45 protein-coding genes and 1 tRNA gene are annotated in these 47,280 nt (G+C 57.7%); 22 read left to right on the top strand and 24 right to left on the bottom strand.

Features of this window, described 5'->3' with window-relative positions; genetic code table 11:
• Positions 1-146: 146 nt before the first annotated feature.
• Complete coding sequence (locus ALO80_RS18465; RefSeq protein ID WP_055010037.1) at positions 147-2,021, bottom strand: MFS transporter; 1,875 nt, start codon at positions 2,019-2,021, stop codon at positions 147-149.
• A 242-nt stretch (positions 2,022-2,263) separates the two neighbouring features.
• Here ALO80_RS18465 and ALO80_RS18460 point away from each other — a divergent pair, with 242 nt between their 5' ends.
• A complete protein-coding gene (locus tag ALO80_RS18460) occupies positions 2,264-5,737 on the top strand; it encodes a hybrid sensor histidine kinase/response regulator (RefSeq protein WP_055010040.1) in 3,474 nt (1,157 codons plus the stop codon).
• Positions 5,738-5,792: 55 nt separating this feature from the next.
• Here ALO80_RS18460 and ALO80_RS18455 read toward each other — a convergent pair whose 3' ends face one another.
• Both ALO80_RS18455 and cysK read right to left on the bottom strand, forming a co-directional pair.
• On the bottom strand, positions 5,793-6,731 hold the full coding sequence (locus tag ALO80_RS18455; RefSeq protein WP_054987935.1) for an aspartyl/asparaginyl beta-hydroxylase domain-containing protein: 939 nt from the start codon (positions 6,729-6,731) through the stop codon (positions 5,793-5,795).
• Positions 6,732-6,907: 176 nt separating this feature from the next.
• A complete protein-coding gene (cysK, locus tag ALO80_RS18450; RefSeq protein ID WP_055010039.1) occupies positions 6,908-7,882 on the bottom strand; it encodes a cysteine synthase A in 975 nt (324 codons plus the stop codon).
• A gap of 127 nt (positions 7,883-8,009) precedes the next feature.
• Here cysK and ALO80_RS18445 point away from each other — a divergent pair, with 127 nt between their 5' ends.
• From ALO80_RS18445 to ALO80_RS18430, 4 genes are all read left to right on the top strand, one after another.
• Positions 8,010-9,077: a DUF748 domain-containing protein gene (locus ALO80_RS18445; RefSeq protein WP_055010036.1), complete on the top strand. Its 1,068-nt coding sequence runs from the start codon at positions 8,010-8,012 to the stop codon at positions 9,075-9,077.
• Positions 9,078-9,320: 243 nt separating this feature from the next.
• Entirely contained in the window at positions 9,321-10,166 is an 846-nt protein-coding gene (locus ALO80_RS18440) for an AAA family ATPase (protein WP_055005492.1), read from the top strand.
• A 38-nt stretch (positions 10,167-10,204) separates the two neighbouring features.
• Positions 10,205-11,383 carry a vWA domain-containing protein gene (locus ALO80_RS18435; RefSeq protein WP_055010035.1) on the top strand — a complete coding sequence of 393 codons (1,179 nt, stop codon included), beginning with the start codon at positions 10,205-10,207 and terminating at the stop codon, positions 11,381-11,383.
• 201 nt (positions 11,384-11,584) lie between these two features.
• A complete protein-coding gene (locus tag ALO80_RS18430; protein ID WP_054987948.1) occupies positions 11,585-12,301 on the top strand; it encodes a WbqC family protein in 717 nt (238 codons plus the stop codon).
• A gap of 37 nt (positions 12,302-12,338) precedes the next feature.
• On the opposite strand, the gene ALO80_RS18425 is transcribed toward ALO80_RS18430, so the two are convergent.
• The 3 genes from ALO80_RS18425 to ALO80_RS18415 all read right to left on the bottom strand — a co-directional run bounded on the left by ALO80_RS18425 (position 12,339) and on the right by ALO80_RS18415 (position 14,263).
• The gene (locus ALO80_RS18425) at positions 12,339-12,863 is read right to left on the bottom strand and encodes a DUF2937 family protein (protein WP_054987949.1); all 525 of its coding nucleotides are present in this window, start codon (positions 12,861-12,863) and stop codon (positions 12,339-12,341) included.
• Between the two features lie 46 nt (positions 12,864-12,909).
• Entirely contained in the window at positions 12,910-13,710 is an 801-nt protein-coding gene (locus ALO80_RS18420) for a class II glutamine amidotransferase (protein WP_055010034.1), read from the bottom strand.
• A gap of 76 nt (positions 13,711-13,786) precedes the next feature.
• Positions 13,787-14,263, bottom strand: coding sequence for a hypothetical protein (locus ALO80_RS18415; protein WP_055005493.1), 477 nt, complete (start codon positions 14,261-14,263; stop codon positions 13,787-13,789).
• A 132-nt stretch (positions 14,264-14,395) separates the two neighbouring features.
• Here ALO80_RS18415 and ALO80_RS18410 point away from each other — a divergent pair, with 132 nt between their 5' ends.
• From ALO80_RS18410 to ALO80_RS18380, 7 genes are all read left to right on the top strand, one after another.
• Positions 14,396-16,456, top strand: coding sequence for a S9 family peptidase (locus tag ALO80_RS18410; protein WP_055010033.1), 2,061 nt, complete (start codon positions 14,396-14,398; stop codon positions 16,454-16,456).
• An 80-nt stretch (positions 16,457-16,536) separates the two neighbouring features.
• On the top strand, positions 16,537-17,013 hold the full coding sequence (locus ALO80_RS18405) for a cyclic nucleotide-binding domain-containing protein (protein WP_055005495.1): 477 nt from the start codon (positions 16,537-16,539) through the stop codon (positions 17,011-17,013).
• A gap of 66 nt (positions 17,014-17,079) precedes the next feature.
• A complete protein-coding gene (locus tag ALO80_RS18400; protein ID WP_003317410.1) occupies positions 17,080-17,454 on the top strand; it encodes a YajD family HNH nuclease in 375 nt (124 codons plus the stop codon).
• An 86-nt stretch (positions 17,455-17,540) separates the two neighbouring features.
• Positions 17,541-19,319, top strand: a complete 1,779-nt coding sequence (locus tag ALO80_RS18395; protein ID WP_055010032.1) for a copper resistance system multicopper oxidase — start codon at positions 17,541-17,543, stop codon at positions 19,317-19,319.
• An 8-nt stretch (positions 19,320-19,327) separates the two neighbouring features.
• Entirely contained in the window at positions 19,328-20,227 is a 900-nt protein-coding gene (locus ALO80_RS18390) for a copper resistance protein B (RefSeq protein ID WP_375232964.1), read from the top strand.
• Positions 20,228-20,293: 66 nt separating this feature from the next.
• A complete protein-coding gene (locus ALO80_RS18385) occupies positions 20,294-20,794 on the top strand; it encodes an RNA methyltransferase (protein WP_003317406.1) in 501 nt (166 codons plus the stop codon).
• 77 nt (positions 20,795-20,871) lie between these two features.
• Positions 20,872-21,252, top strand: a complete 381-nt coding sequence (locus ALO80_RS18380) for a YgaP family membrane protein (RefSeq protein ID WP_054987955.1) — start codon at positions 20,872-20,874, stop codon at positions 21,250-21,252.
• Between the two features lie 4 nt (positions 21,253-21,256).
• On the opposite strand, the gene ALO80_RS18375 is transcribed toward ALO80_RS18380, so the two are convergent.
• Positions 21,257-21,706, bottom strand: coding sequence for a YcgN family cysteine cluster protein (locus tag ALO80_RS18375; RefSeq protein ID WP_054987956.1), 450 nt, complete (start codon positions 21,704-21,706; stop codon positions 21,257-21,259).
• Positions 21,707-21,917: 211 nt separating this feature from the next.
• Here ALO80_RS18375 and ALO80_RS18370 point away from each other — a divergent pair, with 211 nt between their 5' ends.
• Complete coding sequence (locus ALO80_RS18370) at positions 21,918-22,511, top strand: nitroreductase family protein (protein ID WP_055010031.1); 594 nt, start codon at positions 21,918-21,920, stop codon at positions 22,509-22,511.
• Between the two features lie 66 nt (positions 22,512-22,577).
• On the opposite strand, the gene ALO80_RS18365 is transcribed toward ALO80_RS18370, so the two are convergent.
• The 14 genes from ALO80_RS18365 to dapA form a co-directional block, all read right to left on the bottom strand.
• The gene (locus ALO80_RS18365; protein WP_055010030.1) at positions 22,578-23,510 is read right to left on the bottom strand and encodes a D-2-hydroxyacid dehydrogenase; all 933 of its coding nucleotides are present in this window, start codon (positions 23,508-23,510) and stop codon (positions 22,578-22,580) included.
• Between the two features lie 70 nt (positions 23,511-23,580).
• Positions 23,581-23,874 (bottom strand): YcgL domain-containing protein, encoded by a 294-nt coding sequence (locus tag ALO80_RS18360; protein WP_055010029.1) that lies wholly within the window; start codon positions 23,872-23,874, stop codon positions 23,581-23,583.
• Positions 23,871-25,004, bottom strand: a complete 1,134-nt coding sequence (gene rnd / locus ALO80_RS18355; RefSeq protein ID WP_054987960.1) for a ribonuclease D — start codon at positions 25,002-25,004, stop codon at positions 23,871-23,873. The genes ALO80_RS18360 and rnd overlap by 4 nt, the downstream gene beginning before the upstream one ends.
• 184 nt (positions 25,005-25,188) lie before the next feature.
• Positions 25,189-26,832 carry a phosphoethanolamine transferase gene (locus ALO80_RS18350; protein ID WP_055010028.1) on the bottom strand — a complete coding sequence of 548 codons (1,644 nt, stop codon included), beginning with the start codon at positions 26,830-26,832 and terminating at the stop codon, positions 25,189-25,191.
• Between the two features lie 256 nt (positions 26,833-27,088).
• Positions 27,089-28,780, bottom strand: coding sequence for an NAD-dependent malic enzyme (locus ALO80_RS18345; protein ID WP_055010027.1), 1,692 nt, complete (start codon positions 28,778-28,780; stop codon positions 27,089-27,091).
• A 312-nt stretch (positions 28,781-29,092) separates the two neighbouring features.
• Positions 29,093-29,575, bottom strand: a complete 483-nt coding sequence (gene gvpU, locus ALO80_RS18340) for a gas vesicle accessory protein GvpU (protein WP_055005501.1) — start codon at positions 29,573-29,575, stop codon at positions 29,093-29,095.
• A gap of 124 nt (positions 29,576-29,699) precedes the next feature.
• Positions 29,700-30,128: a type VII toxin-antitoxin system HepT family RNase toxin gene (gene hepT / locus ALO80_RS18335; RefSeq protein ID WP_055005502.1), complete on the bottom strand. Its 429-nt coding sequence runs from the start codon at positions 30,126-30,128 to the stop codon at positions 29,700-29,702.
• On the bottom strand, positions 30,118-30,513 hold the full coding sequence (gene mntA / locus ALO80_RS18330) for a type VII toxin-antitoxin system MntA family adenylyltransferase antitoxin (protein ID WP_055005503.1): 396 nt from the start codon (positions 30,511-30,513) through the stop codon (positions 30,118-30,120). Before mntA ends, hepT begins: the two co-directional genes overlap by 11 nt.
• Positions 30,514-30,762: 249 nt before the next feature.
• Entirely contained in the window at positions 30,763-31,035 is a 273-nt protein-coding gene (locus ALO80_RS32600; protein WP_223813454.1) for a hypothetical protein, read from the bottom strand.
• A gap of 109 nt (positions 31,036-31,144) precedes the next feature.
• A tRNA-Ser gene (locus tag ALO80_RS18320) sits at positions 31,145-31,234 on the bottom strand.
• A 91-nt stretch (positions 31,235-31,325) separates the two neighbouring features.
• Positions 31,326-32,036, bottom strand: a complete 711-nt coding sequence (gene purC / locus ALO80_RS18315; RefSeq protein WP_003430849.1) for a phosphoribosylaminoimidazolesuccinocarboxamide synthase — start codon at positions 32,034-32,036, stop codon at positions 31,326-31,328.
• 28 nt (positions 32,037-32,064) lie between these two features.
• A complete protein-coding gene (locus ALO80_RS18310) occupies positions 32,065-32,823 on the bottom strand; it encodes an MBL fold metallo-hydrolase (protein WP_055010025.1) in 759 nt (252 codons plus the stop codon).
• Complete coding sequence (gene bamC, locus ALO80_RS18305; protein ID WP_054985001.1) at positions 32,824-33,942, bottom strand: outer membrane protein assembly factor BamC; 1,119 nt, start codon at positions 33,940-33,942, stop codon at positions 32,824-32,826.
• Positions 33,943-33,960: 18 nt separating this feature from the next.
• Complete coding sequence (gene dapA / locus ALO80_RS18300; protein WP_055005563.1) at positions 33,961-34,839, bottom strand: 4-hydroxy-tetrahydrodipicolinate synthase; 879 nt, start codon at positions 34,837-34,839, stop codon at positions 33,961-33,963.
• 325 nt (positions 34,840-35,164) lie between these two features.
• Between dapA and ALO80_RS18295 the strand changes: the two genes are divergently transcribed.
• Both ALO80_RS18295 and ALO80_RS18290 read left to right on the top strand, forming a co-directional pair.
• A complete protein-coding gene (locus ALO80_RS18295; RefSeq protein ID WP_003317383.1) occupies positions 35,165-35,728 on the top strand; it encodes a glycine cleavage system protein R in 564 nt (187 codons plus the stop codon).
• A 9-nt stretch (positions 35,729-35,737) separates the two neighbouring features.
• Positions 35,738-36,211 carry a peroxiredoxin gene (locus tag ALO80_RS18290; protein WP_054985003.1) on the top strand — a complete coding sequence of 158 codons (474 nt, stop codon included), beginning with the start codon at positions 35,738-35,740 and terminating at the stop codon, positions 36,209-36,211.
• 54 nt (positions 36,212-36,265) lie between these two features.
• On the opposite strand, the gene ALO80_RS18285 is transcribed toward ALO80_RS18290, so the two are convergent.
• Both ALO80_RS18285 and ALO80_RS18280 read right to left on the bottom strand, forming a co-directional pair.
• Complete coding sequence (locus ALO80_RS18285) at positions 36,266-37,336, bottom strand: AI-2E family transporter (RefSeq protein WP_055010024.1); 1,071 nt, start codon at positions 37,334-37,336, stop codon at positions 36,266-36,268.
• Positions 37,337-37,372: 36 nt separating this feature from the next.
• A complete protein-coding gene (locus ALO80_RS18280) occupies positions 37,373-37,624 on the bottom strand; it encodes a sulfurtransferase TusA family protein (protein ID WP_054985005.1) in 252 nt (83 codons plus the stop codon).
• Between the two features lie 140 nt (positions 37,625-37,764).
• On the opposite strand from ALO80_RS18280, the gene ALO80_RS18275 reads away from it, so the two are divergent.
• A complete protein-coding gene (locus ALO80_RS18275) occupies positions 37,765-39,198 on the top strand; it encodes a M48 family metalloprotease (RefSeq protein ID WP_055010023.1) in 1,434 nt (477 codons plus the stop codon).
• A 51-nt stretch (positions 39,199-39,249) separates the two neighbouring features.
• Here ALO80_RS18275 and nadA read toward each other — a convergent pair whose 3' ends face one another.
• On the bottom strand, positions 39,250-40,308 hold the full coding sequence (gene nadA / locus ALO80_RS18270; protein ID WP_055010022.1) for a quinolinate synthase NadA: 1,059 nt from the start codon (positions 40,306-40,308) through the stop codon (positions 39,250-39,252).
• A gap of 395 nt (positions 40,309-40,703) precedes the next feature.
• On the opposite strand from nadA, the gene ALO80_RS18265 reads away from it, so the two are divergent.
• The 6 genes from ALO80_RS18265 to ALO80_RS31320 all read left to right on the top strand — a co-directional run bounded on the left by ALO80_RS18265 (position 40,704) and on the right by ALO80_RS31320 (position 46,923).
• Entirely contained in the window at positions 40,704-42,302 is a 1,599-nt protein-coding gene (locus ALO80_RS18265) for a glycoside hydrolase family 28 protein (RefSeq protein WP_055010021.1), read from the top strand.
• A 384-nt stretch (positions 42,303-42,686) separates the two neighbouring features.
• The gene (locus ALO80_RS18260) at positions 42,687-43,547 is read left to right on the top strand and encodes a ParA family protein (protein ID WP_055010020.1); all 861 of its coding nucleotides are present in this window, start codon (positions 42,687-42,689) and stop codon (positions 43,545-43,547) included.
• Between the two features lies 1 nt (position 43,548).
• Complete coding sequence (locus ALO80_RS18255; RefSeq protein WP_055010019.1) at positions 43,549-44,292, top strand: hypothetical protein; 744 nt, start codon at positions 43,549-43,551, stop codon at positions 44,290-44,292.
• Positions 44,289-44,990, top strand: a complete 702-nt coding sequence (locus tag ALO80_RS18250) for a DUF2786 domain-containing protein (RefSeq protein ID WP_055010018.1) — start codon at positions 44,289-44,291, stop codon at positions 44,988-44,990. Before ALO80_RS18255 ends, ALO80_RS18250 begins: the two co-directional genes overlap by 4 nt.
• Positions 44,990-46,336: a replicative DNA helicase gene (gene dnaB, locus ALO80_RS18245; protein ID WP_055010038.1), complete on the top strand. Its 1,347-nt coding sequence runs from the start codon at positions 44,990-44,992 to the stop codon at positions 46,334-46,336. Before ALO80_RS18250 ends, dnaB begins: the two co-directional genes overlap by 1 nt.
• The gene (locus ALO80_RS31320; RefSeq protein ID WP_055010017.1) at positions 46,333-46,923 is read left to right on the top strand and encodes a hypothetical protein; all 591 of its coding nucleotides are present in this window, start codon (positions 46,333-46,335) and stop codon (positions 46,921-46,923) included. Before dnaB ends, ALO80_RS31320 begins: the two co-directional genes overlap by 4 nt.
• Positions 46,924-47,280: the final 357 nt, after the last annotated feature.

Raw genomic sequence — 47,280 nt, 5'->3', positions numbered from 1 at the left:
AGCGCCAGGACTCAGCCGTCACTTAAGTCGCACTCTGCGTCGTCTGTGCGATCGCGGTTGAAAAGCGTTTTAGAGCAGTTTGGCTGAAGGCACGGATGACTATCGTGCCAACGCGGAGTGATTGGCACGTCAGCCATACGGGCGCGCTACTGCACTTTTCCTCTCAGCGCTTTCACTTCTTCGCGCACATCCACGGGCGTTGCCACATCGGCTGCAATGGGCGAACCGGCAACCAGCACGACGCGCGACCACAGGCGGCGAAACAGGGTCTTGCTCGGATCACGGCTGAAGAAGCTGCCCCACAGGCCTTGCAATGCCAGTGGTATGACCGGCACCGGGGTCTCCTGGATGATGCGGCTCATGCCGCTCTTGAAGCCGCTGATTTCGCCGTCGGTCGTCAGTTTGCCTTCCGGGAAGATGCACACCAGTTCGCCTTCCGCGAGGTACCGGGCGATGCGCTTGAACGACTTCTCGTAGATGTCCATGTCTTCATTACGCCCGGCAATCGGGATGGTTCCGGCGGTGCGGAAGATAAAATTGAGGACCGGCAACTGGTAGATCTTGTAGTACATGACGAAGCGGATGGGACGTCTCACCGCACCGGCAATCAGCAATGCATCGACAAAGGACACATGGTTACAGACCAGCAGTGCAGCGCCCTCGTCCGGAATCCGGCCCAGGTCGCGGTGTTCGACGCGGTACATGGAATGGCCAAGCAGCCAGATCATGAAGCGCATGGTGAACTCGGGGACGATCTTGAAGATGTAGATATTGACCGCGATGTTCATCAACGACACCGCCAGAAAAAGCTGCGGAATCGACAATTTGGCGAAGCTTAGCAGCAGGATCGAAACAATCGCCGAAACCACCATGAACAGTGCGTTGAGAATGTTGTTGGCGGCAATCACGCGAGAGCGCTCTTTCACCGGCGTACGCGACTGGATCAGCGCGTACAGCGGCACGATATAAAAGCCGCCGAACACACCGATGCCCAGAATATCGAACAACACCAGCCAGCCCTGTCCGTAGGAAAGGACCGCCAGCCAGTCGTTGGCCTGCACGTTCTGCGGGAAAGCACCGGAATGCCACCACAGCAGCAGACCGAAAATCGTCAGCCCCATCGAGCCGAAGGGCACCAGCCCGATTTCGACTTTATGTCCGGATAACCGCTCGCAAAGCAGCGAGCCCAGCGCGATGCCAATGGAGAACACGGTCAGGATCAGCGTAACAACCGTTTCGTCGCCATACATCCACTCCTTGGCGTAAGCGGGGATCTGCGTCAGGTAGATAGCACCGACAAACCAGAACCAGGAGTTGCCGACAATAGAGCGCGACACGGCGGGCGTCTGCCCCAGCCCCATGCGCAGGGTCGCCCACGACTGGGTGAAAATATTCCAGTTGAGTTTCATCTCAGGCGAGGCGGCAGTCGCGCGCGGGATACCGAAGCTGGCAACGAACCCCAGGCAGGCGACCAGCACGATAGCGGCCGCAACTACCCAGGCATAGTGCGAAGAAGACATCATCACGCCCGCACTGATGGTGCCAGCCAGAATGGCCAGAAAGGTGCCCATCTCGACCAGCGCGTTACCGCCGACCAGCTCGCTCTCGCGCAGGTGCTGCGGCAGAATCGAATACTTGACCGGTCCGAACAGTGCAGAATGCGTGCCCATGGCGAACAGCGCCGCCAGCATCAATTCAAGATGATTGAACAGAAAACCCGCAGCGCCGACTGCCATGATGACGATCTCTCCGAACTTGATAATGCGGATCAACGTGTCCTTGGGATACTTCTCGCCAAATTGCCCGGCCAGCGCCGAGAACAGAAAGAACGGCAGGATGAACAGCAAAGCACACAGATTGACGTAAATCGAACGGTCGCCGTCGATGCTGAGCTTGTAAAGGATGGCGAGGATCAATGACTGCTTGAAGATATTGTCATTGAACGCCCCGAGGGACTGCGTGATGAAAAACGGCAGGAAACGGCGTTTCCCGAGCAAGCTGAATTGCGACTGTTGGCTCATCGTCCGTGGTCCTGAGAGGCTGGGGCGAACTGACGCAGCCGCCAATCCGAGGCACATTGAAGACGTAACTCTGCCGAATGTCGATAGGACATTTCTTTTTACAAAACGCCAATGCGCTTTTTTTATCGATCTGGGCGTTGTGCAACGTCTGCGACACCCTGCCACGCTCGACCTTGGTCGACAAAGACGAAGCGCGGCCATCGTGCGAGACTGCGCGCTATCGATACGGTGTGGATTTTTATATGTCGCTGTCCAGCGGGCTGATTGCGGCCGTTGCCCTTACCTATATGGCCATCATGTTCGCCATCGCCTTTTACGGCGACCGGTACAGCGCATCGCTGCGCCCGACCATGCGCGCCTGGGTCTACAGCCTGTCGCTGGCGGTTTACTGCACCAGCTGGACGTTTTTCGGCGCAGTGGGCCAGGCCGCCGAACAGTTGTGGTCGTTCCTGCCGATCTATCTGGGCCCCATCGTGCTTATGGTGCTGGCACCCTGGGTGTTGCAGAAGATGGTGTTGATCAGCAAGCAGGAAAACATTACCTCGATTGCCGACTTCATCGCAGCACGCTACGGCAAGTCCCAGCCACTGGCGGTCATGGTGGCGTTGATCTGCCTGATCGGCATGCTGCCGTATATCGCGCTGCAACTAAAAGGCATCGTGCTGGGCGTGAATATTCTCATTGGTGCGGTGGCCGACTCCACCGGCACCCGCGCTCAGGATACCGCGCTGGTGGTGTCGCTGATCCTTGCGTTGTTCACCATCGTCTTCGGCGCGCGTAATCTGGACGTCACCGAACACCATCGCGGCATGGTGCTGGCCATTGCCTTCGAGGCGCTGGTCAAGCTGTTTGCGTTCATGGCAGTCGGCGTGTTCGTCACGTTCGGTCTGTATGACGGGTTTGACGACCTGTTCAATCAGGCCAGGCTCGCGCCGCGCCTGGAGGAATACTGGCAAGACACGATCAACTGGCCGTCGATGTTCGTGCAAACCGGTGTGGCGATGATGGCTATCGTCTGTCTGCCTCGGCAGTTTCACGTCACAGTGGTAGAAAACATCGAGCCTCAGGACCTTAATCTCGCCAAATGGGTGTTCCCGGCCTATCTGGCGCTGGCCGCGTTGTTCGTCGTGCCGATCGCACTGGCCGGGCAGATGTTGTTGCCAGCGTCCATGCTGCCCGACTCGTTCGTGATCAGCCTGCCACTGGCACACGCTCACCCTTCACTTGCCCTGCTGGCCTTCATCGGCGGTGCATCGGCGGCAACCGGCATGGTAATCGTTGCCTGCGTGGCGCTGTCGACGATGGTCTCCAACGACATGCTGCTGCCGTGGCTGCTAAGACGCAAAAACACCGAGCGGCCGTTCGAAGCGTTTCGTCACTGGATGCTGTCGGTAAGGCGCATCAGCATTGTGATGATTCTCCTGCTGGCCTATGTCAGCTACCGGATGCTGGGGTCGACAGCCAGTCTGGCGACCATCGGCCAGATCGCCTTCGCCGCGATCACCCAACTGGCCCCGGCCATGTTCGGTGCGCTGTACTGGAAGCAGGCCAATCGGCGTGGCGTATTTGCGGGACTGGCGGCGGGAATCTTCATCTGGTTCTACACCCTGGTGCTGCCGGTCGCAGCGCATGGCATGGGCTGGTCACTGAGCAATTTCCCGCTACTTTCCTGGCTGCACAGCAACCCGTTCGATCTGCCGATCTCGCCAATGACTCAAGGCGTCGTGCTGTCGATGGCCGGCAACTGCACTCTGTTCGCCTGGGTGTCGATGTTGTCACGCACGCGAGTGGCGGAGCACTGGCAAGCGGGTCGTTTCATTGGCCAGGAAACCCAGGGGCGCGACTTCAGCCGTCCGCTGCTGGCTGTCCAGATAGACGACCTGCTCAGCCTCTCGGCACGCTTTGTCGGTGAAGACCGCGCGCGCCAGAGCTTCATTCGCTTCGCCTACCGACAAGGCAAGGGCTTCAATCCCAGCCAGAATGCCGACGGCGAATGGATCGCGCACACTGAGCGGCTGCTGGCAGGCGTACTGGGCACCTCTTCGACGCGCGCCGTGGTCAAGGCGGCTATCGAAGGTCGTGACATGCAACTGGAAGACGTCGTACGCATCGCCGACGAAGCGTCCGAAGTCTTGCAGTTCAACCGTGCCCTGCTGCAGGGAGCCATTGAAAACATTACCCAAGGCATCAGTGTCGTCGATCAGTCCTTGAGGCTGGTGGCCTGGAATCGTCGCTACCTGGAGCTGTTCAATTATCCCGAAGGGCTGATTGGCGTCGGCCGGCCGATTGCCGACATCATCCGCTACAACGCAGAACGAGGTCTGTGCGGACCGGGAGAGGCCGAAGTTCATGTGGCGCGACGCCTGCACTGGATGCGCCAGGGCCGCGCTCACACCTCGGAGCGGCTGTTTCCCAATGGTCAGGTGATCGAACTGATCGGCAACCCGATGCCCGGTGGCGGTTTCGTCATGAGTTTCACCGACATTACCGCGTTCCGCGCCGCCGAGCAGGCCCTCAAGGGCGTCAACGAAAGCCTTGAGCAGCGGGTGGCCGCCCGGACCCACGAATTGTCGCAGCTCAACCAGGCGCTGACTGAAGCCAAAGGCACTGCCGAAGCCGCCAATGAATCGAAAACCCGGTTTCTGGCTGCCGTCAGCCATGACCTGATGCAGCCATTGAATGCTGCACGATTGTTTTCTGCTGCGCTCTCACATCAGCAAGACGGGATCTCCAGCGACGCTCAGCAACTCGTCCAGCATCTGGACAGCTCGCTACGTTCTGCCGAAGACCTGATCAGTGATCTGCTGGACATCTCCCGCCTCGAAAACGGCAAGATCACCCCGGACCGCCAGCCCTTCCCGCTCAAAGCGCTGTTTGACACCCTTGGGGCCGAATTCAAGGCGCTGGCCCAGGAACAGGGTCTGAATTTTCGTGTCAGGGGCAGTTCGCTTCGCGTCGACAGTGATATCAAGCTGTTGCGCAGGGTCCTGCAGAACTTTCTGACCAACGCTTTCCGCTATGCCAAGGGTCCCATCCTGCTGGGGGTCAGGCGCTACGGCGACAGCCTGAGCCTTGAAGTCTGGGACCGCGGGCCGGGCATTCCCGAGGACAAGCGGCAGGTGATCTTCGAAGAGTTCAAGCGCCTCGACAGCCACAAGACTCACGCAGCCAAAGGGCTTGGACTGGGGCTGGCGATTGCCGATGGTCTGTGTCGCATCCTTGAACACCCCTTGCAGGTGCGTTCGTGGACCGGCAAAGGCAGTGTGTTCAGCGTGCGGGTGCCGTTGGCAGCGGCCTCATTGACAATGCCTGACAAGACGTCTGATGTAAGCAGACCCGCGCTGAATGGTACGCAGGTGCTGTGTGTCGACAATGAAGACAGCATTCTGATCGGCATGCACAGCCTGCTGTCACGCTGGGGCTGCCAGGTCTGGACCGCTCGCAATCGCCAGGAATGCGAAACACTGCTGAACAATGGCGTCAGGCCGCAGATTGCGTTGGTGGATTACCATCTGGATGAAGGCGAAACCGGCACTGAACTCATGGCCTGGCTAAGGACCCGCCTCGGTCAACCGGTGCCCGGCGTGCTGATCAGCGCCGATGGCCGTCCGGAGCTGATCGCTCAGGTGCATGCGGCAGGACTCGATTACTTGCCCAAACCGGTCAAGCCCGCAGCGCTGAGAGCGCTGTTGAGTCGGCATGTGACTCTGGATTGAGAAAAAGCTGGCGGTTGTCCGCTGCGGCAGCGAACAACCGGATCAAGGCTGTTGCCTAACCGAACAACCAATAGCCCAGCAACGTCAGTACCGCCACAGCCAGAACGGGGCGCAACACGCGATACGCCTTGGGGTTGGCCCGTTTGAACTGCTTGACCTTGCCACTGAAGCCATCGCTGAAACGCTTGCTGAATGCATACGCCTGATTGATTCCACCCACCCGCTCGTCGTCCAGGTTCTGCGGAGCAGTTGCACGGCCCAGGAAGGCACTGACGCTACGGTTTACACGGGTCATGAAGCGGTTGGTCAGCGGACGCTCGACGTCGCAAAACAGAATGACCCGGGTCTGGGCCGTTTCATTCTTGACCCAGTGCACGTACGTCTCGTCGAACATGACGTCCTGGCCATCGCGCCAGGCGTACTCCTTGCCATCGACAAAGATCCGGCAGTCATCCGAGTTCGGCGTAGACAGGCCCAAGTGATAACGCAGGGAGCCGGCGAACGGATCGCGGTGCGGGTTGAGATGGCTGCCGCCCGGCAGAAGCGCGAACATCGCGCCCTTGACGTTGGGAATACTGTTGACCAGCTCAACGGTTTTCGGGCACAGCGCTTCGGCAGACGGCAGTGCCTTGTCGTACCACTTCAGGTAAAAGCGCTTCCAGCCCTTCTTGAAGAACGAGCCGAACCCCGCATCGTTGTTCTTCTCGGCCGCACGAATGTAGCCTTCGTCGAACAGGTGCATGGCTTCGTCGCGAATGGTTTCCCAGTTGTCCTTGAGGACGTCCAGTTCAGGAAATTTGCTGCGGTCCAGATATGGCTCGGACGGCACGCGGGAAAACAGATACATCAGTGCGTTGTACGGTGCAAACAATGCCGAATGGTTGACGAACTGCCGCAACAGGGGCAGCCGGGCCCGACCGCGCAGATGAACGTAAAGCGTGCTGCCCAGGAACAGCATCAGGATCGATGCCTTGGCAACAAATGAAAGGGTCATGAAGCTCTCCTTGAAGCGGGCAGATAACGCCAAACGTCACGCGGGCAGCACTGAAGCATGATTCTGAATGAAGGACCGCGGGCACGTGCGGACAGGGATAATCGTCCGGCGATGCGTAAGCTGGCCATCATAAACCCTTGCGTTGCCCGCATGAAGTACGCACTTGCGAAGATGTGTTACTGGGAAAGCTCCTGATCGGTAAACAGATCGCTGAACAGCATGCTCGACAGGTAACGCTCGCCGGAGTCGGGCAGGATCACCACGATCGTCTTGCCCTGCATCTCCGGTTTTTCAGCCAGGCGGACAGCCGCCGCCATCGCTGCGCCGCACGAAATACCGCAGAGAATACCCTCCTCCTGCATCAGACGCCGTGCCATGATCCTGGATTCGTCGTCAGTGACACGCTCTACCCGATCAACAATCGACAGGTCGAGGTTTTTCGGGATAAAGCCGGCGCCGATACCCTGAATCTTGTGCGGGCTTGGCGTGATCGTTTCACCCGCCATCGCCTGGGTGATGATTGGCGAACCGTCCGGTTCAACCGCGACAGACAGAATCGGCTTGCCTGCGGTGTGCTTGATATAACGGGAAATACCGGTGATAGTCCCGCCAGTCCCGACGCCCGCCACCAGCACATCTATGGCACCGTCGGTGTCCGCCCAGATTTCAGGGCCAGTGGTCTTTTCATGGATGGCAGGGTTGGCCGGGTTTTCGAATTGTGCCGGCATGAAGTAGTTTTCCGGGTCGCCAGCCAGCAGTTCTTCTGCCCTGGCGATTGCACCTTTCATCCCCTTGGCCGGCTCGGTCAATACCAGTTCGGCACCCAGCGCCTTGAGTACCTTGCGACGTTCTATGCTCATGGAAGCCGGCATGGTCAACATCAGCTTGTAGCCACGGGCAGCGGCAACAAACGCCAGGCCAATCCCGGTGTTGCCCGAGGTCGGTTCGACAATGGTCATGCCTGGCTTGAGTTTGCCGCTGCTTTCAGCGTCCCAGATCATGTTGGCACCGATACGGCACTTGACGGAATAGCCCGGATTACGCCCTTCGATCTTGGCCAGAATGGTGACACCGCGCGGCGCGATACGGTTGATCTGCACCAGCGGTGTATTACCGATGGAATGGGCGTTATCAGCGTAGATACGGCTCATGAGGATGTCCTTGTGCACATCGGTTAAAGATTCAAAGCCTATGCCGCCAGCCTTGGGGCGTCCAGTCTGACCGAACGGATGACGACGCGCGCAGTCCATCCTTTCATTGAAACAGGAGACTCACGTCATGAAACGTCGCTACAGCTGGCCGCTATGGACCCTGGCCGCTCTGGTAGTGCTGCTGATCGCTATCAATATCGCCCTGCCGTATCTGGTGCGCGACTATCTGAACGACAAACTCGCAGACATGGGTGACTACCGAGGCGAAATCGCCGATGTGGATCTGGCTTTGTGGCGAGGCGCCTATCGAATCAAGGGGCTGAAAATCGTCAAGACCGATGGCAAAGTCCCGGTGCCCTTCTTCGACGCACCGATGATCGAACTGGCGGTCAGTTGGCATTCACTCTGGTATGACCATGCCGTGGTGGCAAAAGCCTTGTTCACCGGCCCGCAGATCAACTTTGTCGACGGCGGCAGCAAACAAGCCTCGCAGACCGGTCAGGGCACCGACTGGCGTACGCAGATGAACAAGCTGTTGCCCATCACCCTCAACGAACTGCGAATCGACAACGGACGTATCACGTTCAATAACTTCAATTCCACGCCCAAGGTGAAAATCGAGGCGGACCAGGTCAATGCCAGCATCTACAACCTGACCAACGTGGTCGATGTAGAAGGCAACCGCGATGCCGAGTTCAAGGGCAAGGCACGCCTGCTGGGCCACGCCGACCTGGAAAGCACGGCCAGATTCGATCCGTTCAGCAACTTTGAAGACTTTGATTTCAAACTGCGTGCCACTGGCATACAGCTCAGGAAGCTCAATGACTTCTCGTCGGCTTACGGCAAGTTCGATTTCAACGCAGGCGATGGCGATGTCGTGATTGAAGCGCAGGCCGACAAAGGGCAACTCAAAGGCTATATCAAGCCGCTGCTGCGCAACGTGGACGTGTTCAACTGGCACCAGGATGTGGAGAACAAGGACAAGGGCGTGTTCCGTTCGATCTGGGAAGCGCTGGTCGGCACCAGTGAAACCGTGCTGAAAAACCAGCGAGAAAACCAGTTCGCCACCCGCGTCGACCTGAGCGGCAGTGTCCATCAGCAGGATATCAGCGGCTTTAAGGCGTTCCTGCAAATCCTGCGCAATGCGTTCGTTCAGGCGTTCAATGCACGTTATGAGAGTAGCAAGGGTTCCTAGGCCATGCCCGACAGGGTCGGCGAGCTAAGGTCAGGCAAGGCCGAAACAGGCGAACAGCGGTCGGGTCTCGCCCGACTCTGCATGGTGTAAATGAGCACAGAGCGTGACTCTCTATTCAAGAAATGAATAAGGCTCCTGCGTTCACAGTCATCCGGCGGCCACGCTATAGTCGTGCATTGTTTGCCCCCATTACGGCGTGCGTGCCGACCCGGTTACGCGCGCCCATGCGAAAAGGATGGATCAATGAAGTTCGAAGGTACGCCGGCCTACGTTGCCACTGACGATCTCAAGCTGGCGGTCAACGCGGCGATTACGCTGGAGCGTCCGCTGCTGGTCAAGGGCGAGCCCGGCACCGGCAAGACCATGCTCGCCGAGCAACTGGCCGAGTCCTTTGGCGCAAGGCTGATTACCTGGCACATCAAGTCCACCACCAAAGCGCATCAGGGGCTTTACGAATATGATGCCGTCAGCCGCCTGCGCGACTCGCAACTTGGCGTCGACAAGGTCCATGACGTGCGCAATTACCTCAAGAAGGGCAAGCTCTGGGAAGCCTTCGAGTCGGAAGAACGGGTGATCTTGCTTATCGACGAGATCGACAAGGCTGACATCGAATTCCCCAACGACCTGTTGCAGGAACTCGACAAGATGGAGTTCTACGTTTACGAGACGGATGAAACCATCAAGGCCAGGCATCGACCGATCATCATCATTACCTCCAACAACGAGAAAGAGCTGCCGGACGCCTTCCTGCGTCGCTGCTTCTTCCACTACATCGCCTTTCCGGATCGGGTCACGCTGCAACGCATCGTCGACGTGCATTACCCGGACATCAAAAAAGACCTGGTGAGCGAAGCACTGGACGTGTTCTTTGACGTGCGCAAGGTGCCGGGGCTAAAGAAGAAGCCTTCGACGTCCGAACTGGTGGACTGGCTCAAGCTGCTGATGGCCGACAACATCGGTGAAGCTGTATTGCGCGAGCGCGACCCCACCAAAGCCATCCCACCGCTGGCCGGCGCGCTGGTCAAGAACGAACAGGACGTGCATCTGCTGGAACGTCTGGCGTTCATGAGCCGCCGCGGCAATCGCTGATCGTGTCTATCCAACCTGTCATGTAAAGGGCGACAGCCATGCTGCTCAACCTGTTCAACGAAATGCGTGCGGCCAGGGTGCCGGTGTCTCTGCGTGAACTGCTGGACCTGATCAATGCGCTTGAACAGCGGGTCATCTTTGCCGACATTGATGAGTTCTACTTTCTGGCACGCACGATTCTGGTCAAGGACGAGCGCCATTTCGACAAGTTCGACCGGGCTTTTGGTGCGTACTTCAACGGCCTGGAAAAGCTCGACGACCATTTGCAGGCGTTGATCCCCGAAGACTGGCTGCGCAAAGAGTTCGAGCGCTCGCTGACGGAAGAGGAACGTGCGCAAATCCAGTCGCTGGGCGGCCTCGACAAGCTTATTGAAGAGTTCAAGAAGCGTCTGGAAGAACAGAAGGAACGTCATGCCGGTGGCAATAAATGGATCGGCACCGGCGGCACCAGTCCGTTCGGCTCGGGTGGCTACAACCCGGAAGGCATACGTGTAGGCGATGCAGGCGAGCGCAAAGGCAAGGCGGTCAAGGTCTGGGATCAGCGTGAATATAAAAACCTGGACGATCAGGTTGAACTGGGCACGCGCAATATAAAGGTGGCGCTGCGTCGCTTGCGCAAGTTTGCCCGCCAGGGCGCTGCGGATGAACTGGATATCGACGGCACCATCGATCACACCGCACGCGATGCCGGTCTGCTGAACATTCAGATGCGTCCGGAACGGCGCAATACCATCAAGTTACTGCTGCTGTTCGACATCGGCGGCTCGATGGACTCGCACGTCAAGGTCTGCGAAGAGCTGTTCTCGGCCTGCAAGACCGAGTTCAAGCACATGGAGTATTTCTACTTCCATAACTTCGTTTACGAATCAGTGTGGAAGAACAACCTGCGCCGCGGCTCCGAGCGGACCGCCACTCAGGACCTGCTGCACAAGTACGGCGCGGACTACAAGGTGATTTTTATCGGCGACGCCTCGATGGCGCCGTATGAAATCACCCAGCCCGGCGGCAGCGTCGAACACTGGAATGAAGAGGCAGGCTATGTGTGGATGCAGCGCTTCATGGCCAAATTCAAGAAAGTCATCTGGATCAATCCTTATCCGAAAGATGCATGGGACTACACCACGTCCACACACATCGTGCGGGATCTGATCGAGGGGCAGATGTATCCGCTCACCCTGCGCGGTCTGGAAGAGGGCATGCGTTATCTGGCGAAATGAAATAAAGAGGTTTCACATAACGTATAGGCCGGTCGTCGACCGGCCTATACTGGCCGACCACCTGCATGACTATTCCAGAACCCCGAACTACGCTGACACTTCCAGACCACCAATCAGACGGGGAAGTGCTGATTGAGTAGATAGTGTTGCCGTTACTCCATCGTTTTGCCTGAGCAGCCGTCGCGACTTCGCGGGTTACTTATGAACGAAACGCTCGGGATCATGCAGCCTTATTTCTTTCCCTATATCGGCTACTTTCAGCTCATCGCTGCGGTTCAGCGCGGGCTTGTCTTTGACATCGTCAAATACAAGCGCAAAAGCTGGATGAACCGCAATCGGGTGCTCGGCAGTCAAGGCGACTGGCAATATATCAACGTTCCGGTATGTGCCAGCGAGGGAACACTGATCAAGGACGTGACCCTTATCGACCTCGCCTGTGCCCATCAGCGAATCAGGAGTCAACTCGAACACTACCGACGCAAGGCCCCGTACTTCCGGGAAACCTTGCACCTGGTCGACCAGACACTCGGCGTGCCTGCCACTCACTTGTGCGAACTCAACACCCGGGGCCTGAAAATCGTTTGTGACTATTTAGGCATGAGCTTTGACTGGGAGAGCTGTGCAGCACTGAACCTTGATCTGCCCCCTATTCAACATGCCGGCCAATGGGCACTTGAAATAAGTACGGTGATGGAGGCCCGTCAGTACATCAATACCACTGGCGGACGCGAGATTTTCAAGCCTGGTGACTGGGAGGATAGAAACATACAACTAAGGTTTCTCGAACCCTCGTCCTTCAGCTACTCCACAGCCCCCATGAACTTTGTCGACAACCTTTCGATCATTGATGTGCTGATGTGGAACGCGCCTGAAACAGTGCTTGCCTATCTGCGCAATGAAACAAGGGCGGCCCCATGAGCCGCCCTTTATGATGGTTCTCCGTTAGACTGCGCCGTCAACGCCAGTCCCGCTCGAGTTGCGGCTTGCGTCGCCCACCGTGGATCACCCAGCCGAGCAACAGCACGAAGCTTTCGATCACCAGCGCCAGCAGCAACGCGCTGATGATGCCCCAGGCGATGACTTCAGGAGCCAGCAGGACTTGCCACGTATAACCGTTGAACGTTTCGCGACGGATATCCGGGTCGGAAGCAGTGGCGACGAAAAAGGCCTTGGAATACCAGGGCCCTTGAAGCCCGAGCCACTGGCGCTCAAGAATATGAGTGCGATTCATCAACGTATCGATGTTGTCCGCATCGCTGCGAAACACCGGGTCTTCGCTGCTCCGATAGTGCTGGATCAGCGCCTGGATATCGCCTTTGAAAAACTGCTGCGCAGTGGCGGTGTAGCCCTTGACGGCCTGCTGCGCCTCGATCAGATGAGCTTCGACACGCTTGCTGTAATCACTGATGAAACCGGGAATCTGCACCCCGAACAGCAGGCCCACCGTAAACAGGACCAATCGCAGATAACTTCGCAGCATCGATATCCCTCTTCTTTTTTATCCAGCGGGCAAGTGTACGGGTTTCTCAAGGCCCGGCGATATCCGTGACGGTTTCAACCAGGCCTTGCGCCACGCACTCACCCTTGCGCCACAGGCTCCACTGACCCGGCTCATAGCGGTGCCAGTTTTCGTTCTCGGTCAATGGCTCGGTTGCAATGACTGTGACCACGTCGTGCGGCGTTGTTTCAGCCTGAAAATCGACAATCACGTCGACGTCTTTCAACCGTGCCGGACCGAACGGAGCACGGCGGGTGATCTGAACCAGTTTGGTGCTGCAAAAGCAGAACAACCAGTCGCCGTCACTCAGCAGGCAGTTGAATACGCCCTTGCTACGGTACTCGGCGCACGCATGGATCAGTGACGGCAGCAACTCTTCGACTTCGACCGGCTCGGGAAACGCTTCGCGGACGCGATTGAGCAGATCGCAGAACGCCGCTTCGCTGTCGGTATCGCCCACTGGCCGATAAAAGGTGGCACCAGGGGTAAAATTCGCTAACTGGCCATTGTGTGCGAAGCACCAGTTACGGCCCCACAGCTCACGTACGAAAGGATGTGTATTGGACAGGCAGACCTTACCGACGTTGGCCTGTCGGATATGGCCAATCACGACTTCGCTCTTGATGGGGTAGCGCTGTACCAACTGTGCGACTTCCGATTCGCTGCTGGCTGCCGGGTCCTGAAACAGGCGCAGACCGCGGCCCTCGTAGAAGGCAATGCCCCAGCCATCGCGATGCGGACCGGTGCGCCCGCCGCGCTGCATCAGCCCGGTAAAGCTGAAGACTATGTCGGTCGGGACATTGGCGCTCATGCCCAGTAATTCACACATGCTCAGATTCTCGCTTCAAGAGGTTTTGCAGCAGGTCATGCGCCGCAAAGGGCGGCGCTTGCCAACGAAGCGGGATTTACAACCGCGGTTCGACGCGCCCGCCTCTGGCGGGAGGAAGCGGCGCAGCGGATCGACGTGCGTAGTGATCGTCCTCGGCAAACGGTTCGTCGGCGGGGTCTGTGTCGACAGGCTGAGCAACCGGCACGGGCTGGCGAGCCTTGCGGCTGCGTTCGATCGGCCAGCGGATCAGTACGAACAGCACGTACGCGGCGAAGGCGAACATGCCATACATGGCCAGATCCGAGACAGCGGTCCAGACATTGCTGCCGACCTTGAACATCAGGTCAAGCGCAGTGATCGCCACGGCGGGCGCCATTGCATCCTTGGCAGGGTCAACCATGGTCGGCGTAAACAGCAGCACCGCGACCGCCACCAGCAAAGGTTCCTTGAGGTACCGCCACATCCAGCGGGTCATCAGGAACCATACCAGCAGGCAACCCAACGCGGCGAAGGCGTAGACGCTCCAGGCGATCAGATAGTCGTTTTCGGTCATGACGTCCGTGGTAAGGCAGGTAAAGAGGCGCTTATGATAACGGCTTTTGCCTGACGCGGCTTGCCTCGCTTCAGTAATCGGTTCAGCGTGTACCGATATTTTCCGGATTAATGCCTTAACAGAGAGCCCAGCATGCCCGTCTCGAATGCAACCTCCAACGCCCCGATTGCGCGCAAGGCCGACGGTTCCGATCCCTATGCCTGGCTGCAGAACCGCGATACCGATGAAGTGCTCGACTACCTCAAGGCCGAAAACGCCTGGCAAGAGCAGCAATTGGCGGAGCAGACCGAGCTGCGCGAACACCTGTTTCAGGAGATCAAAGGCCGTATTCTCGAAACCGACCTGTCCCTGCCCTCCCCTTGGGGGCCTTACCTTTATTACACGCGTACCACACAGGGCGACGAGTACGCCCGGCACTATCGCTGCCCGCGCCCGGCTGACGATTCCAACTCGGTGGATGAACGCCGTGAGGAATTGTTGCTGGACCCCAACGCAATGGCCGACGGCGGATTTTTCTCGCTGGGTGCGTTCAGCATCAGCCCCGACCACCAGCGCCTGGCCTACAGCCTGGACACCAGTGGCGACGAGGTGTACCAGCTTTATGTAAAGGAACTGAGCACCGGTCAGGTCAGCAGCCTGCCGTTCGAAAACTGCGATGGCAGCATGACCTGGGCCAACGACAGCCAGACTCTGTTTTTCGGTGAACTGGACGAAACCCATCGTCCGGCAAGGCTGCATCGCCACACCTTGGGCAGCTCATCGGCCGAGCAGGTGTTCGACGAACCGGACGGCCGATTCTTCCTGCACTGTTTCCGCAGCAGTTCCGAACGCCAACTGATCATTTTGCTCAACAGCAAAACCACCAGCGAAGCCTGGGTGCTTGATGCCGATCACCCCTTGCAGGACTTCACTTGCCTCGCACCGCGCGCCGAAGGTCATGAATACTATCCAGACCACGGGCTGCTCGATGGCGTCTGGACCTGGTTTATCCGCAGCAATCAGAGCGGCATCAACTTCGCGCTGTATCACGCAGCGGCACAAGCCAGTGGCGCGCCGGTACGCGAGGACTGGCAGACGTTGGTCGCGCACGACGACAAGGTCATGCTCGAAGGCATCAGTCTCAACGCCAAGGGCATCAGCCTTAGCCTGCGCGAAGGCGGCCTGCCGATCATCGAGGTGCGCCCGCAAGACCTGCCGGTTTATCGCGTGCAACTGCCTGATGCCGCCTACAGTCTGTACGTGCAAGACACGCTGGAGTTCGACAGCGACAGGATTCGCCTGCGTTATCAGTCGCTGAATCGTCCGGCGCAGGTGCGTCAGCTGGCATTGGCGAGCGGCGAGCAAGTGGTGCTCAAGGAAACGCCGGTGCTGGGCACCTTCGATGCCGACGCTTACGTCAGCCAGCGTTTGTGGGCCACCGCCAGCGATGGTACTCAGGTGCCGATCAGTCTGGTGGTCAAGCGTGAGCTGGCCGGCAAAGCGACGCCGTTGTATCTGTACGGCTACGGCGCTTACGGCGAAAGCCTTGATCCGTGGTTTTCCCACGCGCGTCTGAGCCTGCTCGAGCGTGGCGTGGCCTTTGCCATCGCTCATGTACGCGGCGGTGGCGAGCTGGGCGAGACCTGGTATCGCAACGGCAAGCAAGAGCACAAGCAGAACACCTTCGGCGATTTCATTGCCTGCGCAGAACACCTTGTCGCACAGGGCCTGACCAGCGCCGAACATCTGGTGATCAGCGGCGGCAGCGCCGGTGGCCTGCTGATCGGTGCGGTACTCAACCAGCGCCCCGAACTGTTCAAGGCAGCGATTGCCGAAGTGCCGTTCGTTGACGTGCTGAACACCATGCTCGACCCGGATCTGCCGCTGACCGTTACCGAATACGACGAATGGGGCAACCCGCAGGAACCCGAGGTCTACGAACGCATCAAGGCCTACGCGCCTTATGAAAATGTCACGGCTCAGGCTTATCCGTCCATGCTGGTCATCGCCGGTTACAACGACAGTCGTGTGCAGTATTGGGAAGCCGCCAAATGGGTCGCGAAATTGCGCGCCACCAAAACCGACGACAACCCGCTTCTGCTCAAGACCGAACTGGGCGCCGGACATGGCGGCATGAGTGGCCGCTATCAGGGGTTGCGTGACGTGGCGCTCGAGTATGCTTTTATCTTCAAGATATTGCAGATCGCCGAATGAACTTGGTGTGAAACACCTGTCTTACTAGGATCGAGGGGCACGGAGTGGCCCCTTTTGCATCAGGATCGAAAGACCGAACCATGTCAGAACCATTGTCCAACCTGAACAACGCCATACGCGACATGCTGCTGGATTGCGGCCTGTTCGACACCCTGCTGCCCGGCGATTTCGTGACTGTAGCCGGGTATTTCAGCATTACCGACATCGAAAAAGGCGAGACCATTTTTGCCGAAGGCGATGCCGGGACATTCATGTGCATCATTCATCAAGGCACCGTGTCCGTGCAGAAACTTGCCGCTGACGGTCAGCAGGTTGAAATCGCCGTTCTGCGTCGCGGACGCGCGTTCGGAGAGATGGCCGTGCTGGACGGCGAGCGCCGCTCGGCCAGTTGTATCGCAGCCACCCATTGCCAGTTATTGAACCTGGGCCGTGATTCGCTGGACAAGATGCTCGACGAAGCGCCGAAAATCGCTGCCAAGATCATCCGCGCTCTTGCCATTTCGCTGTCCAGGCGCCTGCGCATGGTCGACGGGCAATTATTGTCGCAGCAGGTGTGAGTTTGCCCATCTGGCGCTAAACTTGCCCACATTCCGCTTTCAATGCGCACACGCACAGGTGACACCATGAGCACGGCCAATCCTCCTTCCCATACTGCCAAGCTGGACCGCATTCTGGCCGACGCCCAGCGCGACCGTGAAATGGGTTACCGCGACAAGGCGCTGCGTATGTACCCGCACGTCTGCGGCCGCTGCGCTCGCGAATTCGCTGGCAAACGCCTCAGCGAACTGACCGTGCATCACCGCGACCACAACCATGACAACAACCCGCAGGACGGCTCCAACTGGGAGCTGCTGTGCCTGTACTGCCATGATAACGAGCACTCGCGCTACACCGACCAGCAATACTTCGCAGACGGCTCTCTCGGCAGTCCGAAAACCGCAAAGGCGACCCATAATCCATTCGCCGCGCTGGCAGGGTTGATGAAGAAAGACGAGTGACCCCGGCACCTTCGACAACGAACATCCTCCACTCCTACCCGCATTTCCCCTAGCCTGCGGCCAATCGACCGACCGGATATTTCGCCATGCCCACCCGAACCTCAAGACGAACCTTTGTAAAAGGGCTTGCCGCCAGTGGCCTCCTCGGCGGTCTGGGGCTGTGGCGCAGTCCGGCGTGGGCGGTTCCGAATCCGGGGCAGCCGGCCGGGCTGTCCGGCACCGAGTTCGATCTGTTTATCGGCGAAACCCAGGTCAACATCACCGGTAACGCCAAAACCGCGATGACGATCAACGGTGGCATTCCAGGCCCGCTGTTACGTTGGCGCGAAGGCGATACCGTGACCTTGCGGGTAAAAAATCGCCTCGACGAGGCTACGTCCATTCATTGGCACGGCATCATCCTGCCCGCCAACATGGACGGTGTGCCAGGGTTGAGCTTCGACGGTATCGCGCCCGATGGCATGTACGTCTATCGCTTCAAGGTCAGACAGAACGGCACCTACTGGTATCACAGCCATTCGGGCTTTCAGGAGCAGTCAGGTGTATACGGGCCGCTGATAATCGACGCCAGAGAGCCGGAACCGTTCACCTACGACCGCGAACACGTGGTCATGCTTACCGACTGGACCGACGAAGACCCGGTCCGCCTGATGAAAAAGCTGAAGAAACAGTCGGATTACTACAACAATAACAAGCGCACCGTCGGCGACTTCATCAACGACGTCAGTGAAAAAGGCTGGAGCGAGACCACAGCGGATCGCAGTATGTGGGCGCAGATGAGGATGAACCCGACCGATCTGGCGGATGTCAGCGGCGCAACCTACACCTACCTGATGAACGGCCAGGCCCCGGACATGAACTGGACCGGCCTGTTCATACCCGGTGAGCGCATTCGACTGCGCTTGATCAACGGCTCGGCGATGACGTATTTCGACGTGCGTATTCCGGGCCTGAAGATGACCGTGGTCGCCAGCGATGGCCTGCACGTCAAGCCAGTGACGGTCGATGAGTTACGTATCGCGGTGGCAGAAACCTACGACGTGATTGTCGAGCCCGACGAAGGTGCCTACACACTGTTTGCTCAATCAATGGACCGAACCGGTTACGCTCGCGGCACCCTGGCCAGCAGGCCCGGCTTGCAGGCCGTCGTTCCACCGCTCGATCCACGCCCGTTGCTGAGCATGGACGATATCGGCATGGCGGGCATGGACCACGGCAGCATGGACCACAGCGCAACACCGTCGATGGACGACATGCCGGGCATGGATCACAGCAAGATGGGCCACGACTCGATGCCCGGCATGGACCACAGCAAGATGCCGGCGAAAGAGACACCCGCCATGCAGTCACACCCGGACAGCGAACGGGGTAATCCGCTGGTCGACATGCAAGCCATGAGCACCTCGCCAAAACTCAACGATCCGGGCATCGGCCTCAGGGACAATGGGCGCAGGGTACTGACCTACGCTGACCTGCGCAGCACCTTCGAAGACCCGGATGGCCGCGAGCCAGGCCGCACCCTCGAACTGCACCTGACCGGTCACATGGAAAAATTCGCCTGGTCGTTCGATGGCGTGAAGTTCTCGGACGCCAAACCCCTCCTGCTCAAGTACGGCGAACGGGTTCGGGTGGTGCTGGTCAACGATACGATGATGACCCACCCGATTCATCTGCATGGCATGTGGAGCGACCTCGAAGACGAAAATGGACAGTTCATGGTGCGCAAACACACCATCGACATGCCACCAGGATCACGCCGCAGCTATCGCGTTACTGCCGATGCGCTGGGTCGGTGGGCTTATCACTGTCACATGCTGTACCACATGGAAATGGGCATGTTCCGCGAAGTGCGGGTGGAAGAATGAGGACTCTGATGGTGAGCAGAACGTTGAATTCACCCCGCCTGTCGATGCTGTTGCTGACCGCCGGGCTGGCCGTCACACCGTGGACCCCGGCGTTGGCGGCGGAGATGATGGAAGGCATGGATCATGGCAGCCATTCGATGCACATGGATGCCAGCGACAGCGAGGATACGCCCTCGACACAGACTGCGCCCGCCCGGAGCCGAACCCCTATCCCGCCCGTCACCGATGCCGACCGGGCGGCGGTGTATACCAGCCACGCAGGCCATCAGGTCCATGACAGCGCCATCAACAGTTATTTTCTGGCCGACAAGCTGGAATGGCAGAACGCCAACGACGGCAGTGCGCTGGCCTGGGACCTGTCCGGCTGGATTGGCGGCGACGTAGACCGCCTGCTGCTGCGCTCCGAAGGCGAGCGAACCAACGGCAAGACAGAGGAAGCGGAAATCCAGGCACTGTGGGGCCACGCGATCAGCCCGTGGTGGGACGTTGTCGCCGGCGCGCGCCAGGACTTCAAGCCCGGCGCGCCGCAGACCTGGGCAGCCTTTGGCCTGCAAGGTCAGGCGATTTCGAACCTTGATGTCGAAGCAACCGCCTTTATTGGTGAAGCCGGACAGACGGCCGCCCGCCTTGAAGCCGACTATGACTTTCTGCTGACCAACAACCTGATACTGCAGCCCACCGCAGAGCTTGACTTCTATGGCAAGAACGACCCGCAACGCGGCAACGGTTCGGGCCTGTCGACCAGCGAGTTCGGCCTCAGGCTGCGCTACGAGATCACGCCGCAATTCGCCCCTTATGTCGGGGTGAGCTGGGACCGCTCGTACGGCAAGACCGCCGATTACGCGCGTGAGGACGACGAAGACACCCAGGACGCGCGACTGGTGGTCGGCGTGCGCATGTGGTTCTGAACACAGTCGATAGCATTGCTCTGAGGCTGCCGTATAATCCCCGGTTTTCTTCAGAGCACCCTCCCCGTGGCCAACAAACGGTACGCCTGCATCGGTCTTTACAACCCCAAGTCCCCGGAAAACGTCGGCTCCGTCATGCGCGCGGCTGGCTGTTACGGTGTGGCGTCGGTGTTCTATACCGGTAAACGCTATGAACGCGCCCGGGACTTCATCACCGACACCAAGAAAATCCATCAGGACATTCCGCTGATCGGCATCGAAGACCTCAAGAGCATTCTCCCACTGGGCTGCATTCCGGTTGCCGTCGAACTCGTGGACGGTGCCCGTGCCTTGCCTGAGTACACCCATCCTGACCGCGCGTTGTATATCTTCGGTCCGGAAGACGGCTCACTGGATCAGGAAATCCGCGACTGGTGCGAAGACGTGGTCTACATCCCGACCGAGGGCTGCATGAACCTGGCGGCCACCGTCAACGTGGTGCTCTATGACCGTATGGCCAAAGGCATCAACACTCGTTCAGGTCCTCAGTTCGGCCGCGAGAAAATCGATCCGGCCAGCGACCGCTGACGGAAAAGCATTGAACCTGTGTCGCAGGCGGGTAGTCAGTTTCTCTGAACCGACCTACTACCTCATGGAGAGCCATCATGCGCGACACCCCGATCATCGAACGCATCGACACACCTGAACTGCTTCAGCGCAACCCGGATCAGAACGTCCAGGGCTGGGAGCGTATCGGCTCGCTGGCTGGCGGCGTGCTGCTGATGGGCAAAGGCGTCCGTCGTGGCGGTCTGCTGGGCCTGATTCAACTGGCCATTGGCGGCGCAGCGCTGGCCCGCGGCATCAGCGGTCACTGTTCGGCGAAAAGTCTGGTGGAAAAAGGCCGTAGCGACCTGCACAGCGCACGCTCGACCATCGAACGTGCTGGTGCGGAACTGAACAACCTCAAAGACGACGCTGAAAATGCCGTGAAGCAGGCAGCCGTCAAAGGTGTAGAAGCCCTGACCGAGCCAAAGCCGGTCGTCTAAGCGTTCAGCCTGCGCGAAAGATCAGGTAATCCTCCCAGTCGTCCTCGGCAACATTGTTCTCACTGAGCATGCGGCCGGACTGGGAGATACGTTCGTGATGCACAGCCGTGCGATCACCACACACCAGATGGTGCCAAAGCGGCAAATCCTTGCCCTCGCTGACCAGACGATAGCCGCAAGTCGGCGGCAGCCACTTGAATTCATCTGCCTGACCCGGTGTCAGCTGAATACAATCGGGCACCGAGGCACGACGGTTCGGATAGTCGGAACACTGACAGGTCTTCAGGTCCAGCAGCTTGCAGGCAATCCGCGTGTAATAGACGCTGTTGTCTTCCTCGTCCTCAAGCTTTTGCAGGCAGCATAAACCGCACCCATCGCACAACGACTCCCACTCCTCGGTGTCGAGCTGATCGAGGGTCTTGCGAATCCAGAAGGGTTCAACTTTAGCGGCCATGGTTCGGACAACGGTATCGACAATGAAAAGGCCGCCAGTCTAGAGGCACAACGGGTGCGGGCCAAGCACTTGCGACTGCCGGTAGCCAAGGGCTTGTCAGCGAAAGGGCAAAACAGTAGCTTTGACGGGTTTTCAGCGCGTTCAAGCGATGCCTGCCGACCACGGCCCATCAAGCCACGCTCGTTTTCCACCTTCGCTATAAAGGACTTTCATGAGCACAAACCCTCGCATCGCCGATCATCCTATCGACCCGCAATTCACCGAACGCTGGTCGCCACGCGCCTTCAGCGGCGAAAGCATCGAGCAGGAAACCCTGTTGAGCTTTTTCGAAGCTGCGCGCTGGGCGCCGTCGGCCTACAACTCCCAGCCCTGGCGGTTTCTGTATGCACGTCGTGATACGCCGAACTGGGAGCGTTATCTGGGCCTGTTGAACGAGTTCAATCGCAACTGGGCGCAACATGCTGCGGCACTGGTGATCGTTATCTCCAAGACCACCTTCGTCGCTCCCGGCGCAACTGAAGAAAGTCCCGCTCTGTGGCACACCTTCGACACCGGCTCGGCCTGGGGCTATATGGCGCTGCAGGCCAGCCTGAGCGGCTGGTACACGCACGGCATGGCCGGTTTCGATCAGGATCTGACCCGCAAGGAACTGAATATTCCAGAGGGCTACGCGGTGCACGCAGCCATTGCGGTTGGCAAGTTGGGCGACAAGTCGACATTGCCGGAATACCTGCAAGGCCGCGAAGTACCAAGCCCGCGCAAGCCGTTGGCAGAACTGGCGGCTGAAGGGGATTTTTCCCTGTAACCGACCGTTTGCTCCAGGCAAAACCTGCGAGCCGACGCCTGAAACGTCGGCTCGTTTGCAAGCACATCAGTAACCCCGCGAAAAATCGACCTCTCCGCGCAGCGCCTGTCCCGCCTGAAAAGCTTTCAGGTTATGGACGAAAAGCTCGGTCATGGCTACCGGCGATGTCGGGGCCGAACTGTGGCCGGTCAACAGCAGGCCGTACGCGGTCCAGAAAGGATGGCGCTGCGGCAGCGGCTCCTGGCGGCAGACATCGATGACCGCACCCGCCAGATGCCCTTCTTTCAAGGCTTCGACCAGATCCGCGTCCACGACCGCCACCCCACGCCCGACATTGATGAACAGCGCAGTGGGCTTGAAGCTGGCGAACAGCTTTGCGTTGTACAGGTCGTGCGTCTCTGGCGTGTTGGGCAGCAGGTTGATGACGTAGTCCATCTCGCCCAGCAGACGCGTCATGTCTGACAACGCTGTTACCTCGATAAACGGCTTCTGGAGACGCGCACTGGAGGCCACGCCATAGACCTGCACACCGAACGGCAAAAGGAACTCGGCAACCCGCTGGCCGATATCACCGGCACCCACGATCAACACCTTGCGACCCGACAGGCTCTGGCCGGTGCGATTGTCCCACTTGCGCTCGACCTGACTCATCAAACGCGCCAGTACCTCACGCTCGTGACCGAGCATGTAGGTCAAAACGAATTCGGCCATGACCTGGCCGAAAATGCCTACCGCACGCGTCAGCCGATATTCCCGCGACAGCGTGTCGGCCAGCAGTGGTGTGATGCCCGCCCAGGTGGATTGCAACCACTGAGGCTTGTGCCCTTGACGCAGCAGGTTGGCCATCAGGTCCGGCTGTCCCAGCCAGACCGGACAATCGCTGGCCATACGCGACAGCTCGGCAGAGTCGCCGGTGCTGAAGACTTCCAGATCAGGCGCAGCCTTGCGCAACAGTTGGGTGTAAACGTGGTAATCGTGCTCGGCAATCAGAACGCGCATGTTTCAAAAACCTTAAAAACAGGACAGGCAACCCACGGCGATGTGGGCCGCTTTACAACGTGAGCAGCTATTACACGGGATCGTTGCGGCGCAGCAGCTCTTCGGGCAAATGCTCGATGTAATCGTCTTCGGCCGGAGGCATCTGCAAGTGATAACCCTGGCTGTCGAGGTTCTCCAGCACCACGTTGATATCTTCGCGCGACAGCGCGCGCTCGGGGCTGAGGACCAGATCGAATGCATGAACCGGCTTGCCAAACGCCATCAGCAGTTCAGGCGGTACGCGCTTGAGAACGTCACTCTTTAAGACATAAAGGTACATCTCGTTTCTTTTCGGGCTGCGGTAGATCGAGCAGATACGTTTCAAGACGCTTCTCCGGGGGCAGCCAGGCTGTCCAGCAGCGCCTGGCCCATCAACTCGCGGCGCCAGCCACGCAACGAGTCGGGCAATTGGTAAGGACCGTCGGGGTAGCCGCTCTTGAGCAGGGCTTCAAGGGTCTTTTTGCGCAGCATCAATTCTGGTGCCATCTGCAACTGTTCGGCGTATTGCTGACCGATTGCACGCAGACGCTTGATCGACCCGGCTGCATCAATGGGCAAAGGTTCGGGCAGTGCAGGCGGCCACTCTTCTGGAGGGAGCGCGCTTGCAGTCTTGATCAACTCAAGCAGAAACTCGCCGTCATGACGGACCGTGCGCGGGTGCATGTCTTCGATCCGCGCCAGCGCACCGAGGTTGTCTGGCTGGGTTTTGGCCAATGGCCACAGCGAATGCTCACGCACGATACGGTTGCGCGGCAGGTTGCGCGCGCGCGCCTCACGCTCACGCCAGGCACACAGCTCGCGCAGTACGGCCAACTGAGCACGCGACAGTTTCCAGGCCAGCTTTGCATCGCGATAGACCTCGTAAGGGTCAACTTCGCGGCGCAGGTTGGCAACCAGTTCAGCACCGTCGTCCAGCAACCAGGCGTATTTGTCATCGGACAAACGTGGACGCAGGAGGGTGAACAACTCGGCCAGGTGCACAGCGTCTTCGGCAGCGTAGCTGATCTGCGTGTCCGACAGCGGGCGTTGCAGCCAGTCGGACCGGGTTTCGCCCTTGGGCAGGTCGATGTCGAGGACCTCCTGCACCAGACGTGAATACCCCATGGAAAAACCGAGGTTCAGGTAAGCAGCTGCCAATTGGGTATCAAACAGCGGCACCGGCAGGCTGCCGGTCAGGCGCAGCAAGACTTCAAGGTCTTCACTGCACGCATGCACCACTTTGATGACGTCGGGGTTTTCGAGCAACGCGGACAATGGCTGCCAGTCGTTGATCAGTAACGGATCAATCAACCAGGCGCTTTGCCCGTCGCCGATCTGCAGCAACGCAGCTATCGGATAAAAAGTGTCGACCCGCATGAACTCGGTGTCGAGTGCGACAAAAGGCAGCGACTGCCATTGTGCGCAATGCCGGGCGAGGCTGTCGTCGTCGCGAATCCAGTGAATATCGATGGCCACACGGCTCTCCCTTCAACAATGGCGCGCAGTATATATCGTGATGGGAGATTATCGCGCGTCTGTCGTCCGGGTCTGGCGCATCTTCACGCAAATGAGCTTCAGGAGGGACCGTTGTCTGGCACAAGCAGTGCCGATGATCGCCCCTCGCCGCGGCGAGGGAACGGTCACGAACACGCTGCGCACCTCAGTGTTTGTCGGCTGCCGACAACTCAGTCCGGCATCCGGCAAACATATCCAGGCTGGGGTCATAGACCTGAGTGTCGACTTTCAAAAGGCCAAGCATGGAGTGAAAAAGATTGTCTTGGCTCAACGGTGCGTTGCGCTGTCTGGCCAGGCAATCCGGCGTGACCGCAAAAGACTTCTGATAGGTATCGGACAACCAGATAAGCATCGGTACATGCTTTTGCTGATCAGGGGCCAACACATACGGTGTACCGTGCAAGAACAAGTTGTACTCGCCGAGCGATTCGCCATGGTCCGACAAGTAGATCATGGCCGTATCCACCTTGTTTTGATTCGTGCGCAACAGATCAATAAGGCTAGACAGCACATGATCGGTATACAGCAGTGTGTTGTCGTACGCATTGACAATGCTGTCCCGGCTGCAATTGTTCAACGCATTGCTTTTACACACCGGCGTAAACTTTTCAAACGCTTCAGGGTAACGCTTGAAGTATTCAGGGCCGTGACTGCCCATCTGGTGCAGGACCAGAACCGTATCCTTGTCGAGGCTGTCGATAAAACCCTGCAGGTTCTGCAACAGTATTTCGTCCCGGCATTCATGATTGTTGCACAGCAACGGGTCCTTGAGATTACTCACATCCTGAAAGGCCACTCGATCACAGGTTCCTTTGCAGCCCGCCTGGTTATCACGCCACACCACTTCTATACCGGCGCGGTTCAGGACATCCAGTAAACCTTCCTGATTACGGGCCTTGGTTGCGTTGTAATTCTTGCGCCCCATGTTGGAAAACATGCACGGCACCGACACTGCCGTTTCGGTGCCGCAGGAATACACATCGGTAAACGCCACCAGCCCGCTCTCCTTGTTCAGGTTGGGCGTGGTGTTGCGGCCATAGCCGAGGATCCCGAAGTTCTCGGCCCGGGCACTTTCGCCCACCACCAGCACGGTCAACGACTTGCGGGCGTGTGCAGCCCAGTCAGGCGAACGCTTGGCGTCCTCGCCAATCTTCACGAACGGGCGCCGTGCGGACATCACCTGCTCGCTCAGGTAGCCGATCGAAGCACCGATGTAATTGCTTGGCACCACCATCAGGCGCAATTCGTGATGGTTGCGAAACAATGAGGACAAGCCTTGATAATTTGCCAGCGCAACGCCGCCTATTGCCACGCAACAGACCACACCCACCACCAGTTTGCTGAGCAGTTCCAGGTGCCAGCGACGGTAACTGATTGGCAGCTTCCACAGGATCAGCGAAGGCAGTACGCCCAACAGAACAATGTACAACGCCAGCTTCAAAGACAGCAGACCCTGCACTTCCGTCACGTTGGTTTCGGCGAAGTTCCGGAACATGCCTGCGTCAATCATGACACCGTACTCGGTCATGAAATACACCACACCGGCGCTGATCATAAACAAGGTGATCACCACAGGTTTAAACACATGACGGAATGCCAACAAGGTCAAAAAAATATTGAATACGCAGAAAATCATCAACCCAAAGGCAAAGCGCATGGCCAGGCCTTTCGCATCCGGACTGGTAATCGCGAAGAGGTGCTGCCAAAGATTTATATTGAAACCCAGTAACAGAAAGGCACTGGCAAGTACGGTAACAACCTCTGGACGAACAGTTCTGGGTGTCGGCATCGTGGTCTGCTTATCGAATTAATATGCATCGGGCATTCAGGAGCCAGGTCACTCCCCGATGGAGCGCACTGTAAGAAGCGCGTCATCAATTTTATGTGAAAACGGTGAGAGGATTGGGTTGAATGAAGCTTATTTCACTGTCAAGAAATCCATTCGTATCACTACTCCATTGCCCACCATCAATACGCCTTCTCCGGCCATCAACATGTCTCCGCAAGCAGGCTTGCGGAGACGTTATCCTTTCAAACTCGCTCGATCAGACCGAGCGACGGCGATAGGCACGATAGCCCGGCAGCCAGAAATTACGCTCGATGGCTTCAAGCAGCGCCTCTTCTGAGGTTTCCAGCGCCAGCCCCTCAGCCTGAGCCTCTTTGGCAACCGCCAACGCGATTTTACGGCTCACCTGCTGAATCTCCTTGAGCGGCGGCAAGACCGCATCGCCCTTCCCTGTGACCATAGGAGAACACTCGGCCAGTGCATTTGACGCCGCCATCAGCATCCGGTCGGTAATGCGCGATGCCTTGCAGGCCACCACACCAAGGCCGATGCCCGGAAAAATATAAGAGTTGTTGCATTGGGCTATGTGCACGGTGCGACCGTTGATCTCTACCGGCGCGAATGGGCTACCGGTGGCCACCAGCGCATTGCCGTCCGTCCAGCGCAGGATTTCTTCCGGAGTCGCTTCTACCTTGGAGGTCGGGTTGGACAGCGGCATCACCAACGGCTTGGCGCAGTGCTTGTGCAGTTCGCGAATCACCTGCTCGGTAAACAGACCACGCTGCCCGGACACGCCAATCAATACGGTGGCACCGGCCTGTTTAACCACATCGAGCAACTGCGGAAAGGCTTCTGTACCGGCTGTCCAGCCCGCCACATCGGCAGTCTTTTGCGCCAGTCGCTTCTGGAAATCGAGCAGATTATCCATGCCCTCGGTCAACAAGCCGAAACGATCAACCATAAAGATACGTTTACGCGCCTCACTTTCGCTCAGGCCTTCGATACGCATTGCTGCGATGATGTGCTCGGCGATCCCGCAACCCGCCGAACCGGCTCCGACAAACACCACCTTCTGCTGGCCAAGGGTTTCATTCTTGGCCTTGCAGGCCGCCAGCAACGTGCCCACGGCAACCGAAGCAGTGCCCTGAATGTCATCGTTGAAGCAGCACAGCTCATCCCGATACTTTTCAAGCAGCGGCATCGCGTTGGACTGGGCGAAGTCTTCGAACTGCAACAACACGTCCGGCCAGCGACGCTGTACGGCGTCAATGAACAAGGCGATAAAGTCCTCGTATTCCTTGCCCGATACCCGCTCGTGACGCCACCCCATGTACATCGGGTCATCCAGCAGTTCGCGGTTGTTGGTGCCGACATCCAGCACAATCGGCAGCGTATACGCCGGGCTGATCCCGCCACAGGCGGTGTACAGCGACAACTTTCCAATAGGGATGCCCATCCCGCCGATGCCTTGATCGCCCAGTCCGAGAATTCGCTCGCTGTCGGTCACGACAATGATCTTGATCCGGTCCTTGGTGGCACTGCGCAGGATGTCATCAATGCGGTCGCGCTCAGGGTAGGAAATGAACAGGCCACGATGCGTGCGGTAGATCTTGGAGAACTCCTGGCACGCCTGGCCCACCGTCGGGGTGTAGATAATCGGCAGCATCTCGTCCAGGTGGGAGTCGAGCAGGCGGAAAAACAGGGTTTCGTTGTTGTCTTGAATCGAGCGCAGGTAAATATGCTTGTCCAGATCACTCGCGCACTGTTTGTACTGGCTGTAGACCCGGGTGACTTGCTCTTCGATCGTCTCTACGTTCTGCGGCAGGAGCCCGATCAGATTGAATTCGACCCGCTCTTGCGGGGTGAAGGCACTGCCTTTGTTCAGCAGGGGCATTTCCAGCAGTGAGGGTCCTGCGTAGGAAATGTACAAAGGTCGCGAAGTTTTGGTCATTTTCTCTAATCGCCTTTTTTCGTCTACTCATTGATTCTTTACGTCGACCGGGGCGGGCAGCCTGGCTCTTTTCTTGTTGTCTGTTCTTGTCGCCAGTTCTCTATCAGGCCATGCCGAAAACCATTCGGCGTTTAAGGTCAGGGCGAACATATTACTCGCCTGAGGGTCCATTGCGACATTTTGTCGCGCAAAGAATGGCTAAGTGACGCTATTGCAGGCGCAGCTCTCCACACCCAGCGAAAGCATGTCGCACGCTGGATGCATCAAAAGACCGGATGAAAAAGCCCCGACGGACGCCGGGGCCTGAACAGCTCAGGACGCGCTTGATTTTTCAGCGATGAGCCCGATGGTAAAACCATCGACCGCCGAGATCCGGCCTCGCCACAGCACACCTGCCTCACAGATCGGGTTGCCATCAGTGGAGTAGGTTCGGCAATCCTTCAAGTGAATGAAATGGAAAGCAGGCGTATCTTCAGACGACTCCCCAGGCTTGAAGGAAAGAATCATTTCTTTCATGGTCGCGTCAGTACCATTGGCAAACGAACTGAAGGGTGCCGAAATATCATCCGCCAGCTGCTCGAAATACGCATCGTGAGAAATCAGATGCCCGGAAACCAGATTCCCGCCCACAGACAGCGTCACGCCCATCTCCACCTTGGTATTCGCGACAAACTTGACCAGCCATTGCAGCAACCAGTCGATCTGCTTGCCCTGCCACTTGAACTGGGCAATCACGTCATCATGGCTCTGGCTGGGAGAAGGTTGCGCCTTTTGTACCTGATCTACGTCCGACATCTGATAGCTCCTCGCCTCACAAAACGTTGAACCCAAGGTATAGATCAGAAAGGGCGAAAGGGAAACCGGGAGGGGTGAATAGTTTGGGGATGGGTTGGTGGAGTCCACGCCGCGCTGACGTCGTTCAGCCGCTCGGGGTAGCCACATCCCTGCGTAAAATCGCCGAACTGAACAGAATAAAATCACCCAAGTGTTGGGTAATGATCGCCACAGTGATTGGCAACTGCAGCGCTTGATACTCGTGAACCGCAATATTTCTGAAGCCGACCATATTCTTCATGACCGGCAGCAGTGACGGAGCGAGCCACCCTCCGCGATGAAGCAGCTCAAAGACATCTCGCGCGCTCTGTGGCACTCCCAGCCCCTCACGCCTTATCAGATGCTGCCCCATATCAAGAGCGGCCTCGCAGGCGCGCTGGATATTGAGAATTGCAGCATCCTGACGAGTGAAATCGAATTCAAAGGTCGCAGGGTCTTTTTCGAACTCCTCTCGCACCCTTGCCACACAGCGCTCAATGGAAGCGGCCTTGTTAATGAGCACATCATCGACCATGAACGACTCCTTTTTTCTGTATATCTTCGAGCAAACCTGCCCTCGCGCAGTCAAGTGAGGTCTTTTCGCTGAGCACAAACGCCTCGAAGATTCCCGCAGCCTCATTCTTACACCAGAGACGACGGCCTTTGGTGATGATCTGATATTGCATCACGGTCGAGGCGGTGCGCAGATCGATCAAGTCCACAGGCAAATCAGCGATGTCTGCGATTTCCCCCGCCAAACGCCACAGCGCTACAGGATCGAGAATGCCTTGCACAAGTACGGCCAGATCCAGGTCGCTTTCGGAGTTGGCATGACCGGTCGCTTGGCTGCCGAACAGGTAGACAGCCAACAGGTCAGGCAATCGGGATTGCAGGTGTGTGAGCAAGCTGTGGGTGTTCATACGCAACGTCTCAAATATTGCCGAGACAGACCCTAACAGAAGCAGGGGTCGGATTCTCGCTCAGGATTTGCGAAAACCAGTCTACAACCCAAAAAACGTATCCACGCCACGAGCCCCACCTGGCAAAAAATGAGGACTGGGGTTAGCGAGGCATCTCTGGCGAGCAGCTCCACGGCAGCAGAGCTCTGCGCGCCCACTGTTCGAGCTGCGAGCCTGGGATGTTGATACCTGTTAGTAGAATGCAAGGTGTTATGCGGCATTTAGGGATTCTCTGAACAAGTTGCCCATCAGCCGGAAATGGACGACTTGAGGATGCTGAAAGACCCGATTTTCAGCCGCTGATTGTTGGATAACCTCAGCCTCACGCACTTCCACAAATCTCGCGCTTGACGTATCCCCTTCGAGTTCAGCAGCCGAGCGTTGGGCTTCTGCTTTAGTGTCAAAGGTTGCGGATAATGTCGGATATCCTTTGAGTCGTATTTGGGCCCGCCAGGCGTCGCCACGCTTTTCGTAATAGGCCACAAACGGAATCATAACCGGCGGTACGGGGGAATAACATCCTCCCCCATTCCCCTAAAATTTCCCCAAACGAAAAAACCCCGAGCGCTATTAACGCTCGGGGCCTTATGTATGGCGGAGAGATAGGGATTCGAACCCTAGGTACCGGTGAAGGTACAACGGATTTCGAATCCGTCCCATTCGGCCACTCTGGCATCTCTCCAACGGCGCGCATCATAACAGTATCGGCGCAGAAGGCGAAGCCCTTCTGCTGATTTTTTTCGTGCTATCAAGCGCTTGCGTGTTTTTTCGGGTTACAGCGGTACGCCCAGACGGTTTGCGACTTCTTCGTACGCTTCGATGACGTCGCCCAGACCCTGGCGGAAGCGGTCCTTGTCCATTTTCTTGCGGGTGTCCTTGTCCCAGAGGCGGCAGCCGTCCGGGCTGAATTCGTCACCCAGGACAATTTCGCCGTGGAACACGCCGAACTCGAGTTTAAAGTCGACCAGCAGCAGGCCGGCGTCGTCGAACAGTTTGGTCAGCACGTCGTTGACCTTGATCGACAGCTCTTTCATGCGAACCAGTTGCTCGGCAGTGCCCCAGCCGAACGCCACAACGTGGGATTCGTTGATGAACGGGTCGCCTTTGGCGTCATCCTTGAGGAACAGCTCGAAGGTGTACGGATTGAGCCTGGTGCCCTCTTCGATGCCCAGACGTTTGACCAGGCTGCCGGCAGCGTAGTTACGCACGACGCACTCGACCGGGATCATGTCCAGTTTCTTGACCAGGCACTCGTTGTCGCCCAGTAGCTTGTCGAATTGGGTTGGAATGCCCGCTTCTTCGAGCTTTTGCATGATGAAGGCGTTGAACTTGTTGTTCACCATGCCTTTACGGTCCAGCTGTTCGATGCGCTTGCCGTCGAACGCCGACGTGTCGTTGCGGAACAGCAGGATCAAGCGGTCAGCGTCGTCGGTCTTGTAAACCGACTTGGCTTTGCCGCGGTAGAGTTCTTCACGTTTTTCCATGATGGGCTCCGCTTGCTAAGTAGTTGGGCTAGGCGATATGTCGCCAGTCGAGCCCTGAATCTTGATCGGCCAGTTGCAGCCAGTCCGGGTCGCACCCAAGGGTGTCGACAAAACATTGCCGGGCCAGATGCGGCAGGTTGTTCTTGCTGCTGAGATGCGCCAGCACCAGGTGCTGAAGGTCCTGCCATCCCAGCTCGCTCACCAGGCTGGCGGCCTGATGATTGTTCAAATGACCGGTTTCACAGCCAACGCGCTGCTTGAGAAAGACCGGATACTGGCCTCGAGCAAGCATGTCGCGACAGTGATTGGCCTCGATCATCAAGGCATCCAGGCCTTGATAACGCTGCAATACGTTGGCGCAGTAAGACCCAAGGTCGGTCAGCAGGCCGAAGCGGCGCTTGCCGTCATTGAAGACGAACTGCGTCGGTTCGAGTGCGTCATGAGCGACCGACACCACATCGATATCCAGCGCGCCGACCTGCAAGCGCTCCCCGCCTGCCAGCAACCCGGCAACTTCAACCGGTTTGCGCATCCCGCGCAGCGTACCGCTGCTGAGGTAGACCGGTACATTGTAGCGCCGCGACAGCAACCCTACGCCATGCACATGGTCAGCGTGTTCGTGGGTGACCAGAATAGCGCTGAGCTGGCTTGCCGAGACGCCCAGACGTGCCAGGCGTCGCTCGGTTTCCCGCAGGGAGAAACCGCAATCGACCAGTACGTACGTTTCGTTACTTGCGACCAGCGTGCCGTTGCCACGACTGCCGCTGCCGAGAACCGCGAAACGCACTTAACCCAGGTTGTCTTGAATAACGCTCAACACCCGACGCGCGATATCCGCAGGCGCTACAGTGTTGATGTTCTTCTCGACGGTCACTTGAACGTTGTCACCGACCTTGCTCAGGCGGACCTGATAGCGCTCGGCACGGGCATCGATCTCTTCCTTGCTCGACTTGCTGCCGAACATGCGACCGAAGAAGCCAGGTTCGTTTTCAGGCGTTTTGGCCTTCTCGGCCAGGTTGATGTAGTACAGACCCAGGCTGCGGTTGATGTCCTCGACGCGCCAGTCACCCTGATCCAGCGCACGGCCGACACTCGACCATGCACGGTCCAGATCGGCACCGAGGTTCAATACCGGGTTGCCACTGCCATCTTCACTGAGGGCTACCCGGCTCGGGGTGTCATAGTCACGCGCAGCCAGCAGGGAAATCGAACCACCCTTTTCAGCGTTGCGGCCCATGCTGGCCAGCAGATCGTCGGTCAGCGCGGCATCAAGCCCCAGGTTGGTGGTGCGGGTAGGGAAAGCTACATCGGCCGTGCTGCCGGCCGGACGCTCGACGCTGACCACATAGACTTCGCTGGTATTGCGCTGCACGCCCGGCTCGATACGAACCCGCACGCGGGTTTCGGAGTCGGCCGACACGCCAGCGGCGCTCAGACGCTTGGCAACCGAAGCGGACAGCTCATCAAGGCGCTGCCACGAAGAGCTGAATTCGCCAGTCTGCGGGCGCTCTTCAGCAATACGGAAACCGTTGTCTTCAAAATATTGATGCGCCACCGGCCAGACTTCGGCTGGCTGACGCTGAGCCAGAATCCAGCGCGCATCGCCACTTTTCTGCAGGCTGAAATCGCTGGACTCGGACGTCGTGCCCAACGGCAGAGGACGAGGAACGGTGTATTCGCCTTCTTTCTGGGTGCTGTCGGCCACATTGCGCGGGATAGGCAGCAGCGGGTCCAGACGCTTGACGCCGGACACATCGGCAGGCACCTGCATGGGTGGGGTCTGGGTCGCCTGGAGGTAATCGCTGCCGCGATCACGGAAGTAACCATCTTCGCCCCAGAGCCAACCGCAACCGCTGGTGCTGGAGATGATAAGAGCAAGTGCGGAAAGTCCGGCCAATCGCTTCATTGCGTGATACTTCCTCAATTAAACCAGGACGCCGGACTGGCGCAGGGCCTGACGCAGCGGTTCGTGACAGGCTTCGCTGAGCCAGGTAAGCGGCAGACGGATACCGTCTGGCATCAAACCCATTTCATGCAATGCCCACTTCACGGGGATAGGGTTGGATTCGATGAACAGGGTGTTGTTGAGCGGCATGAGTTTTTCGTGCATCGCCCGTGCAGCCTCGGCATCGCCACGCATGGCCGCTGCGCACAGATCGCTCATGGCGCGCGGTGCAACGTTGGCGGTGACGGAAATATTGCCCTTGCCGCCCAGCAGCATCAATTCGACCGCTGTGGCGTCGTCACCGGAGTACACCAGAAAATCGCTGCTGACGCTGGCCAGGATGTCCTTGGCGCGTTGCAGGTTGCCGGTGGCTTCCTTGATGCCGATGATGTTTTTCACCTTCGACAGGCGCGCAACGGTCTCCGGAAGCATGTCGCAGGCCGTACGTCCCGGCACGTTATAAAGGATTTGCGGGATGTCGACTGCATTGGCGATGTGGCTGAAGTGCTGGAACAGCCCTTCCTGGGTCGGCTTGTTGTAGTAAGGCGTCACCAGCAGGCACGCATCGGCACCAGCGTTTTTGGCATTGGTGGTCAGTTCGACGGCTTCACGCGTCGAATTGGCACCCGTACCGGCGATGACCGGGATACGACCTGCAACCTGGGTGACCACCCGGCGAATGACTTCGATGTGTTCGTTCACATCCAGCGTCGCCGATTCACCGGTGGTGCCTACGGCAACAATGGCGTTGGTGCCCTCTTGCAAGTGGAAGTCAACCAGTTTGCTCAGGCTGTCCCAGTCCAGACGACCTTGTGCATCCATTGGTGTGACCAGTGCCACCATACTGCCCGCAATCATGCAACCGCTCCTGCCGGAAAAAGAGAGCCGTAATGGTACTGGCGCTATCAGCCTTGTACAAGCGAAGTACCGCGCTCTGAGCATTCCCCTGAGCGATGGTTTTCGCTACCCTTCGTCCTTTGATCGGTACTGGTCACCTGCGCACCTCGCTCAATCGGTCGAATTTGTCGCCAGAAGCCCTGCCCCAGTGCACTCCAGCCCAGTCATGGTAAACCCATGCAAGCAAGACGCTCCGGGACCCGACAAGGTATCTTGCGCCACCGATTGTCGAAACAGCCCCGCAAGGCCGAAAAAGTACCGACCGCTCATCGTCTAGGAATGCTGCATGTCGTCCACCCCCACAGTTCGCGAACAATTCCTTGTCATCAGTGCCCTTGGCGCCAACCCCATGGAGCTGACCAACGTCCTGTGCCGCGCCAGCCATGAAAACCGCTGCTCGGTCGTCACCTCGCGTCTTACCCGCCACGGCGAGTGCAGTGCGCTGATTCTTCAGGTGTCGGGCAGCTGGGACGCTCTGGCGCGCCTTGAAACCGGCCTGTCGAGCCTTTCCAAGAAGCATGCATTCACGACCAGCGTCGTGCGCAGCGCTACGCTGGAGAACCGTCCGGAAGCTCTGCCGTACGTGGCTTACGTCAGCTCGGCGTACCGCCCGGACATCATCAATGAGCTGTGTCAGTTCTTCATTGACCATAACGTCGAGCTGGAGAACCTGATCTGTGACACGTATCAGGCTCCGCAAACCGGTGGCACCATGCTCAATGCCACCTTCACGGTGACACTGCCGGCAGGTACTCAGATCAGCTGGCTGCGCGATCAATTTCTCGATTTCGCCGATGCACTGAATCTGGACGCACTGATTGAACCCTGGCGCCCGCAAGCCCCAATGTAAGGAGTTCCCATGACCGTCACAGTAGATCAACCGGTTCCCGATTTTCAGGCACCCGCTACCAGCGGACAGACTGTCGAGCTGTCTGCGCTCAAGGGTCAGCAGGTGGTCATTTATTTTTATCCGAAAGACAACACGCCCGGCTGCACCACGCAGGGCCAGGACTTTCGAGACCATATTGCGCAGTTTCAGGCGGCCAACACGGTTGTGTTGGGCGTTTCCCGGGACAGCCTGAAGACCCATGAAAACTTCAAGGCCAAGCAGTCTTTCCCGTTCGAACTGATTTCGGACAAGGAAGAGGCACTTTGCCAACTGTTCGACGTCATCAAGCTCAAAAAGCTATACGGCAAGGAATACCTTGGCGTTGACCGCAGCACGTTTCTGATCGACAAGGAAGGCGTACTGCGTCAGGAATGGCGTGGCGTGAAGGTGCCTGGCCATGTGGCTGAAGTGTTGGCGCAGGCCGAAGCGCTGAACAAGGGTTGATGCGCAGGTGACCGCTGCGGCAGACTGGCTGTCGCAGCGGTCCGGCCTCGCCCGTTAAAGCAAAGGCGCTACCGTTGGCTCGTTGCGTGGCCAGGCGTCGAGTACAGCCTTGAACAGCGTTGCCAGCGGAATCGCAAAGAAGATCCCCCAGAACCCCCACAGACCGCCAAACAGCAGAACGGCGCAAATGATTGCCACCGGGTGCAGATTGACGGCTTCGGAAAACAGCAGCGGTACCAGAACGTTGCCATCCAGCGCCTGAATGATCCCGTGGGCGATCATCAGGTAGATGAACTGATCACCCCAGCCCCACTGAAACAGCCCGATCAACGCCACTGGCACCGTCACCACCACCGCGCCGACATAAGGCACGACCACCGATATGCCCACCAGCATTGCCAGCAGCGCGGCGTAGTTGAGCCCGAGCGCAGCGAATGCGATATAGGTCACGCCACCGCAGATAAAAATCTCGATGACCTTGCCGCGAATGTAATTGGCAATCTGGCGCTTCATCTCATTCGCCACCCGGTTGATCAACGCACGCTCACGAGGCAGATAGCCGCGCGCCCAACGGCCGATCATGTGCCGGTCCTTGAGGAAGAAGAACACCAGAATCGGCACCAGCACCAGATAGATCATCAGATTGACCAGCAACGGCAGGCTGGAGATCGAGAACGTCAGCGCCAACTGGCCGATCTTGCCCACTTCACCACGGGCGACTTCGATCGCCAGCAACACTTGCTCGTCGGAGACCAGGTGTGGATAGCGCTCGGGCAGCAACAGCAGTACCGATTGCCATTTGGCGAGCATGCCCGGTGCCTCGTTGAACAGCGTAATCAACTGATGCCAGAGCAGCGGCACCAGAACCAGCAGGAATAACAGCAACACGCCGATGAACAACATGAACACCAGACCGACTGCGGCCATTTCCGGCATGCGCATACGCTCAAGAACACTGACCAGCCCGTGCATCAGAAACGCCAGAACCAGCCCGGCGATGACCGGAGCCAGCATGCCGCCCAGGGTCAGGACGAGGGTGAACGCCAGAAACAACAAAACCGCCAGTACCACCGCCTCCTCGTCAGAGAAATAGCGTTGCACCCAATTGCGAAGCACATTGAACATCAAACATCCTTTTCGGAAAAAAACGGCGGCAGTGGTTCAAGCCTTGCGTAGCCAGTAACGATAAATGCCGGCATCGACCTCTTCATGTAGCAACTCATGCCCGGCAAGTCTGGCAAAAGTTCGAAAATCCCGCTGCGATCCGGCGTCGGTGGCGATTACTTTCAGTACCGCACCACTGGCCAGGCGGTTGAGCTCCATCTTGGCTTTCAGCAACGGCAGCGGACAGTTGAGACCGCTGGCATCCAGTTCGGCGTCACAGGCCTCGGGGCGCGTTACAGCGTCAGACATCGTTTCTCTCCAGGCGGACACATCGAATTACAAAGCAGGTCCGAAAAGGCATGGCGGACAAGGCGGCAAGGATACCTCACTCTGGTCAGCACGCCATTCGGCCAGCTACAGTACAGGTTCTTCTGACCAGAGCCTCGTGCATGAATTTTTTGCGTCCTACACTGCTCACCCTGGCTTGCCTGTTCGCGACACACGGCATAGCTGATGATTTGCCCTCGCTGGGTGATGCCAGCTCCTCGATTGTCTCCCCTGAACAGGAACACCGCCTGGGTCGCGCATGGCTGGGATTGCTGCGCGGCCAGGTGGCGCAACTGTCAGACCCGCAACTCAAGGACTACGTCGAGACCTCGGTATATCGCCTGGCCGAGACCAGCCAGGTTCAGGACCGACGCCTCGAATTTATATTGATCAACAGCCCGCAGCTCAACGCCTTTGCCGCGCCCGGCGGGATTATCGGTGTCAACGGCGGGCTGTTCCTCAATGCCCAGACCGAGGGCGAATACGCATCGGTGCTGGCCCACGAGCTCGCTCACTTGTCGCAGCGCCATTTCGCCAGAGGCATGGAGGCGCAGCAACGCATGCAGGTGCCGGTGATGGCGGCGATGCTGGCGGGCATTGTCATGGCAGCCGCAGGCGCGGGTGATGCCGGTATCGCGACCATCGCCGGCTCACAGGCTGCCGCGATCCAGGAGCAACGCCGCTTTTCGCGTCAGAACGAGCAGGAGGCCGACCGCATCGGCATTCTCAATCTGGAGAAGGCAGGTTATGACCCGCGCAACATGCCGACCATGTTCGAGCGCCTGATGCGTCAGTACCGGTTCGATGCCAGGCCACCCGAGTTTCTGCTGACTCACCCGGTCAGCGAATCGCGTATCGCCGACACACGCAACCGTGCCGAGCAAGCCAAGCCCGGTGGCAAGGAAGACAGCTTGCTGTATCAACTGATGCGCGCTCGCGTTGCGCTGATCTATGAAGAAACACCTGGCATCGCCGCCAAGCGTTTTCGTGCGCAGCTGGTCGAAAACCCGAACTCGGATTCGGCCCGCTATGGCCTGGCCATCGTACAGATCAAGGGCGGACAGTTGAACGAGGCCAGGGAAACCCTCAAGCCGCTACTCGAAAAAGCGCCGAACGACATCACCTACAACCTCACGCAGATCGACCTGGACATCACCAACAACCGACTGGCGGATGCCCAGCAGCGTGTCGATCGCATGCTGACACTGTACCCCGGCAACTATCCGCTCAATGACGTGCGTATCGACGTGCTGCTCAAGCAAAACCGCACGGCCGAGGCTGAAAAAAGCCTTGAAGCGCTACTCAAGACCCGCCCGGATGATCCGGACATCTGGTATGTCGTGGCAGAAACCCGTGGCTTGAATGGCAACACCATCGGCTTGCATCAGGCGCGTGCGGAATATTTCGCTCTGGTCGGCGATTTCCGTCAGGCGATTCAGCAACTGGACTTCGCCAAACGGCGTGCTGCCAATAACTTCCAGCTGGCGTCTCGCATCGATGCACGGCAAAAGGACCTGATCGAGCAAGAGCGAATGGTCAAGGACATGATGAACTGATCATCGGAATCGAAAAGCCCGGCGCTTGCGCCGGGCTTTTCTTCACATCCGTCAGGCGTTGCCTGCCTGACGCAGGCGCGCTGCCTGAGTGAAGTCCAGCATGCGTTGCAACGGGCGCACAGCGTTGGGGATCAGCGCCGGATCGACGAATATCTCGTTACTACCCTCGCGCAGGCACTGCAAGGTGCGCTCAAGCGTGTTCATTGCCATCCACGGACAATGTGCACAGCTTCGGCACGCAGCGCCGTTACCGGCCGTGGGTGCCTCAATGAAGACCTTGTCCGGGCACAACTGCTGCATCTTGTAAAAAATGCCCCGATCAGTGGCCACGATAAACGTCTTGTTGGGCAAGCGCTGCGCCGCGGCAATCATCTGACTGGTGGAGCCGACCACATCAGCCAGCTCTATCACCGCTTCCGGCGACTCGGGGTGAACCAGTATCGCTGCCTCGGGATACAAGGCTTTCATGTCTTCAAGCTGCTTGGATTTGAACTCTTCATGGACAATGCACGCACCGTCCCATAACAGCATGTCGGCACCGGTTTCGCGCTGGATATAGCGCCCGAGGTGCTTGTCTGGCGCCCAGATGATTTTCTCTCCGTTATCCATCAGGCTTTCGACGATTTCCAGCGCACAGCCAGAAGTCACTACCCAGTCAGCACGGGCTTTGACGGCTGCCGAAGTGTTGGCATACACCACGACGGTACGCTCCGGGTGTTGGTCGCAGAACGCGGAAAACTCATCGACCGGGCACCCTATGTCCAGCGAACAGGTGGCTTCCAGCGTCGGCATGAACACGCGTTTTTCCGGGTTGAGAATCTTCGCGGTTTCGCCCATGAAACGTACACCCGCTACCAGCACAGTGCTGGCCGCGTGGTTATTGCTGAAACGCGCCATTTCCAGAGAGTCGGCCACACAACCGCCGGTTTCCTCGGCCAGGGCCTGAATGACCGGGTCGCAATAATAGTGAGCGACCAGCACGGCGTCCTGCTTTTTAAGCTCGGCAGCAATCTCGGCACGGTAGCGCGCCTGTTCTTCAGGGTTCAATGTCCTGGGCTGCTTCGCATCGAGATGAGCCTGCACCAGAAAGCGTTCGGAAATCTGTGTCATGTTCACGGGACCTGAAGGCGCTAGAGCGCGAAAGGCGAGTTTACACCCGAAATACAGGCAATAAAAAAGCCGGAACCCCTGATCGACGAAGGTCACTCCAGCGTTGCGCATACATCGCCCGACAAAGGCCGCGCTGTGTGCAGTCAAGCAGGTGACCGATGTTCAGCAACTATCGGCCCGGCGCCTGAAGGCGCGCCGATTCTAACGGCAAAAACCTGATTTGCCAGAAGTTTCTGGCCTCACCTGTGGCAATGAGAACGGTTCTTCAAGCCCATCGGACAAGCACTTATTCCGTAACATGAAAAAGATATAATATGTAATGATTTTCTAATTGACACATTCTTAAATTATCTTGGCTGACTCAATTTGAACATCCAATTTGACAGGTCTCACAAATGCCAGCCCCCCTGCACTTCGCCCGAAAAACTTTTCGGCAGACCTTCTGGATAGCCACTTGCGCGAGCATTTCGATCACCTCTGTCATGCCCGCACAGGCGGCCAGTGACGCCGCCGTGGTAACGCCCTGGGGCACCATCAACGAGCCACCCAGCCCGCCAGTCTGCAAGCAGATTCAAGCAACACTCTCCCCCAAAGACGGCTCGCTGGACAGCATCGACGGTGCAGCGCTCGACTCCAGGCCTGATCAGGACAAGATCCAGAGCGCAATCAATGGATGCGCAGCCGGACAAGCGGTACAACTGATCAAGGGTGCGGGCGGTGCCTCGGCATTCCTCAGCGGCCCTCTGCAATTGAAATCCGGCGTGACACTCTGGATTGACGAGGGCGTTACGCTCTTCGCCTCACGCAACCCCAAGGACTACGACAACGGCAAAGGCACGTGTGGCGTGACTACGGTTGCCAATCAGGATGCCTGCAGCTCACTGATCTCCGCCAAAAACACCCACTCCAGCGGTGTTATCGGAAAAGGCGTCATCGATGGTCGCGGCGGAAGCGTGCTTACCGCCGGGGCAAACGCCAATCTGCGCAGTTGGTGGGACCTTGTTTACCAGAAGACCCTGTCCAACGTTTATCAGCAAAAGCCACGCCTCATACAAGTCAGCGGCGGAACGAACTTCGTCATCCAAGGGCTGACGCTGCAAAACGCGCCAGACTTCAACATCGTGACTGATGGCGTGACGGGGGTGACTGTGTGGGGGATCAGGATTCTGACCCCCAGTCGGGTCTACAGCGTAGAGGGCTACCATTGCCCGGCCGGTTCGACTCCCGACCAGAAGACCCCGGGCACCTGCTTTACTCCGGAAACCGTAAAGAACACGGACGGCTTCGACCCAGGCCAATCGAACAAGGTACTCCTAGCCTACTCCTATATCAGCACCGGCGATGACAACGTTGGCATAAAGTCCAGCAGAACCACTGGCAGTCGAGACCTGATGTTCGCACACAATCATTTCTACTACGGGCACGGCCTTTCCATCGGCAGTGAGACCAGTGGAGGCGTGCACAATGTCAACGTTGTGGATTTGGCAGCGGATGGCGCAGACAGCCAGGACGGCATTGGACTGAGAATAAAGTCGAACGCCAAAAGCGGTGGAACGGTAGAAGGTATTCGTTACGAAAACGTGTGCATGCGCAACGTCAAATTCCCGATGGTGTTCGACACCACCTACGGCAGCGGCAGTGGAACCTCGTACCCCGACTTCAGCGGCATTACCGTGAAGGGGTTTCATTATCTGGGTAGCCCACGATTCGGTGGTGGCAAGACGACCTTTGTCGGCTACAGCGACAACGGCCAGAAACGGGCGATTTCCATTACGCTGGATAACGTTGTTTTCGATGGAGCCCAGCCCAGCTTCACCGGGCTTACCGCGACCCACTTCACTTTGGGACCGGGGCCGGTGAGTTTCGCCAATAAGCTGGTGCCTTCGATAAAGGATGACGTCACGGTGTCCGGCAGTCCTGGAGACGGCACGCCGGTCGATTGCACGGCAGCGTTTGTGCCGATGAAATCCGTGGTGCCTGGGGCTCCGTTTTAACGGATATTATTTTCAGCAGAGGCTGCGGGGGAATTGAAGCCCTCCGCAGACGGCTGCTCGTCTGGGGGCGTATCTCACTCGAAAGGTGACGCCTGCCCTCAGCTTCGAACGATTCGTCGCTTGCTCTACAGATCGCAGCCCCAACCAAACGCAGAAAGCCCAAAGCAGCAATCCACGCACCACAATCCGCAAAGCAAAAAAAATCCGGAAATCCTCATTTTCATGGGCCTTCCAGATTTTTGAAATGGTGGGTCGTGTGGGATTCGAACCTACGACCAATTGGTTAAAAGACAATTGGTTCTGCTGCACCTTGAGCACGAGTACGCTGGACCCGGTTTTGAAAGACCACGCAGCCTCTAATGTCCCCATTAGAGGCTTTATACCATGTTCATTACTTCGCTTTTGTCCACCAAAGGTGGTGTCGGTAAAACCACCCTGGCTGCCAACCTGGGCGGCTTCTGCGCCGATGCCGGCCTCAAGGTCCTGCTCATAGACATGGACCCTGTACAGCCTTCACTGTCCTCCTATTACCCAATGGCACAGGAAGTCAGCGGCGGCATATTCGACCTCATCGCACATAACCTGACTGATCCAGAGCGAATCATATCGAGGACAAGCATCCCGAACCTGTCCTTGATCTTGTCGAACGACCCGAACAATCAGTTGATTAGCCTCCTGCTTCAGGCTGCGGATGGTCGTCTGCGATTGGCTTCTCTGCTGAAAGCTTTCGAGGGTCAATTCGACCTGATTCTCATTGACACCCAGGGCGCGCGAAGTGTCATGTTGGAGATGGTGGTTTTAGCGTCAGATCTTGCTGTATCCCCGTTGCCACCGAACATGCTCAGCGCCCGCGAGTTTAACCGTGGGACGTTGCAAATGCTTGACGGACTGCGTCCTTACTCGAGGCTTGGCCTGCACGTCCCTCAAATCAAGGTTGTAGTCAACTGCCTCGACCAGACCGTTGACGCTCGCCAGATCCATGACGCAATCAGAGTGACCTTCGCTGATAGCCAAGAGATCGAGGTACTTCAAAGCACCGTCCCTGCTTCTGTAGTTTTCCGGCAGGCATCGACGTCGGGTATGTCTGCGCACCGGATCGAATACAAACAACCGTCCAACCGTCGAGCTCCGAGTGCGCTTCAGATCATCCGTGAACTGGCGGTAGAGGCTTTCCCACAATGGAAAGACCTCTTTGAAGCCATGACAGAGCCGGCTGTAGCGAAAATCGTCAAAGAGGATCGCTGAAATGGGGACGCCACATCTCACCGACGCATCCGGCATTACTCAGGAATTGATGCGCAAGCTCAACGAGCAGTACAACTCATCACTATTGCGCGCAGCTCAGACCAAGCTTACGAGCACGTCACGTGAGCTGCGTAATTTAGGCGCTGGCCATAAAATGGGTGGAGGCCTGATTAGCCGACTCGGTGATTACTTGAGTATGGAACAGCGTGAACTGCTCACACAGGCCGCGCAGCTTCTTGAATCAGTGAACTCTCATGTCGAGCATGCCAAAGAAAAACGTGTCCGCGAGGAGAAAGCGGCCAAACGTCGGCAGGATGCGCGGAACGCAAGAGCGAAACAACTGATTGCTGCTGCATATCCTCTGCCCATTGAAAGCTTGGACCAGAAACTTGATCTTCTCAAAACAGTGCTGTTATTCAATCGTATTGGCGCATACGACAGCTTCTACACCACAGTCGAGCTCAATAGCAGAGTCAGACGCGATCTACTGACGCCGTTTAGCAAACTGATAGGTTGGACCAGCCTGACCGCTTATCGAGTCAGTTGCCTAGCCTCACTTCGTCCCCAGCTCATTGAGGCCCTGACTAATGACATCTCTTACGACGATGGATCTGAGGTCGAGGATCGGCTAGCCGCTCTGCAGTCGAAAGTCCGTGAGGAGCACGCTAAAGCCGAGCTCACAGCTGAAGAGCAAGAAACGCTCAGACTTTGGAAAGAGGCTCTGGCATATGAGGTGCAGCCATGAGTATCGATCGCCAACGGATAATCGACAAAGTCATCAAATGCTTCGCATTGGCCCGGTCTGCGGGAGCATCTCCTAATGAGGCTGAGACAGCTCTGCGGCAAGGCCGCAAGCTCATGGAGCAGTACCAGCTCGAAGAGCTTGAGGTGGAGGCTCATCTTGCCTGCGAGGCCTCAGTCTCGGCCGGTACGAAGCGAGCGCCCGCCAGTTGGCTGCATAGCCTGGCAAACACATGCGCGAGCGCTTTCGACTGCGATTGCATTGCGTACCAAGCTCGGCCTGGAGGCTGGCACTTCAAGTTCATCGGCTTGGGTGTATCGCCGGATCTGGCCAGCTATGCCTATTCAGCGCTTCATCTGCAACTGGTGACGGCACGGCGTCAGCATGTGTCGCTACTCAAGCGCTGCAATCCAACGACTAAAAGACGACGTGGCCGGATTTTTGCCGAAGCCTGGATCGATGCAGTCGCTCACAACGTTTACAAATTCGCCGGTCGCCAGGACGAACAAACCCAACAAGCGATCAGTGCCTACATCGGGTTGCATCACCCGACCCTGATCGAAAAAGAAATCGAGCCAACCTCTGTAAAAGGCCACGACCTCAAATCCCAGCATCAGGGATGGAGGCAAGGATCGACAGCCGCGCTGCACAGAGGCGTCGATCAGCACTCCCCGTCCCAGACAAGAATCGGGAGGGCATGATGGATATTTCTCACATGTCCCCTCCTCACTCTGTCGAAGCAGAACAAGCCGTGCTGGGCGGGCTGATGCTTGATAACGAGTCTTGGGATCTGATCGCAGATCGTATCAAAGCTGATGACTTTTTCCGAGCCGAGCACCGTCTGATATTCAAGAGCATTGCTGGGCTGGCTGAATCGAACAAGCCATTTGACGTGGTCACGGTTTCCGACTCCATTGCGGCAATAGAAGCGGCTGGGGGCTTGGCTTACCTCAGTGAACTCGCCAAAAACACCCCTTCTGTAGCCAACATCAAGGCGTATGCCGACACAGTGAGCAACCGAGCTCATCTGCGTCGACTCATTTCGCACGGTTATGGATGCGCGCGGGAAGCTTCGGATCCTCAAGCGAATGCGTCTGAGGTACAGGACGTCATCGAGCAACAGCTTTTTGCCTTGGGGCAAGGACGGCAGACTTCCGACTTTGTCGACGTAAACCGAATGCTTTTACGGGTAGTCGACAAGATCGACCTTCGATTCAACGCGGGCGAGTCGGTTGTTGGTTTACCCACTGGGCTTGCCGACCTGGACGAGTTGACGGGAGGTTTACAGCCAGCGGATCTGGTGATCCTTGCAGCTAGGCCCTCCATGGGTAAAACCAGCCTAGCCCTCAATTTGGTCGACGCTGCGCTTCAAAAAGATCCCGAGTCCACCGTTCAGATCTACAGCCTGGAGATGCCGGCCGAGGCGATTATTTACAGGCTCATCTCGATCCTGGGGCACCTGAATCTGGAGAAGTTGATCCGTGGGCAGTTGGAGGATGAGGACTGGCCTAAGCTCTCGATGGCAGTGGCAAAGATCAACTCGTATGGCGATCGTCTTGTAATTGATGACCAAGCGGACCTGACGCCTTCATCAATCCGTGCAAGGGCGCGCAGAGGCGCGCGCCGCTTTGGAAAGCCAGTTCTGATATTGATCGATTATCTGCAAATGATGAAATGCCCAGGCAAAGAAAATAGGGCCAATGAAATCAGTGAGATATCTCGGTCACTCAAGGCTTTGGCCAAAGAGTTCGACTGCCCTGTCGTGGCGCTATCTCAACTCAATCGAGAACTGGAGCGGCGTCCGAACAAGCGGCCTATCAACGCAGACCTTCGTGACTCTGGGGCCCTAGAGCAAGACGCTGACCTGATTCTGTTCGTATATCGGGACGAGGTTTACAACCCCGACAGCGAGCAAAAAGGGATCGCCGAGCTCATTCTCAGCAAGCATCGAAACGGCGCGCTCGGCACCGTCCGAACGGCCTTCATCCCCCAACACACTCGTTTTGAAAACCTCTCGGCCAGTACCTGGCAAGGAGCTAGGGCATGACTTCCTTCATTGAACTGACAAAAGAGTCTCTTGCCCCTTATCTGCACGAAGCAATAAGTCAATGCCTGACAGAAAAGCCTCATCCGTCCGCCTGGCTGGTTGGTGACATCGTGCTGATAGATGCAGCCGCCCTGAGCGCGCTTATCAGCATTGCATTGAACCATCTACCACGTCGGCAAATTCCAAGCGATTTGGCTGACCTTCTGGTGCGACTCGAATTGGTATCCCGCCCGCAACGCTACGTTCTGAGGTATGACTCGAAATTCGGCGGTCGAGCGCGTTGGCGTCCATTGTTGCAGCTCGCCAAAGGCAAGCTGCCTGACAACGCTCTTCTGGATGCATTTCCCTGGTTTGACCATGAGGTTGAAGATCACCCCTTCATGGCACTGGGTATCCCCGCGGATACACACGCCACACGTCCTCAGGCGAATCGTTGGCGTCTAGCTCTGTTGCTTCCCGATCCCTCCACGCTTGCTTCGCACCATAAGCCATCTCCAGTCCTGCCAGTTCCTCATGCAGTGATAGCCACTTATCGCGAGGAGTCATTTGTCGGACCTGATCAGGAAACCAGGAGTGCCGAAGAATGAGTGCATATTCAATCGCCTCCAAGCCAGACAAATCCCATTTTCTTGCGGTAGCCAGTGAATCACCCAACGCAGAAAGACAGAAGGTCTGTTCGTACCACTGTCGCTTTGCAAACGGGTTGATCCCAAGCAGCGCCTGCGAGGACTTCCAAATTTCTTCTGCAAGCGCATCGTACGAAAGCACTTCTCTAGGTTTCATGCCGGACCTCCGGTGGTTTGGGTTTGTCTTTGGAAACCAAACTCTACCACTGGCTGCGTCCGGCACCCTTTTGCGCAATGCATCACCCACTTCCCTCGCCCCGGAGAATCGCTATGAATCCGCGTGCTAACGCCCTTCCGGTTACAGATGAATGCCGCAAC

It is taken from the genome of Pseudomonas caricapapayae, assembly GCF_001400735.1.
Taxonomy (GTDB): domain Bacteria; phylum Pseudomonadota; class Gammaproteobacteria; order Pseudomonadales; family Pseudomonadaceae; genus Aquipseudomonas; species Aquipseudomonas caricapapayae.
Note: the sequence above shows the minus strand (reverse complement) of the source record. Positions and strands in the feature narration are given on the sequence as shown.

Excerpts from the sequence above, each read along its gene's own strand:
- ALO80_RS18465 (WP_055010037.1), bottom strand. The coding sequence starts at position 2,021 with ATGAGCCAACAGTCGCAATTCAGCTTGCTCGGGAAACGCCGTTTCCTG.
- ALO80_RS18460 (WP_055010040.1), top strand. The coding sequence starts at position 2,264 with ATGTCGCTGTCCAGCGGGCTGATTGCGGCCGTTGCCCTTACCTATATG.
- ALO80_RS18455 (WP_054987935.1), bottom strand. The coding sequence starts at position 6,731 with ATGACCCTTTCATTTGTTGCCAAGGCATCGATCCTGATGCTGTTCCTG.
- cysK (WP_055010039.1), bottom strand. The coding sequence starts at position 7,882 with ATGAGCCGTATCTACGCTGATAACGCCCATTCCATCGGTAATACACCG.
- ALO80_RS18445 (WP_055010036.1), top strand. The coding sequence starts at position 8,010 with ATGAAACGTCGCTACAGCTGGCCGCTATGGACCCTGGCCGCTCTGGTA.
- ALO80_RS18440 (WP_055005492.1), top strand. The coding sequence starts at position 9,321 with ATGAAGTTCGAAGGTACGCCGGCCTACGTTGCCACTGACGATCTCAAG.
- ALO80_RS18435 (WP_055010035.1), top strand. The coding sequence starts at position 10,205 with ATGCTGCTCAACCTGTTCAACGAAATGCGTGCGGCCAGGGTGCCGGTG.
- ALO80_RS18430 (WP_054987948.1), top strand. The coding sequence starts at position 11,585 with ATGAACGAAACGCTCGGGATCATGCAGCCTTATTTCTTTCCCTATATC.
- ALO80_RS18425 (WP_054987949.1), bottom strand. The coding sequence starts at position 12,863 with ATGCTGCGAAGTTATCTGCGATTGGTCCTGTTTACGGTGGGCCTGCTG.
- ALO80_RS18420 (WP_055010034.1), bottom strand. The coding sequence starts at position 13,710 with ATGTGTGAATTACTGGGCATGAGCGCCAATGTCCCGACCGACATAGTC.
- ALO80_RS18415 (WP_055005493.1), bottom strand. The coding sequence starts at position 14,263 with ATGACCGAAAACGACTATCTGATCGCCTGGAGCGTCTACGCCTTCGCC.
- ALO80_RS18410 (WP_055010033.1), top strand. The coding sequence starts at position 14,396 with ATGCCCGTCTCGAATGCAACCTCCAACGCCCCGATTGCGCGCAAGGCC.
- ALO80_RS18405 (WP_055005495.1), top strand. The coding sequence starts at position 16,537 with ATGTCAGAACCATTGTCCAACCTGAACAACGCCATACGCGACATGCTG.
- ALO80_RS18400 (WP_003317410.1), top strand. The coding sequence starts at position 17,080 with ATGAGCACGGCCAATCCTCCTTCCCATACTGCCAAGCTGGACCGCATT.
- ALO80_RS18395 (WP_055010032.1), top strand. The coding sequence starts at position 17,541 with ATGCCCACCCGAACCTCAAGACGAACCTTTGTAAAAGGGCTTGCCGCC.
- ALO80_RS18390 (WP_375232964.1), top strand. The coding sequence starts at position 19,328 with ATGGTGAGCAGAACGTTGAATTCACCCCGCCTGTCGATGCTGTTGCTG.
- ALO80_RS18380 (WP_054987955.1), top strand. The coding sequence starts at position 20,872 with ATGCGCGACACCCCGATCATCGAACGCATCGACACACCTGAACTGCTT.
- ALO80_RS18375 (WP_054987956.1), bottom strand. The coding sequence starts at position 21,706 with ATGGCCGCTAAAGTTGAACCCTTCTGGATTCGCAAGACCCTCGATCAG.
- ALO80_RS18370 (WP_055010031.1), top strand. The coding sequence starts at position 21,918 with ATGAGCACAAACCCTCGCATCGCCGATCATCCTATCGACCCGCAATTC.
- ALO80_RS18365 (WP_055010030.1), bottom strand. The coding sequence starts at position 23,510 with ATGCGCGTTCTGATTGCCGAGCACGATTACCACGTTTACACCCAACTG.
- ALO80_RS18350 (WP_055010028.1), bottom strand. The coding sequence starts at position 26,832 with ATGCCGACACCCAGAACTGTTCGTCCAGAGGTTGTTACCGTACTTGCC.
- ALO80_RS18345 (WP_055010027.1), bottom strand. The coding sequence starts at position 28,780 with ATGACCAAAACTTCGCGACCTTTGTACATTTCCTACGCAGGACCCTCA.
- gvpU (WP_055005501.1), bottom strand. The coding sequence starts at position 29,575 with ATGTCGGACGTAGATCAGGTACAAAAGGCGCAACCTTCTCCCAGCCAG.
- hepT (WP_055005502.1), bottom strand. The coding sequence starts at position 30,128 with ATGGTCGATGATGTGCTCATTAACAAGGCCGCTTCCATTGAGCGCTGT.
- mntA (WP_055005503.1), bottom strand. The coding sequence starts at position 30,513 with ATGAACACCCACAGCTTGCTCACACACCTGCAATCCCGATTGCCTGAC.
- purC (WP_003430849.1), bottom strand. The coding sequence starts at position 32,036 with ATGGAAAAACGTGAAGAACTCTACCGCGGCAAAGCCAAGTCGGTTTAC.
- bamC (WP_054985001.1), bottom strand. The coding sequence starts at position 33,942 with ATGAAGCGATTGGCCGGACTTTCCGCACTTGCTCTTATCATCTCCAGC.
- dapA (WP_055005563.1), bottom strand. The coding sequence starts at position 34,839 with ATGATTGCGGGCAGTATGGTGGCACTGGTCACACCAATGGATGCACAA.
- ALO80_RS18295 (WP_003317383.1), top strand. The coding sequence starts at position 35,165 with ATGTCGTCCACCCCCACAGTTCGCGAACAATTCCTTGTCATCAGTGCC.
- ALO80_RS18290 (WP_054985003.1), top strand. The coding sequence starts at position 35,738 with ATGACCGTCACAGTAGATCAACCGGTTCCCGATTTTCAGGCACCCGCT.
- ALO80_RS18285 (WP_055010024.1), bottom strand. The coding sequence starts at position 37,336 with ATGTTCAATGTGCTTCGCAATTGGGTGCAACGCTATTTCTCTGACGAG.
- ALO80_RS18280 (WP_054985005.1), bottom strand. The coding sequence starts at position 37,624 with ATGTCTGACGCTGTAACGCGCCCCGAGGCCTGTGACGCCGAACTGGAT.
- ALO80_RS18275 (WP_055010023.1), top strand. The coding sequence starts at position 37,765 with ATGAATTTTTTGCGTCCTACACTGCTCACCCTGGCTTGCCTGTTCGCG.
- nadA (WP_055010022.1), bottom strand. The coding sequence starts at position 40,308 with ATGACACAGATTTCCGAACGCTTTCTGGTGCAGGCTCATCTCGATGCG.
- ALO80_RS18265 (WP_055010021.1), top strand. The coding sequence starts at position 40,704 with ATGCCAGCCCCCCTGCACTTCGCCCGAAAAACTTTTCGGCAGACCTTC.
- ALO80_RS18260 (WP_055010020.1), top strand. The coding sequence starts at position 42,687 with ATGTTCATTACTTCGCTTTTGTCCACCAAAGGTGGTGTCGGTAAAACC.
- ALO80_RS18255 (WP_055010019.1), top strand. The coding sequence starts at position 43,549 with ATGGGGACGCCACATCTCACCGACGCATCCGGCATTACTCAGGAATTG.
- ALO80_RS18250 (WP_055010018.1), top strand. The coding sequence starts at position 44,289 with ATGAGTATCGATCGCCAACGGATAATCGACAAAGTCATCAAATGCTTC.
- dnaB (WP_055010038.1), top strand. The coding sequence starts at position 44,990 with ATGGATATTTCTCACATGTCCCCTCCTCACTCTGTCGAAGCAGAACAA.
- ALO80_RS31320 (WP_055010017.1), top strand. The coding sequence starts at position 46,333 with ATGACTTCCTTCATTGAACTGACAAAAGAGTCTCTTGCCCCTTATCTG.